The following is a 41,524-nucleotide window of genomic DNA, read 5'->3' on the forward strand; positions in this document are numbered from 1 at the left end:
CTGCCTTAAAAGACCTGTATTCCGACTGGAATGAGAAGATCAATGTGATCAGCCGGAAGGATATGGATAATTTTTATGTGCATCATGTATTGCATTCGCTGGCTATTGCCGCAAAATTTGATTTCAAAAAAGATCTGCAGGTGATGGATCTTGGTGCAGGTGGCGGCTTTCCGGGATTGCCCCTGGCGATATTTTTTCCGGAAGCGAATTTCCACCTGGTAGACAGTATCAACAAAAAGCTCACGGTAGTAAAAGAGATCGCTTCAGCGATCGGGTTGAAAAATCTTACCACGCAACATTCCCGCGCCGAGGAGATCAAAAACCGCCAGTTTGATGTGGTGGTATCCCGTGCCGTAGCACCGCTAAAAGATCTCTGGCGCTGGGGCAAGCCATTGATCCGCCGCAACAAGACCGCCGCCGGCATCGACAATCCAAACGGCCTCATCTGCCTGAAAGGCGGCGACCTTACCCAGGAAATTTTTGAAAGTGGTTGTAAACCATTTGTTTGGGAAGTTGACAATATCTTCGCTGAACCGCATTTTGAACAGAAATACCTTTTGTACCAACCGATTAAATAGTCAATAGGGAATAGTGAATAGTGAATTAGTCATTTAGTATGAAGCTTCTTGCTTATTGACTACTCCCTATTGACTATTCACTATTGACTATTCACTATTGACTACTCCCTATTGACTACCACCACTACCCCCTTTGAGGTACTTTTTTAGGTTATTTTTTTACCTATTTTGCAATATGAAAAATATACCTGTTGCAATTGTTGAAGATAACAGCGACATCCGTCAGGCCCTTGCAAACATCATCGAACATGCCGATGGTTATGAACTCGTTTGTACCTGCAACAATGGCGAAGATGCCCTCATAAAACTTCCCATCTTTCAGCCACATATCATTTTGATGGACATCAACCTTGGTGGCATCAACGGCATTGAAGTGGTACGCGAATTAAAAGCATCTTACCCGGACATGCTTTTTATGATGGATACCGTTTACGAGGAAGATGACAAGATCTTTGATGCGCTCAATGCCGGCGCCAGTGGTTATATCCTGAAAAAATCCACACCAGCCAAATTACTCGAAGCCATCAAGGAACTCAATGAAGGCGGGGCACCGATGAGCAGCCAGATAGCCCGTAAGATCGTTTCTACTTTCCAGAGCAAACCTGTAGTAGCCAATAACTCGCTGGATAATCTCTCGAAACGCGAACTGGAAATTTTGGAAATGCTGGCGACCGGATTGGTGTATAAAGAAATTTCAGCCAAGCTTTTTATCAGTTCGGAAACAGTGCGCAAGCATGTTTATAATGTATATCACAAACTTCACGTGAACAATCGGGTGGAAGCAGTCAATAAATTTTACGGCAGGTAACCAACCACCAAGACACAAAGAACTCAAAGTTTCACAAAGTAGAAAAGGGCACGCGAGCGTGCCCTTTTCTTTATATTTTTTCTTGTGCTTCTTTGAGCTCTTTGTGCCTTCGTGGTTACTTACCAGTTCAACTCCAGCACATTATTCTTTTGATCCACATCTGCCAGTCTTTTTGACGGATCGATCTCCACTTTTTTGATATCCTTCAAATTTGCCTTGAGGCTGATGGTGTAAGTCGGATGCGTCCATTTCCATTCGTTTTCCACGATGAATTTTTCACCGGTTGTTTCCTGTTTTTTATTACCGAACATGAGGTTTAGCGGGATCGTATGCATTTCGGTTGTACCATCCTTAAAAGTGATCTGCACATCTATGGGCATCGGCATAAGTCCAATCCTTTTGAAACGGATGTTGGAAAGCCCGTTTTCTTCCCAAAGGTTATCGATGCTGTAATCGATCGTCTTAATAGAATTTACCCAGTATTGTTTGTACCAATCGAGCTGAAGCCCGCTCACATCCTGCGCCACTTTCATGAAGTCGTTGGCATTCGGATGCTTGAATTTCCAGCGGTTGTAATATTCCAGGAGTATCTTATCCCGTACGGAAGCGCCAACAATGTACCCCAATTGCTCCAGGAACACTGCCCCTTTTGAATAAGAAGCAATGCTGTAACCCGTGTTGGTATTGAAATGATCGGCATGTGTCGATAAAGGCTCCTCAAAATTGCTGCGTGCCAGCGAATAATAACTGTTGTAAGCCGAAGGATGATTTTCCGGCAAAGTAGCCAGTTGTTCCTTCAATCCTTTTTTATCGGGCTTGATGGCAAAAGTATCCCTCAGTTTTTGTTTCTCCGTCTTGCCTTCGTAAAAAGCAGTTTCGATGGTTTCGCCATAATCGGTAAACCCTTCATCCATCCACGGGTAGAGGCTTTCGTTGGTACCGAGTATCATCTGGAACCAGCTATGCGTCCACTCATGAAAAGCCGTACCAAGTCCCGGTGTGTGTATCAGCGTAGCCATCGCGTATTCCATACCGCCATCGCCGCCATGCAGGAAACTATATTGCGGGTAAGGGTATTTACCAAAATTCTTTTCGATGAATGGAAGCACTTTTACCGCCGCATCGGCCAGTCTTTCCCAGGCAGAATCATTGCCCGGGCTATCAGGAATAAAATTATAAATAACATGGATCACCGGTCCGTTGCCCGGCATTTTCCTCACCAGGTGTTTGTATTCCGGATCAGCAGCCCATACAAAATCATGGATATTGTTGCCCACAAAATGCCAGCTGCGTTTATCCTTTGCCGTTGGTTTCAATTCGGTACCGGGTTTATCATAACCCCAGCCAATCTCATTGGCATTTACCAATACGCCGGTACCACCGATCTTGTATGTTTTATCAATGTTGATGGTCACGTCAAAATCTCCCCATACTCCATAGAATTCACGGGCCACGTAGGGGGTAGGATGCCAGCCTTCGTAATCGTACTCGCACATTTTGGGATACCACTGGCTTATGCTGTAGCGCACGTTCGTTTTAGGGTTATCCCTGCCGCTCCTGCGGATCTGCAAAGGCACCTGAGCTTCAAATTCCATTTCGAAGGTAACGGTGGTCTTAGGCAGAATGGGTTTGGTAAGGTTTACCTCCAGGATCGTTTCGTGGTATTTGAAGGGTTGCGGTACGCCATTCATCTTTAATGAAATGATCTTCTGGTAACCGATCTCTTCCGGTTTCAGATTGGCGATCCTGTCCTTCACCCTCGTATCCCAGTCGGGCTTACCACCAATGCTGATCTTGCCCAGTTCCTGGCTGCGTACGTCCATGCTGCTTCCGGGTTGAAAAGCATTCCAGTACAGGTGGTAGAATACCCTGTCGAGTTTGTCCGTGGAGTTATTGCTGTAGGCCAGCACCTGTTTGCCGGTAAACTTATTGCTGTTCACATCTACGTCCACATTCATTTTATACTTCACACGTTGCTGCCAGCGGTCGGGCTGCGCCTGCGAAGAAAGAAATAAGGAACATAGAATAAGAAATAAGGAAGTGGCTTTATGAGTCATGCTTGAAAAATTGTCGTGCAAAAATCGGCTAAAAAGTTCAAAGGTTCAAAAGTTCAGGGGGTTCAAAATGTTAAATGCGTTCCATTAGAACAAACCTTTCGAACATTTTGAACCTTTGAACTATTGAACTTTTGAACCTTTGAACTTTTTGAACCTCTTGAACTGTTAAACTGTTGAACTACTCAGACTTCATCAGCCTTTGATTGAACTGAACGATCAGTTTAAACAGATCTTCATGCTCATTCAGCGGTAGTGTGGCACTTTTATCAAACACATCGTGATACGCTTTTATTCCACCCATGGTATAAAAGAAAAATGCAGGCACTCCCTTTTCTGTAAAAAAATAATGGTCGCTGTTGGCGGCTTTGCCGCGTGGATATATTTTAGTGAGCAATTTGTAGCGATCGTTCACTTCGTTCATGATGGCGAATTCTTTTGGAAATTCAGTGGCGTTAACTATCGTAATGCCTTCTTCGCCGGTTCCGGCAAGATCGGTATTGATGAGAAAACGGATATTATTCAACGGCACCAGCGGGTGTTCGGTAAAATATTTAGACCCTCTCAATCCTGCTTCTTCCCCGGCAAAACAAATGAACCCGATGCTGTACGGCTGCGGATTTTTTGCATAATAATGCGCCAGGTTCAGCAGCAGCGATATGCCGCTGGCATTATCATTCGCTCCGGGAAAATAAGTATCCTTGCCCATGCCGCCCAGATGATCGTAATGCGCCGTGATGAAAATGATGGAATCCGGTTTGGCAGTTCCTTTTACGATAGCACACACGTTGGAGGCATTAAAATCTTCCACGAGTTTATTTTCTATATTGACAGAAAATTCCTTTGGCAAACCTGAAATGGATTTTTTATCGATATCGATCATCGTATAATCAGAGGCTATATCTGCTACCGACCAGGTAAGTTTATCCTGAAGGCGAACCAATAAAGCATTTTTACGGTTGATGAATTGTATGCTATCCGCCTGCTCCAGCTCACCTTTACCCTTCACGCCTTTCGCGTCCGGCGAAACGATGAAATCCTTACCAGGCAACAATGTTTTACCATTGATGCTGAGTTCCATTTTTCCGGGAAAAGTATTCACGTCATAACTGAATTTTTGAAAATAATCTTTCCCTGAAAGTGGCTGCAGTCCATAATCTTTGAATTGCATGGCAATAAAACCGGCGGCTTTTTTCATGCCGTCGTTGGTATAACCACGTCCCCAGAAATAGGGAGAAGTAAGGGTATCGACTATTTTTCTGCCAAAGGAAAGTTCCTGTGCATGGGCATTGAAAGAAATAATACTAAGGAAAACCAGGATTAATTTTTTCATGTGTAGATTTTAATTATCCTAAAGGATCAAGATTTTCTTAACCGCAGAGAACATGGATAAACGGAGCTTACGCAGAGAATGCTCTATCAGAGACACTTCTACGTGAACTCTGGGCTCTCTTGTTTTCTCCGGTAAAAGTATTAATAACAAAACCGAATAACGATCTAGTTTTTCCCATCGACTACTATCACAATTTCTCCTTTCACCGTTTTTGCATTGAAATGATCGTATACTTCCTGGAGGCTACCGCGTTTGTTTTCTTCAAACTTTTTGGTGAGCTCCCTGCTTACGCAACATTGCCGGTCGGTGCCAAAATATTGAATGAAATCATTCAATGTTTTTACCAGCCGCATGGGGCTTTCGTAAAAGACCATGGTACGTTCTTCCAGCGCCATTTTTTTGAGAAAAGTCTGGCGGCCTTTTTTCAACGGAAGAAACCCTTCGAAGCAAAAGCTGGTGATAGGCAGCCCACTGTTGACCAGGGCCGGTACAAATGCCGTTGCGCCCGGCAGGCATTCCACCTTGATATCGTGTTTCACACATTCGCGTACCAATAAAAAAGCTGGGTCACTGATGCCGGGGGTTCCCGCATCGGTAAGCAACGCAATCGTTTTGCCGGCCAGCATCTGCTCAGCCAGGTGAACCACGATCTTATGTTCGTTGTGCTGATGATAAGGTGATACAGGTTTTTGTACCTGGTAATGATTGAGCAATACGCCCGAAGTGCGGGTATCCTCCGCTAGAATAAGATCCACTGACTTTAATACATCAATGGCCCTGAAAGTCATATCGGCTAGGTTGCCTATAGGGGTGGGAACGATGTAAAGCATGAAGAAGAGTTGTCAGATGTTAGATGTCAGTTGTCAGCAAGGAACAACTCAGGTTGAAATTATCCGCTTGCTTTCCTGTTGAATTGTTCAACCCGCAAAACCAGCAGACTCCGATAAGCGGTCGTCCATCGTCGGTCGTCAGTGGTCGGTTGCCTCTCCTACCCGATGGTTATCTCAAACATTTCCATCACCTGGTTGGCTAATAATTTCTTAGCTGCGTCTTCCGCGATGGCTTTAGCTGCTGCTTCTGATTCTGCTTCTACCTGCAGGGTGATATTTTTGCCGATGCGTACATCTTTGATGCTCCCCAATCCAAGATTTCCTAATCCGCCCATGACCGCTTTCCCTTGCGGATCAAGCAATTCTTTCAATGGCATCACTTTTACCTGCGCTGTATAGATCATATTTAGTTGTTTTTGAAAAGCAAAGATAAAATAATGTAGCCTATAAAAATAACAGGTACCGCCAGCCAATGCAAAAACACGATACATAACAGCGAAAAGCCCAGCAATATCAGTTTAGGAAGGTTTCCTTTGATGCTTTTATCCTGGAATTTCAACGCCATGAGGGGGAGTTTGCTCACCATCAGTCCGCTTACCACGATGATGACACCATAAAGGAACCATTTGTTCAGCAGCAGCTCCTGCACAAAAGCTATATCAGTATACCAGTAAATAACAGGGAATGATGCGATGAGCAATCCCGCTGCCGGGATCGGTACGCCTTTGAAACCGTATTGCTGCGAAGTATCGATATTGAACCTTGCCAGCCTGTAAGCGCCGGCCGCCGCGATGAACAATGCCGGCACCAGCCAGATGACAGAGATATCAAGCCCGTCTTCCTGCTTCGCAAAACTCAGGCGGAGAAACTGGTAGATGATGAGTGATGGCGCTACACCAAAACTTACCACATCGGCCAGGGAATCGAGTTGCTTGCCCATCTCGGAAGTGGCATTGAATAACCTCGCTACAAACCCGTCGAGAAAATCAACTACCGCCGCAATGGCTATGAACAGGGACGCCAGCCAGATCTTTTCAGGAATATCCACAAACTGGGCACCTTCGGGGCTGTACTGAATAACAATTCCATTTTGCAAAATTGCTATGATGGCCAGGCAGCCGAAAATAAGGTTGAGCAGTGTAAATAAATTGGGTATCTGTTTCATGAGGAGAAGACGACCGACGACGGACGACCGAAAGTTTATAATTTTTAAAGGTTATCTTTTATTTTCTAATCTAAAAAGACGGCTATTTTAGGGAATTCTTAAATGCCTGAATTTTATAAACCAACCTGTCCAGATTATTGTAAAATCTATTGAACAGCAGTTGATCAATGTAATTTCTTCTGATAGCAAGATACAGACAATTGACTACTTCTAATGCTGATCGCTGAGCATAACCTAAAAACCTTCTTTGCTCCGGATCAGACTGCCCGGTTGAACCTTCCGCGATATTCAAAGAAATGGAATCCGCAGCACGTTTCATCTGTGATGTCAAAGAAAACATCTCCTCCTTCGGGAATGCCCTTGTCAGCCAATGAACTTCATCCGCCATATTCACTGCAAGCTTCCATACTTCCAGTTTTTCAAATTTAAATGCCATACCACTTCGCTTTTCGTTTTAAAAAAGTTTTTGTGTGTATGGTTAGTAGGTTATATTCTATCAGTTTGGTCAGTCGTCCGTCGTCGGTGGTCATTCGCCGGTCGTCAGTCCCCGGTCGTCATCGCTTCATCAACGCCTCAATCTCTTCCACCGTTATCGGGATATTCTTCATCAGATCCTTATTGCCGTTCCGGGTGATCCAGAAATTATTTTCGATGCGGATACCCATTTTTTCTTCTTCAATATAAATTCCGGGCTCGATCGTAAACACCATGCCCGCTTTGATCGGCTCTGTACGCGTTCCCAGGTCATGCACATCTATTCCGAGATGATGCGAAATACCATGGTATAGATATTTGCGGTAAGCCCTGTTTTCAGTATCTTCATTTTTTACATCCGATTTGCGGAGCAGCCCGATCTTCTGGAAAATAACTGTCGCTTCCTCACCAACCTTATCGGTGTAATCCAGTATGCTGATGCCCGGTTTTAAAATGCTTGCGGCGTAATGATGCAGGTGAAGGCAGGCGTTGTAAACCGTTTTTTGCCTGCGGGTGAATTTGCCGTTGACGGGTATGGTACGTGTAAGGTCGGCGCAATAGCCGCCATATTCCGCACCAAAATCCATCAGGATAAGATCGCCGTCTTTACATTCGCGGTTGTTCTCTACGTAGTGCAAAATGCGGGCACTATCGCCACTGGCGATGATGGAACCATATGCCGGGCCGGTTGCACGTTGCGATAAAAACGAATGATATATTTCTGCTTCAATCTCGTACTCCATAGTGCCGGGTTTGATGAATTGCAGCAGGCGGCGGAACGTAACATCGGTGATGTCCATCGCTTTCTGCAGCACTTCCACTTCCTGCAGAGTTTTGATGGCACGTAATTCCTTCGTGATCTTCGCGCTGCGTTTGTATTGATGCAACGGGTAACGTTCCTTCATCATTTCCGCGTAGCGGTAATCCCTTACCGACACAAGGTTCGACTTGCGGTCGTTCTCATTGCTGTTGAGATAAATGGTATCGGAAAGATGTATCCAGGGCTGCAGCAATCCATCCAGCACATCCAGCCAAACGATGCTGGTGATACCGGATATGGCGGTTCCTTCATTGCTACGCAAAAGGTGCCCGTCCCATTTTTCTTTCAATTCGTTGGGCCGTGTCAATACCAGTACCTCACGGTATTTCGGATCCGGGTTATCCGGGAATAATATCAGCATGCTGTTTTCCTGTTCGATACCGGTAAGCCAGTACAGATCGGAGTTCTGCTTGAATTTATAAAGAGCGTCACCATTGGTGGGCAACTCGTCATTACTGTTGAAAATGGCGATGGAATTCTTTTCCATCTTATCGGTAAACCTTTTGCGGTTCTGTACAAAAATGGCTGGATCTAAAGGAAGATATTTCATACTGTTGATTTAATTACACGAATTAAAGCGAATTTCACGAATTATGGATCACGAAATATACGAATTACACGGATTTTACGAATTAAATTCAATCTTTAAGATCGGGTTACTCAGTAAAAACCCCAAAGGTTTGACCATTCAGCATTCACCATTGAGCTGTTCACCTATTCACTCATTCGCCAAAATATAATTGCCATCCAACATTATCCAACAATAATAAAACGGGTTTCAAAAATCGCCCCTTCTTTTAGAAAATTTACAAAGGAACTTCCACAAAACATAGATAGGAATGCAGTATTGGCGGTGCTTACGGTTACGGGATGAATAATTGATATATTACCTTTGCGGCATCACTAAAAAGATGCTTGCTATGTCTTTATCAACAATGACCGAAGCCCCATTGAAGGCTTTGGCTGAAATGGGTATACATACAACCCAACCCGTACACTATCAACTGCCTTCGGCAGAATTATCCAGACAATCTGTAGACCGTGGCGAAGGCGTCCTGAATGATACAGGCGCACTGCTGATCAAAACGGGGAAATTTACAGGCCGTAGCCCGAAAGATAAGTTTACTGTAAAAGACGTCCTCACTGCCGATACGGTAAACTGGAATGATTTCAACATACCGTTTGAAGAAGCGCAGTTTTTTAAACTGAAAGAGAAAATGGTCAGTTATTTTTCTTCGAAAGAAATATGGGTACGCGATTGTTTCGCCTGCGCCGAAACCAAATACAGGCTCAGCCTGCGAGTGATCAATGAAGATCCGGCGAGCAACCTCTTTTGTTACAATATGTTCATCCGCCCTACCGAAAATCAGCTCGAAAATTTTGCCCCGCATTGGAACATCCTGCAGGCGCCGGGTTTTAAAGCGAACCCTGCTGAAGATGGTACCCGTTCAGAAAATTTTGCAGTGATCAGTTTTACGCATAAAACTATCCTCATCGGCGGAACAGGTTATACCGGGGAAATGAAAAAAGGAATTTTCACGATGCTGAATTTCGTATTGCCGCACCGGGCAAATGTATTGAGCATGCATTGCAGCGCCAACATGGGCAAAGACGGTGATACTGCTATTTTCTTCGGATTGAGCGGAACCGGCAAAACCACTTTGAGCGCCGATCCTAACCGCTCACTCATCGGTGATGACGAACATGGCTGGGACGATGAAAGCGTATTTAATTTTGAAGGCGGTTGCTATGCAAAAACGATCGACCTGAGTGAAGAAAAAGAACCGGAAATATTTCACGCCATCAGGCCGGGCGCCCTGGTAGAAAACGTGACTTTCCTGCCTGGAACGAACACCATTGATTTTACCAGCAAAACAATTACCGAAAATACGAGGGTGAGTTATCCGCTCGATTTTATCAGCAATGCGCTGGAGCCATCGATCGGCAAAACCCCGAGGAATATATTTTTTCTTACGGCCGATGCATATGGTATCTTACCTCCTATCAGCAAACTAAATGCAGGGCAGGCGATGTACCAGTTCATCAGCGGTTACACCGCAAAGGTTGCAGGTACGGAAGCCGGAGTAAAGGAACCGCAAAGTACGTTCAGTGCTTGCTTTGGCGCACCTTTCCTTCCATTGCACCCTGGCAAATATGCGGAGATGCTGGGTAAAAAAATGAAAGAGCATGATGTGAACATCTGGCTGGTCAATACCGGCTGGAGCGGTGGCCCTTATGGCATAGGACAGCGTATGAAGTTGAGTTATACCCGTGCGATGATCACTGCGGCACTGGAAGGCAAACTGAATGAGGTGAAATATACAGCGCACAAAACATTTGGCATGATGATGCCCGTGGAATGCCCGGGTGTACCATCAGAATTACTGAACCCTCGCCAGGCCTGGAAAGATGAAAATGAATATGACCAGAAAGCAAAGCAACTCGCCGCTGAATTTGTAAATAATTTCAAGAAATATGAAAGTGGTGTCAGCGAAGAAATTTTAAGGGCAGCGCCGGTAATTTAAAATGTTGCCAAAGTCGATAAAAAAACGATCACGGATTTTAGATTGATTAGGCGATTACACAGATTGATTTTTACTTCGTAAAAATAAAAATGCAGTTTATAAAAAGTTGTAGGACTTTATAAACTGCATTTTCATTTTGCGCCAGCAAAATAATCTGTGTAATCGCCTAATCAATCTAAAATCCGTGATCCTTCTTCCTCTCTTCAGGTAATCAAAAAATCATTTCAGGAATTTGTCCTTCTACTGTAAGTTTGCCTGCAGTCTTTTCTTTGATCTCTTCCACACTCACGCCCGGTGCACGTTCCAGCAGATGAAAAGCGCCGTCTTTTATTTCCAGCACCGCCAGTTCGGTCACGATCTTTTTTACGCAGCGTTTACCCGTTAGCGGTAGTGAACATTCCGGCAACAATTTACTTTCTCCTTTTGGATTGGTATGCATCATGGCCACAATAATATTCTTTGCGCTGGCCACCAGGTCCATGGCACCACCCATGCCTTTCACCATTTTACCCGGTATTTTCCAGTTGGCTATATCACCATCCTGGCTCACTTCCATGGCGCCCAATACAGTGAGGTTGATCTTTCCGGAGCGGATCATACCGAAGCTCATCGCGCTGTCGAAAAATGCAGATCCTGGTAGTGTGGTGATAGTTTGTTTGCCTGCATTGATCAGGTCGGCATCTTCCTTGCCTTCTTCGGGAAAAGGGCCCATGCCCAGCAATCCGTTCTCGCTCTGCAATACTACTTCCATTCCTTCGGGAATGTAATTGGCCACCAGCGTAGGAATACCGATTCCGAGATTTACATAAAATCCGTCCTGGAGTTCCCGGGCAATGCGTTGTGCTATCTGGAATTTGTCTAAAGCCATATGGTGAATGGTGAATGGTGAATTGTGAAACCTTCGAAGGTTTTTAAGTTTTTTAAAGTTTCTAAAACCTGCGGTGGTCAGTGGTCGGTGGTCAGTCGTCGGTCGTCACTTCTTCCTCACTGTCAGTTGTTCAATCCTTTTTTCATAATTTTTCCCCTCGAATATCCGCTGAACGTACACTCCGGCAGTATGTACCTGGTTGGGATCGAGTTCGCCGACAGGCACAAGTTCTTCTACTTCCGCAATGGTGATCTTTGCAGCCATCGCCATCAGCGGATTGAAATTGCGTGCTGTGTCTTTGAAAATAAGGTTTCCCTGCGTATCCCCTTTCCAGGCCTTGACGAGTGCAAAATCAGCATCAAATGCATATTCCAGCAGGTAATCTTTTCCGTTGAAATTACGGACCTCCTTGCCTTCGGCTACTTCGGTTCCTACGCCGGCAGGTGTAAAGATGGCAGGCATACCGTACCCCGCCGCCATGCAACGCGTAGCCAATGTTCCCTGCGGGATAAGTTCCACTTCCAGTTCGCCACTCAGCAACTGCCTTTCAAATTCCGCATTTTCCCCTACATAGGAAGAGATCATCTTTTTCACCTGGTGCTGTTTCAACAAAAGGCCGATACCAAAATCATCCACGCCGGCATTATTGGAAATACAGGTGAGCTCTTTCGTTCCTTTTTTTACAAGCGCCGCGATCCCGTTTTCAGGGATGCCGCAAAGCCCGAACCCACCCAGCATAATGGTGCTTCCATCAGGAATATCGGCCAATGCCTGCTCAGCATTATCGAATATTTTTTTCATAATCTTGAATCTCGTAATTATTTAATGTTGGAAGTATCGATCCTTCCCCGGCCAAGACGGTTACGCGGAATATAGTTGCTGTCCCGCTTTGCCAGGCTATCGGGTCCCGCAGTCACAACAACCGGAACCACGATCTGCGGGTCAGGAATGCGCCTTTTGCGTGCTGTCATGCTATCGAGTAACACCTGCATCTCGTCCGGATGCTGCTGATACCAGGTATAACTGTTATAAAACTCTTCTTTCGTGATCTTATATTTCGCGAAGATGGCTTTCTGCAATCGGACATTTTCTGCCGGAAGATTTTTGGAAGAGTCTACGCTGATGAAATCGGTGGTAAAAATATCAGCCCTGATATAATCCCACAACACCTCCTGCATCTTATCCGGCTCAATGATGCCGCGGCTTTTTTTATCCGAACAGGCAAACAGCACCGTACACAACAGCATAGCCAACAGGTATCTCATCATTTTAATTCATCTTTATATTTTCCGGCATTGGTGATATCGAGCTTGGGCAAAAGTTCCAATGCCCTGGCTTTATCCTGTGGCAATGCTTTGGAAAATATCTTCACCAACTCTGTACCCTTTCCCTGAAAAAAGAACTGGTTGATCATCGTGTTCGGATTATCCGTATTGAACTTATCAAGCAGGTTCAATACATTGATCATTTCTGCACGGGCGGCATTCTCATCATCATAGAACTTATCCATCCCCAGGCGGTAGTAATTGTAGTAAGCGTCGTGCATGGCACTATATCGTGTATTCAACATATTTTCTACCAGCCAGTAACGGTTACGTAATCCGTCAAATGCACGCCAGCCACTTATTCCACGGCCATCGGGTGCATTGTTTACAATATTCTGTGCCTTTAAAAAATAAGTATCACCGCCATGAAGTGAAAATGAAGCGTAATCGAAAGCGATAATGAGGTTGGCGTAATAAGCGAATACGGCCGTAAGATTAGATACCAGCGCATCATTACCCGCCACCCTGTTTTCATTGTATTCGAGCTGCTGAAATTCTACATACTTAAAGATGACATTATCATCCTTAAAATTTACGATCGGCGACAGGTACGATGTGTTGAACACAGGCCGGGCCGCCTGAATGGTCAGCGATGCGCTGTATACATTCAGTTCGCTGGTTTGCTCCAGGTTCAGTAAGAAATTACAGGCGATCTTTTCATTCGGGGCAAAAGCGTCGGATGTCCATTTCCTGTTGTTCAAAAAATTATTCAACGCTGTCTGCAGCGTAACGAATGCATTCTTATTTACAATGTTATTTAAACGTGTAGTCACTACCGTTACCTTGGCATTCAGTTCCTGGGCTTTCGCACCTGCACTGAAGAGGAATATTAAACCGGCGGCTACAATCAATTTACGCATGTGCAACATTAATGAGGGTGTTTATAATATCAGCGGCTATCTCGCTTTTGGGCCTGGTATCGAAATGATGCTCGTTACCCTGCTTGTCAAAAATAGTGATTTTGTTCGTGTCGTGGCCGAAACCCGCACCTGCATCCTTCAGCGAATTCAATACGATCATATCCGCATTTTTCTGCTGAAGCTTTTTAAGTGCATGTTCCTTTTCATTGGTTGTTTCCAATGCGAACCCTGCCACAAACTGACCCTCTTTTTTCAACTCGCCTAATCGTTTCAATATATCCGCTGTCTTCTTTAATTCCAATGTGAGTGTTTCGCCGCTCTTTTTGATCTTTTCGGGCGCTACAGTTACCGGGGTGTAATCTGCTACTGCAGCACACATGATGGCGATATCCACCGATGGAAAAATGCTTGTACAGGCATCGTACATTTCGCTGGCGGAAACCACCCGTTTCACAGTCATTCCCGCGGGGACTTTCTCTACTGTAGGGCCCAGCACCAAAGTCACATCGGCACCACGACTGCGGCATTCTTCGGCCAACGCTATCCCCATTTTTCCGGAGGAATGATTACCGATAAAACGCACCGGGTCCATCGCTTCGTAAGTTGGTCCCGCGCTTACCAGTATTTTTTTACCTGTCAGCTGTACTTTTTTTTTAAACCATTCTTCCAGCCATGCTACTATTTCTTCCGGCTCGGCCATACGCCCCTGCCCCGTTAATCCGCTGGCAAGTTCGCCGCTATTGACAGGGATCACTTCATTATGATACGACTTTATCGTTGCAATATTTTTTTGTGTGGAAGGATGGAGCCACATGTCTTCGTCCATCGCGGGAGCCGCCACTACAGGGCAGGTGGCGGAAAGATACACCGCCATCAGCAGGTTGTCGCAGGCGCCACTGGCCATACTGGACAGTGTGTTGCAGGTTAACGGCGCCATCAGCATGATATCCGCCCAGCGGCCCAGCATCACATGATTGGACCAGGTGTCGTTTTCTGACAGTTCGAATAATACATCGTTCTTTGATAAAGTACTCAAAGTAAGCGGGGCGATAAATGAAGTGGCGGGTGGTGTCATGATGACCTTCACTTCAGCACCGGCTTTTATCAGCAATCGTACGATCACGGCAGATTTATAGGCAGCTATACTTCCGGTGATCCCTAAAATGATCTTTTTCCCTTTGAGCATAAAGTAAAACGGCACGCTTTTTTGCGTGCCGTTAAAATTATAACTTCTTATTGAAACCGTGCGTTAAAATTAAATCCATTCCAGCTTAGCTGAAAAGATCTTCATCATTCTTACGGAAGTACACTTTGTCTTCCAGGAACTCCGTAGTAGCCAGCAATGCGGGGTTAGGCATGCGTTCGTAAGCGCGGGATATTTCAATCTGCTCTTTATTTTCATGGATCTCTTCCAGGCTATCGGTATGGCTGGCAAACTCTTCCAGTTTGTTGTGCAGTTCTTCCTTGATGGTTATATTGATCTGGTTAGCCCTTTTTGCAATGATGGCAATTGACTCGTATAAATTACCAGTCTTGTTTTTCAGGTCGATCAATTTTTTCGGTTCTACTACACTGCTGGTATTAGCGCTTAGCTGACGACGTAGTTTGCTCATTTTGTATATCTTTTATATGATTTTTACTTAAGTTGCTATATTCTTCTGCGCTTTTGAGCAGTTTGCTATCCGGGTACCTGTCCATAAAATCCTGGTATTCGGTAGTTACTTTACCATAACGCTCTTCCTGTTTGTCTATTATGCTCAGTTTGGCAAATCGGTAATAAGATTTTACCACCATGTATTTATATTCATCTCCTTTAGCCGATTCAGGATAGTTGTTCAAAAGATCTGCGAATGCGATTGCCGAAGCCCTGAATTGCCCGAGGTTATAATATAACTGTGCTGCCCTGAATTCTTTTTGTTCCAGTTTTTGCCTGCAAAGATCGATGATCGCTGTAGCCTCCTTGGTCCTCTCGGATCCCGGATGCGTATTGATGAAACTCTGCATCATATTCATCGCTTTCACCGTATTTACCTGTTCCAGTTCCAGTTTAGGACTCTGCTTGTAGAAAGAATAAGCCCTCATGTAATCCACTTCTTCGGCCTTGGCGCTGGTAGGAAAAACTTCGAGGTAACCTTTGAAGAGATTCTCTGCATCCCTGTATTGCCCCTGGTAATAATAACAGTAAGCATATTTATAATAAAGATCTTCAAATTTCTGTGTTCCCTTAAAAACCGGGAACAACGATTCGTAAAGTTCCTGGGCATGACGATAACTACCTTTACTATAGTATTCATCCGCCTTCGCGAGCTTGAAATCCACATCCTTGCTTTTTTCGATCTTGCTGTATTTACCACAGGAAACTACCACAAGGCTTACCAATATTACCGCGAAAACATTTTTGATCAATTTCATAAAGAATTGCAAAATTAACTGATTTTGTTCAAAAATGAACCTATTTTAATTATTCTCCAAAAATCATACGTTAAAAGGTTCAAAATGTTCAAGAGGTTCAAAATGTTATGACCATTTGAACCTTTGAACCTCTTGAACCTTTTGAACCTTTTGAACCTTTTGAACCTTTTGAACCTTTCAGAATAAAAAACCCTCCCAAAAGGGAGGGTTTCATCATTGAGCAAAAAGTGGAATTAAAACTTATTTTAGTTAGACTTATTTAATGTCTACTGTGTTTTTATCTCCACCACCAACTTCGCAGTTAGTAGTGATCCTGTCTGCACTGATACCTTCTTTTTCAACAAGGTATTGTTTTGCAGCTTCTACCCTTTTCTGGCAAACAGCCTGAGAAGCTTTAGATGCTTCAGGGTAGCCATTGATAGTGATAGTACAAGTAGGATTAGCTTTCAATTTAGCTGCCACAGTTGACAACAGAGCTTTGTTATCGTTGCTGATAGAAGCAGTATTTCCTTTGAAAGTGATGCTTGGGTAATCAGTAGGGCAAGCGTTTACCGGAACTGCAGCAATATTTTTGCAGCATTCTGGATCTGGACATTTACCAACACCATCAGCGTCAACTGGTTGACATTCTGTAGGAGTGATCAATTGTTTATCCTTGCAATCCGGAACACCATCACCATCTGTATCTTTAGTTACACCGTGAGTATCAACCGGGCAACCTGCAGGAGTGTTTGGTTCGCGATCAAGCTGATCAACAACACCATCACCATCAGCATCGTCGAATACTGGTTTTGGAAGTTTCATGTGCTTTGGATTGTTCAACTCGCTGTAAGCGTAATCCAAAGGATTCAACCACCATAGTGGTTCAACAGATTTTGCACCAAGGTTGAAATTCAAACCAAGAGACAGGTAGTTGTAAGAATCGTAATCACGTGTAAGTACCGGATCACCAACTCCTTGTTCCTGCCAGCGCTGGCCATCCAACAGATCATCCTTCACGAAAGTGTGACGGTCTTCCAAAGCGATGTTAATGCGCCTGCTAAGTTTGAAGGCAACACCAGCCAATACAGTTCCTGATGGTTTCAGGGTTTTGTCGCCCAAAACCGGACGGCGTGAACCTTGAGATTCAGCAGCTGTTTCATACGTATCATCCATACCGTCTTTCAACGCTTTACGGATGTCTTTGCGGTTTTTGTAAACATCAGCACCCTGCTGGTTGTACACGTTCCTGAAAAGTGCAGCATAATTATTGCCATTAGCATCCAATGCGTTCACTTTTACATCATACACAGTAGCACCTAAACCGACACCACCATAAAGTACGAAACCAGTTTTTTGTTTGTGGAAACGAACATTGTTCAGCGTAAAAATACCCTGGATGCTCAGATCCTGAACGTTTGTCTTGTAGTTGTAGTAAACAAGATCTTTTGAAGTTGCAGCGGCACCACCGTAACCATAACGGTATTCGATATTACCGGCATTGCTCCTCTGGACGGAAGCGTACCTGTTCCAGGCGCTGTTCCTTGAGAAGTTTTCAGAAATAGTCCAGTTAAGACCTTTTGCATTACCATTCAGGTATTGCGCCCTTAACGAGAAAATGTAACCGAACGCTTTCCTTACATGAGCAGAGAAACCGAAAGTCGGGATCTTGGAGCTTACATCGCCGGAGATTGTTGGTACACCGCCAGAAATACCGATTTCCCACATATTGCGTGGTTTTGCAGGAAAATTGTACGAATTATTCCAGAATTCGTTTTGCTGCGGCATTCTTTTAGAAGTGATTACGGAAGAGTCATAAATGTCATAACCACTCCCGGTTTGTGCGAATGCTCCTACTGAAAGCAGCATAAACGCCATTAAAAATAATTTGTACTTTTTGCTTGCCATAACTTAATGATTGAAATTTCTAATTTTTATACGAGTTGATTAATAAGCAAATTTATCGCATTGAATGCCAATATACAAATTTTTTTAGCAATTATTTATATAAACGCATTTTGATATCCCGATTTTAAGTAGTAAATGGTATAAAATCAATACGGTTTCATTTTCCCGATAGCTTCTACTAGACGCATCTGACCTGGAATTAGTTGCATGGAGTAAATTAAAAAATTACGAATTACGAATTACGAACTGGTTCATTTGCAGCAGAAACACCTTTTCCCCATTCGTAATTTGCAATTCGTAATTCTTAATTGAACTATCTTGCTTCTTTTTTATAAATGAAATTTGTAACTGATATCATCGGAACCGAGCTGAAAACCTTTGAAAAGAAGTTTTCGGAGGCGGTAGAAAGTAATACCCCCTTCCTGGATACGATAATGAAATACATTATCAAACGGAAAGGGAAACAATTACGCCCCATGTTCGTTTTTCTGAGCGCCCGCCTGCATGGCCCCGTCAACGAAAGCACCTACAGGGCTGCCGCTCTCGTTGAAATGTTGCACACAGCCACCCTCGTGCACGATGATGTGGTAGACGAATCTTTTGAGCGACGGGGGTTTTTCTCCATCAATGCCGTCTGGAAAAACAAGATCGCCGTACTGGTCGGCGATTACCTGCTGTCCAAAGGCCTCCTGCTTTCCACTTCCAATGAAGATTTTCAGCACCTGCACATCCTCTCGGATGCCGTACGCAAAATGAGTGAAGGCGAATTATTACAGATTGAAAAATCGAGGAAACTCAATCTCGATGAAGCCGTTTATTTTGAGATCATCCGCAATAAAACCGCTTCCCTGCTGTCTTCCGCCTGTGGTGTGGGCGCTTACAGCACCACCAAAAGCGAGGAAATAACAGCGCAGATGAAACTTTTCGGCGAAAAGGTCGGCATCGCTTTCCAGATCAAAGACGACCTTTTTGATTATGGCAATGAAGATGTGGGCAAACCTACCGGAAATGACATTCAGGAAAAAAAACTGACTTTACCGTTGATTTTCACCCTCAATAATATGGAACGTTCCGGAAAAAAAGAACTTATTTACATCATCAAGAACGAGAACAAGGATAAGAAAAGAGTGCAGCATGTGATCGACACGGTGGTGAAAACAGGGGGGATCGAATACGCCCGCAAAAAAATGTTCGAATACCGCGACGAAGCCCTTGCCATCCTCTATTCTTTTCCCGAAGGCCCCGAGCGTAATGCCCTGGAGGAACTCGTGCGTTATACTACAGACAGAAAATATTAAGCTTGGAAAAGAGATGGAACATACTGGCTTTTGACGAAGCCAAAGCTACGGCGTTGCAGCAACAGCTGAAGATCAGCAAACGCCTGTGTGGCATACTGGTTCAGCGGGGCATCGAAGACTTTGAAAGTTCCCGCAATTATTTCCGCCCCCGACTCTCCATGCTCCATAGCCCATGGCTGATGAAGGATATGGATAAAGCTGTCACACGCCTCATCTCCGCTTTTGACAATAAAGAAAAAATACTGGTATTTGGCGATTACGATGTGGATGGCACTACCGCTGTGGCCTCTATGTATAGTTTTCTTTCCGGCATATACGATCCGGCCTTGCTGGATTTTTATATTCCTCACCGCTACCGCGAGGGGTATGGCGTAAGCAAAGCGGGGATTGATCATGCTGCCGCCAATGGATACGGGCTCATCGTGTGCCTCGATTGCGGGATCAAATCGGTAGAACTGATCGCTTATGCAGCATCGCTGGGGATAGATTTTATCGTTTGCGATCATCACCTGCCCGGCGAAGAATTACCTCCTGCTGCCGCGATATTGAATCCCAAGCAACCAGGCTGCGAATATCCTTACAAGGAATTATGCGGCTGTGGCGTAGGCTTCAAGCTGATGACGGCATTGACCGAAGCGCTGAATACAGATGAAGGAAATCTCTACAGCTATCTTGACCTGGTAGCTACCGCTATAGCGGCAGATATTGTACCTATAACCGGAGAGAACCGCGTGCTTGCTTATTTCGGGTTAAAAAAGATCAATGAGAATCCCCTGCCGGGAATAAGATCCCTGGTTGAATTGTCGGGTGCGAAGCCGCCACTCAGCATTACAAATGTTGTGTTTGTTATTGCACCAAGAGTGAATGCTGCAGGGCGTATGGACGATGCCCGTAAAGCGGTGCAATTGTTTATCGAAAAAGATCCGGTCAAAGCTTTCGGGCTGGCCGAAATGCTGCACAACGATAATGCGGAACGAAAAGAAGCCGACCGCTCCATCACAGCAGAAGCGCTGGAACTGATGATTGAAGATATTGATCTCAACGACAAGACATCGACCGTGGTATACCGCGAACACTGGCACAAAGGTGTGGTGGGCATTGTAGCTTCCCGGCTGATCGAAACACATCACCGCCCTACCGTGGTGCTTACCTACAGCAACGGCCTGGCCACCGGAAGCGCCAGGAGCGTACCCGGATTCAATCTTTATGAAGCCATTTACGCCTGCCGCGAATACCTGGTAGCGTATGGCGGGCATTTTGCCGCGGCAGGTTTATCGATGTTGCCCGAACATGTAGAGCCGTTCCGGCAAAAATTTGAAATGGTCGTGGAAACCACGATCGATAAACAATTGCTGATCCCCGAAATTGTGATCGATGCAGAACTCGATCTTACAGAAATAAAAGAAGCCTTTTACAGTATACTCACACAGATGGAACCATACGGCCCGCAGAATATGCGCCCCGTGTTCATCACAAAAAATGTAACAGACACTGGTTTTTCGAGGATATTGAAAGAACAACATGTTCGTTTTTCCATCTGGCAAAAAGATGTGGTGCTAACGGGCATCGGTTTCAACATGGCGGATAAATTTCCGCTGATAGAATCCAGGCGGCCATTTGATATCGTGTACACGATCGATGAAAACGAATGGAACGGAACAAAAACGCTGCAGCTGAAAGTAATAGATGTGAAGTTCAGCGGGTGAATGAGTGAATGGGTCAATGGGTGAATAGATAACGGGCTTAAAACAATAGAATGATGCAACTATTTAATTATATAAAATATTTTTTCTACCTCGCTTCTAACTGGGGCCTGAAGATCGGCATACACATTATCCGGCAGGAAATACGCGGCGAAAAAAAATACGGCATCCGGACTACGGGCGCCGATGAGTTAAAAAAACTGGAAGAAAAAGGTGTGGACATTTCTCACGCCACCATCTACATGCCCGCGAGTTACGATGTGCTGGAAGAACTCTTTGCGCAGATAACGCCGTCATCCTATCATCACTTCATCGATATCGGCTGTGGCAAAGGGCGTGCGCTGTGTGTGGCTGCGCAACAGGGTTTCACAAAAGTGACCGGCATCGATTTTTCAAAAGAGCTGTGTGAAGTTGCTAAAACCAATCTTCAAAAAACAGCAGCAGGAATTCCGGCCCTGGAATATAAGGTCATCAACAACGACGCATTTTATTTTAACATACCGCCGGATGCAGATTGCATATTTCTATTCAACCCTTTTGACGAGATCATCATGAGTGGCGTGGTAAATAATATTGAAAAAAGCCTGGAAGAAAATCCCCGGGCCATCACCGTCATTTACCTGAATAGTTTACACAAAGAACTTTTTGCAAAACAAAAATATACGGAAGTGTATCATACGCAGCAGATGAAATATCTGCAGGGAGTAATATTCAGGAAGAATGTATGATGTATGATGTATGATGTTTTCCAAATCAAACTATAAAATAAAACTCCGAAGTTTTTAAACTTCGGAGTTTTATTTTATAGTTACAACTTAAAGAGATCATACATCATAGATCATACATTGTTTTAGTTTTCCATCAACTGTACGCTCCTGTTTATGAATTCCGTCAGGTTTTTACCGGTCAATAATCCTTGTGATAACAAAGCAAGATCAGCCAGGTTCTTCACCAGTTTTTCCTGCTTGGCTTCTTCTTTTTCGGCGAGTATATTTTTATAGATCGCATGATTCCCATTTACAGTAATGTTCACTTCATCGGGCATCTGCGCATAAAACTGTGCCATACCGCCGCCCATGCTGGCCATCTCTTTCATCCTTCTCATTTGCTCAGGCCTCGTAGCTGTAACCGGCGGAGCATCTGCACTAAGGCCTTTTACTTCTACGCTGATGTGCAGGCCTTCCTGCGGTTGTTCAAATAAAGTCTTTAGTTTTTCTGCTTCTTCTTTACTCAATACACTTTCGCTGCCTTCCGATTTATCGATCAGGTTGTCTGCTATATCGGCATCTACACGCGTAAACAATGAATCGCTCCATTTCATTTCAACATTGCTGATGAATGCAGCATCCACAAGGGTTTCCATCTTCACCACGATGTATCCTTTAGCGATGGCCTGCTGTACATAAGCATCCTGCGCCACGGGGTTGGTGGTATACAAAATCACCTGTTTACCTTCCTTATTTTTTTGAGTGGCTGATGTAGCCGTTTTATATTCTTCCAGCGTGTAGAACTTACCATTAGTATCCTGCAGCACAAAGAATTTGGTGGCTTTGTCGAGGAACTTGTCGTCAGTCATCATGCCATACTTCACAAACAAGCCAAGGCTTTCCCATTTTTCTTCAAAAGCCGGCCTGTCGTTGTTGAAAATTTCTTCCAGTTTGTCCGCTACTTTTTTAGTGATATGCGCATTGATCTTTTTCACGTTCGGATCGCCCTGCAGGTAGCTACGGCTCACATTCAGCGGGATATCCGGGCTGTCGATCACACCATGCAGCAACATCAAAAATTCCGGAACGATGTCTTTCACTTCATCTGTTACAAATACCTGGTTACTGTACAGCTGTATCTTGTCTTTCTGGATCTCGTAGCTCTGTTTGATCTTCGGGAAATACAGGATACCCGTAAGGTTGAATGGATAATCCACATTGAGGTGGATCCAGAACAGCGGTGTTTCGCTGAAAGGATATAACTCTTTATAAAAATTTTCGTAATCTTCTTTTGTAAGTTCCGATGGCTTTTTTGTCCAGGCCGGATGAGTGTTGTTGATCGGCCTTGCTTCTTCCGCTGTTTCTCCTTCTTTCAGTTCTTCAGCTTTTTCATTGGCATCGTGGAAATAAATAGAAACCGGCAGGAACTTACAGAATTTTTCAAGCACGGATTTTACTTTATACGCATCCAGAAATTCTTTGCTTTCTTCATTGATGTGAAGGATGATATCGGTTCCACGCAATTCTTTTTCTGCCGGCTCAAGGGTAAATTCCGGACTGCCATCGCAGATCCATCTTACCGCCTGGGCACCTTCGCGGAAACTTTTGGTCACCACTTCCACTTTTTCACTTACCATGAAAGAGGAATAAAAACCAAGCCCGAAATGGCCGATGATATTATTTTCGTTTTGTCCTTTGTATTTCTGTAAAAACTCTTCCGCCCCGCTGAATGCCACCTGGTTGAGGTATTTGTCCACTTCTTCTTCTGTCATCCCCACCCCACGGTCGCTGATGGTGATGGTCTTTTTTTCCGCATCTACGGTAACGTCTATCCTCAGTTCGCCAAGATCGCCTTTTGCTTCGCCGATGGAAGAAAGGGTCTTTAGTTTTTGTGTGGCATCCACTGCATTGCTGACAAGTTCTCGGATAAAAATGTCATGCTCACTGTATAAAAATTTCTTGATGATCGGAAAAATGTTCTCCGTTTGTACACGTATGTTGCCTTTTTGCATAAGTTTTTAATTGTTTATGGTAGCCGTGCAAACAGAATACCAATATAGGTTTGGTGACAGGATGACATTGGGAAGTTTAGGGTTTAGATATCAGGGTTTAGAGCTGACTTGCTTCTAAACCATGATCTCTAAACAAAAAAATCCCGGTTCTTTTTAAGAACCGGGATTTTTGATATTCGATGATATTTTACTTGATAATGATCTGTTTCCTGATCTTGTATTCATAATTCTCGATCTGGAAAATGTATACACCGGAAGGAATAAATCCTGGAATGATGAAGCTGTCGTTGATGAAGCCTATCTGTACCAGCATTTCTTTTTTGAATACTTTCTGCCCGGCCATGTTGTACAATGCTGCTGCGTAGTGCCCTGGTTTGATCGGGTTGAGGCTGAAGCTGAGTTTACCACCCCTCAAAGCAGGAGTTGAATAAACGATCAGTCCCTGTCCTACCGCAAATGTGGTAAAGGAAACCTGAGCACTGTATGTTTTACCATTCGCATTTTGAGCAAACGCTTTGTAGTAGTAAGTAGCGCCTGGCGCCAGTCCACTGAGGCTAATGGAGAAATTGCCACCAGCCTGGTTATTGGAAGCAACCACAGTACCTTGACCGTTAGCAAAACCATTGATCGAGCTGTATTCAAAACCATAAGTGGTAACGGCAGAACAACCGATCGAAGATATCGTGGCATTCAACTGCGCTGTAGTAGTTGAGATTGCGGAAGCCGCTACTGCAGCCACTGCAGGAGGTGTGTTCAATCCTGCGCCGGTAACCGGTATGTTAACCGCAGAAGCAATCCCACCACCCGAAAGCGGAATATTGCCATTGTAAGACTGTGCAGCCGTTGGAGTGAACTTCACATACACAGCCTGCGAGAAAGTGCCGCCCGGTTGTGTGATGGTCAATGATGGAGTGAATGTTCCTGTAGCGGTTGTAGAAAAACTATAACCAGCCAGCGGGCCTACCACTACGTTAGCAGTAGTAAGGTTTGCGCCACCCAGGTTGACAAGGTTCGGGCCTGCTGAACCAGGCAGACAAACATTTCCAAAAGCAGTTAACGGACCTGCCACTAATACTGCCGGAGGAGGGGCTACTGTTGTAAAGCTCAGTTGAGCGCCATAAGCTGTACCGCCGCCATTGGTAGCATACGCCCTGTAATAATATACAGTAGCGCCTGTAAGTGCCGTAAGTGTAGAAGTAAATACTCCTGAAGATATGTTGGTAGAAACTACTTTCGTACCTGTACCCGTTGGAAAATTATTGGTAGTGCTGTATTCGATCCCGTAGGCTGTAACTGCTGTACAACCATTGGCAGAAATAGTTCCTGCTGCCACAGCACTGTTAACGGTGATAGTAGTAGCGGCACCTGTTGCAACTGTTGCGGTAGTATTTACACCCGCACCTGTAGCGGCAACATTCACAGGAGTTGCAAGCCCGCCACCAGCAACTACGATGTTACCATTGTAAGACTGAACAGCTGCTGCAGTCAGTTGTACAAATATCTCCTGGCTGTATGTACCGCCTGGCTGTGTAAGTGATAAAGTGGCAGTAAACGGACCAGTAGCAGACGTTGAATAAGCATAGCCTGCGAGGGCAGCCACTGTTACATTTTCGTTGGTAAGGTTAACACCATTGATCGTAAATGAATTGGTGACCGATGTGGTACCGGTACAGATATTACCGAAAGCAGCCAATGCCGTGGTAGTCACTGCAGGCGCTGTTGCTGAAATACCATTACCGCTTACCGCGATAGTAAGTGCTGTAGCAACACCGCCACCGCTGATGGTCACATTACCGGTTTTTACACCCTGGGTCTGCGGTGTAAACCTTACATAAACCGGGGTAGCAGCAAGAGTTGCAGAAGTATATGGTATGGTAGCAGAAGCAGCGAATGTTGTGTTATCATTAGATACCTGGAAATCTGCAGATGGAGCAGTGATGGTGATCACGCCAGGGAAACCGGTAAGGTTGGTTCCTGAAACTGTGAAGCTCTGTGAAGCAGAGTTGGTCAATACCACTACGCTTCCGAAATCGTTGATAGTGCCTGCAGTAGTTAATGCAGGATTAACGGGCGCTACACTACAAACATTAGCAGCAGTTGCACTGTTTCTCGCCAATACAGTTCCCAGTTCAAAATCAGCAAGGTTGTTGTCAGTATCTGTACAGCCATTGCTTTTCCTGTACATCGATTTCGTATTATCGATACCGGTAGTAGTGAATGTATTTCCTTCTGCACAGGTAGCTATGTTGGCCGTAGTGCTGAAACCGAGTACATCTACCACTGATGCGTTTGAGCAGGCAGTTGTACCATTTAATATAGTGCTGTTATTTACCAGCGCTACTTTACCGGCAGTACCGGAAAGGTTGGTGGTAACAGGGCCTACAAAATCCGCTGTTGGCAGGTTGGCACCTACGGTTCCTACAGCGGCAAAAGAAACAAGGAAATATTTACCCGCGCCGATAGAAGAACCAGCCGGAAGAATAGCGCCATTCCAGTCACCTGCACCGCTAGGTCCGCTGAAAGATGCATATTGTACGCTCCAGCCGCTGATATCTACAGCAGTTGTGCCGGAGTTGAATAACTCAACAAAATCCTGGTTGTAAGTAGCCGACGTATTGCCTCCGCCACCATATACCTGGCTGATGCGTACCTGCGAACCTGATGGAGGTGCAGCATTCACACCTGTACCGCTGATAGCAACGGTAACGGCAGTGGCAGTACCACCGCCTGTGATGCTGATATTGCCTGTCTTGACACCTACCGTCTGTGGGGTGAAACGTACATACACGGTAGTTGCAGCCAATGTAGCTGAAGTGTAAGGTATAGTTGTTGATGCAGCAAATGTGGTATTGTTGCTGGATACCTGGAAATCAGCAGAAGGGGCTGTAATGGTAATATTGCCCGGGAAACCGGTAAGATTTGTACCGCTTACTGTAAAGCTCTGTGAAGCCGAATTGGTAAGGATGGTTACGTTTCCGAAATCATTAACCGTACCGGCTGTTGTAAGGGTAGGCACCGTAGCCGCCACACCCGTACCATTCAATGCTACCGTAAGCGCCGGTGATTGCCCACCGCCGGTGATGCTGATGTTTCCTGCTTTCAGGCCGGCCGTTTGTGGGCTGAACCTTACATAGACAGGAGTAGAAGCAAGTGTTGCACTGGTAAAAGGAACGGTTACCGATGCTGAGAACGTAGTGTTATTGGTAGACACTTCAAAATCTGCTGATGGTGCAGTGATAGTGATCACGCCGGGGAAACCGGTCAGGTTTGAACCTGAAAGGTTGAAGGTTTGTGAAGCTGAACTTGCACCAACTGTAACATTTCCAAAACCAGCGATGCTGCCGGTTACGGTCAGTGCCGGTGTGGTAGAGCTGCCGCAAACAACTGCAGCTGAAGCGCTGTTACGCGGAGCCGGGGCTTCCACTGTAAAATCCGCTCCGTTATTATTGGTATCTGTACAACCATTTGCCTTACGCAAAGCTGCGGTAGAATTGCTTAAAACCCCTGTAGCTGCTGCTCCTTCAAAACAAACTGAAGAACCAAAACCTACCAGGTCTATCACTGCCGTAGGACAAGCAGTAACTGCTGTAGTACCATTCACCAGGGCTACACGGCCGTTGGTAGATGACATCGCTACTTCGGCACCTGTAACGGGGTTTGCATCGGGTGTGGGAAGATCTGCTCCTGTAGTGCCTATTGCACTCATCCTTACCAGGTAATATCCACCTGCAGGGATGCTGGCAGCCGGCAATGTTACAATACCCGTCCATGCGCCGGTTGCGGCTGATGAAGCGTATTGTACAGAAAGGCCTGAAGTACTTTGAGCGGTAGCCGATATATTATGCAGCTCTACGAAATCCGCTTTAAAAGGAGCGCCGGAATTTCCGCCGCCACCGTATACCTGGCTTATCACAAGAGTCGTCGACTGTGAATAAGAAAGGAATGAACACAGTACGAGTACCAGTGTAAATATTTTTTTCATAACTGAAATTTTTATTTTTTATTAATGAGGCTGCCTTGAAGGGCAGCCTCATTGTATATCTTTTGTGATCGCTTATTGAATATCCGATGCGCTACGGATACCGACCTGTGTATCTGTATTGAAGATAGAAACATATCCGGTGATAGAGGTTCCGGAAGTGCTTACAGTAATGCCCGCAGCCGTACGTACAAACATTTTCAAAGTACCTGTTGCATCAGTAACAGTGTAGTTAGTACCGGTGCTGTTGGATGTACCCGCTACGATGCTGGTAAGGTTGTTGATCTTCACCAGTGAAGAAGCCCAGGTATTTTTATTAGTCAATATTTCAGCAATGGTTGCTACACGTGGAGTGAGATTCATAGCTAAGGTTGATGTGGTGATGTTTGCGATCGGAACACTTTTCAGTTCCTTATCCCCATTGAAAAGAGTGATAATACCACCGCCACCTGCGTTTACATTCAATACGGTACCAATCGGGTAAACCGGCGAACCTACTACTGTGTAAAGGATGATACCTGCACCGCTTTCGTCCTGAAGACGATAGTTGCCTGCTGCTTCATTGGCGTTGTTTGAAATCACTTTTGCAGTGAAATGGGTGTTGGTTGGAACAGTTACATCTGCTGTACCTGGCTGCAATGCCCTGAAAGCCGCAAGAGTGATCCTTGCAGGATTTGGATCAACAGCGCCACCGCCGCCTGGAGTTGAGCCGTTGCAACGTGTGCCTTTAAACTGCACGTCGTTTGTATCCCTGATGATCAATTGTTTTGTACTGCCGAAAGTAGTGTAGATCGCAGTGAGCGTACCATTTCCATTAGGAGCGTTTACTCCGGCGAAAGTAGAGAAGCCACTTGTACGAACGATGATGCTACTACCGGTACAAGCCTGTGCATTCAGGTTTACAGACTGTTGTAAAACTGCGTCTGCGTAGGTTTTTGCTGTATCGCTGGGAAGGAATTCAGCATTATTGATCTGGATCAGCATGCTCTGATAAGAAGCGTTCAGCTCTGCTACAGTTACCACTTTGGGCGTAACGGTATAACCAACGCTTCCTTTAACGATATACTTGTCAAACAAAGCAGATGGGATAGCCAACACGTTCAGGAAAGAACCGCTGTTGTCGATGCTTCCACCGATCTGGATAAGGCTGTTGTAATCGCCCATGTACAAACCTTTGAGCTTAATGTAAACTTTACGTCCTACAGGGTAGCTTGTATAAAGATTGTTTCCATCAAGACGGATGGTGATACCACCGGTGCTATCCTGGATACTGATCTGTTTGTAATAGTTACCGCTTTTGTCATCGGCATTTACCACACCTGCGATGATGATATCATCGGTAATGGTTTCAACCTGGCCGCTGATGTGCATCGCTTTCAATGCAGCAATGGTTTTATTAGGAACGATATTCGGCTCCTCGTATAATGGCGGATTATCAAAATCCTTTTCACACGAGGTAAATGTCAAAGCAGAAATCATGATCGCGATCGCTGCAAAACTGCTCTTTAAAAAATTGTTCATGGTTGTTTATTTATTGAATGTTTTATATAATTATTATCAGAATCTCAGGCCGATGCTTGCGAAGAAGTTCAGGCCATATGAATAGAATTGTTTTGCAGGGAACTTGTTCACGTTCTTTTCTTCAAAGTCAAAACGCAATTGTTCGTAACCGCCGGAAACCAGGTTCTTATTGTTCAGCAGGTTGTTTACCCCAACATTGAATACCAGGTAAGTATTGCTGCTCACAGATTTGAAACGGTTGCGCATTTTCCAGGAATATCCTGCAAATGCATCTACAGAGAACTGGTCGTCCAATTGTGTCTGGTCGATGATCTGATGGTAAAGTTCAGAATCCCTGTCCAATCCTTCCACTGCTGTGGAAGTCCTGCGGATCGGGTTGAAATCCAACCACATTTTCCTGAAATAATTCACATTCACATTCACGAACCAATATTTTGGCGAGCGGTAATCCAACCCGATCGTGTAAGCTTCCTGTGGTGTAGGCACCCGGAAGTTATTGGAATAAACGGTTGTTTTCGCCAATATTTCTGCGCTGTTATCTACTGTTACTGTTGCCTGCTGACGGGTGTTGTAATAAAAACGTCCGATAGCAGCTGCCGCATTTACACTCAGACCTTTGTATACTTTAGCTTCTGCACCAAATTCGATACCTGTATGGTATTTACCGATGTTGCTCAACGCATAGTTAACAAAGTTCTGGTACTGGTCATTGTAGAACGTAAGCACATTCAGCTGGTTTTTGAACTCAGTATAATAACCGGTCAGACGTAGTTTCACTTTTGGCGCATTCATGATATAACCGCCTTCCACAGAAGTGATCTGCTCGTTTTTCAGGTTATCCTGTTCAAAATCCCTCGTCCTTGGAGCTATATACGCATTTTCAAAGAACGGCGCTTTGGTCATATAAGATGCGTTGGCGAAAATATAATTTCGGCCGTTGAACTTATAAGTGATACCGCCTTTTGCGCTGTAATTATAAAATTCGTTCTTTTTAGATTTACCGAAAGAATTATCGGGGAACAAACCGTTCCTTACATTACCCACCCTCCAGAAAGTTGTATAGGAATGTTCTGCCGCCAGGAAGAAATCGATCTTACGGAACCTGAATACAGATTGTACCCATCCGCTCGCTTTTTTAATATCGATATCATAATCGTAACCGAATTTATCCCCCACACCCAGGATCCTGTTCGGACGGTTGAGGTCATTCTGGTTGGCAGTAGTATTTCCCTGGAAATCCCTTTCTGCAAACTGGTTAACATCTACATAGAAGTCGCCACCCAGCAGGTCGTTCACTTCTTTATAATAATTATTCTTCTGCGACTGGTAAGTAAGCCCTGCAGAAAATTCTACATTTTTACTCAACGTAGTGTTCAACGTGGTGTTGAAGTTATACTTGGTAGTATTGATGATCCTTTCTTCCAGGATATACCTTGACCTTTTACCGGATACATCATTACCAGCTATGCCATCTGCATTCTTGATAGTGCTGAAAGAAGCATAGTTGGTATTATATAGTTTATCCCAGTTGATCTGGCGCAGGTTTACGTCGTTCTGCAACGCAGTCAGTACTGAACTTTTCAGTTCGTCTGTCAGCTGGTAACTAGGCAGGTAACGGTAATAATCCGGCCTTGGATCCGGTGCATTGTACCAGTCGATAGCGGTAGTGCTCCTTTTACCAACGGTGATGGAAGCTGCTGTAAGCAACGACGTTTTATCGGAAATTTTCCAGTCGTGGGTCAATATCCCTATCGGCTGGAAAGATTTTGCTACGCTTGAATTCCTTTTTTTACCATTCTGGTAACCCCAGTAAGGGTTGTAAAAATTGGTACCGGCGATGTCCAGCATTTCCTGAACAGAAGCGCCCTGGCGGCCGTTTTCAGTTGGCGTACCAAAAGCTACGAAAGACAACAGGTGCCTGTCGGAGAAACGTTTGTCCACACCAACATAAAGTGATGACCCGTCATAATAGGTACCATCGGCAAACCCTTCATCCGCCCAGCGGCGTGAACCGGATACGCTGAATGCCCATCCTTTTTTATTGAGGCCGGTTGAATGGGTAACCATCAAACGGTTGCTGTAGTTCCTGTTAGACACTGCATAATTGATGCTTGTCTGGCTGCGCTGGTAAGAAGCCCTTGTATCGAGATAGTTGATACCGCCCAGTTCCCCATAAGCGTAAGTGGTTGGTTTCATACCTAACGTATTGTCCTTGTTGCGGGTAACATCGTTCAACCCACCCCATAAACCGTAAGGAGTGAAGCCGTTATCGAGGTTTTCCATTGGTGCACCATTCATGTAGGTACCAAACATATCCGCATCATACCCTCTCACCCTGAACCTTACGGCCCCGAATTTGAAAGAGGCGGCATTCAGGAAAGGGTCCCTGCCGGCGTTCAATACAGAAGAAATATTCTGAGCGCTCCCGTCATTGGCATCATCGTCCAGCGATACTACCGGGATATTGTCCACCGAAATCTCCCTTACACTTTCAAGGATGGTAGAATCTGTTCTGAGTGAGTCTGGCTTTGGCTTTTCCTGGGCTAACACCGGGTGGGAAACCACCAGCATTAACAGCCCCGCAGCCATTAATTTGTAGAATTTTTGCAGCATAGTTTTTTTATTGAAGGGGCAAATGTAAGGGTACTTTGCGTAACTGGTTGACATTTTTTTAGAGTTATTATAAACATAATTTTAACTTAACAATTTTGAATATGGCCATATATATATCTTTGCGCACATTAATTTTTTATGATAAAGACATTACTCACTGCAATTCTGCTGTTTAGCCTCACAGGTTTATTTGCACAGAATAACTACAGGGTTTCCCTGATAGGGTTTTACAACCTTGAAAACTTTTACGATACGGTAAATAACCCGATGGTAAATGACGAGGAATTCCTGCCAAACAGCGACAGGCACTACAATACACATATATATATGGATAAGGTAGACAGGCTGGCCACTGTAATTTCGCAGATGGGGACCGATATCAGCCCCGATGGACTGGCGCTTTTAGGGGTAGCCGAAGTGGAGAACGATACCGTGCTCACCGATCTTATCCACTCCCCGAAGCTGAAAGACAGGAAATGGAAGATCGAGCATTTCGACTCACCCGATTTCAGGGGCGTGGACGTGGGATTGTTATATAACCCCAAGTATTTCAAAGTCTTACATAGCCGGCCGCTTTTTGTAAAATTGCCTGGTGGAAGTAAGGATTCTTATTTTACCAGGGATATATTATATGTAAAAGGTATCCTCGATGGCGATACCATACATGTTTTCGTCAACCACTGGCCATCCAGGTCGGGGGGCGAAGAAAGGTCGATCCCGGCGAGGGCAGCAGCAGCAGGGGTGTGCAAACAACGGGTGGATTCGCTGATGGCGATCAATCCTAACACCAAAGTAGTGATCATGGGGGATCTGAATGACGATCCGGTAAGCCCGAGCGTAACTAAAACGATCGGCGCCAAAGGGAAAATAAAAGACGTGGCTGTTTCCGGCATATACAATCCCTGGACGGAAATGTACAAAAGAGGGATCGGAACGCTGGCTTACCAGGATGCCTGGGGGCTTTTCGACCAGATCATGGTATCACAGGCCTGGCTGGATAAGGCACAGCCGGGGTATTTTTTCCAGAAAGCGATCATATTTAATAAAGAATTCCTGGTGCAAAAAACCGGCAAATTCAGGGGTTACAGCAAAAGGACCTGGGATGGCAATACCTACAATTATGGGTATAGCGATCACTTACCGGTATTTGTGGAAATGCTGAAAAAGGTCAATTAAGAGGTTTAAAAGGTTTAAAAGTTCAAGAGGTTCAAGAGGTTGCGTTTTAACGGGCTTCCTGAGCCTCTTGAACATTTTGAACTTTTTGAACTGTTGAAGCAGCGTCAACGAATAATCGGTTATCTTATTGTTACGTGGATAATTTGTGGCCTTATTTTTCTGGCGCAAAGTATCCAAAACCCCTATCTTTACACACTTATCACATCTATCTATCTCAAAAAAATTGTATGAAGAAAATTTTTACTAAAAAAATCATGCTGGCTGTTTTGCTGATGATGAACGTAGGTTTATTATCCGCCCAGCAGCTCTTAACGGATAATTTTAACTATTCCGGCGCTCTTACTGCAAATGGCTGGGCTGCCCACAGTGGTACCGGCGCAAGTGCCGTTTCTACTACCACAGGGCTTACCTACACCGGCCTTTCTACAAGTGGTATCGGAAATGCAGCTTTGATTGGCAGCGTAGGTGGTGGTGAGGATGTGAACAGAACGTTTACAGCACAAACTACGGACGGCCAGAACATTTACTTTTCAGCAATGGTTAATATCACTGAGGCGGCTTCTGCCAAAACCGGTGATTATATCATTCACCTTGGGCCAAGCCCTATAGGGAGTACGTTTATCTCCAGGGTATTCGTTAGAGTTGTTGCAGATGCCGTTAATTTCGGTATCAGTAATAATGGCACCGCTAACTGGGGAACGACTTCTTTTGCAAAAAACACTACCTACCTGCTGGTAGTTAAATATACTATCAGTACTACAGCCAACGATCCGCTTTCTATGTGGGTAATTCCTGCTGGCGTACCTGCTTCTGAAGCGGCTGCCGGCACACCGGAAGTGACTACCACTTCTGCCAATGGCAACAACAGCATCGGATCGATCGCTTTGAGGCAGGGAAGCACCAGCCAGCCTCAAACTGTAGTGGATGGCCTGCTCGTAGGTTTAACCTGGGCTGATGTAACTCCAACTGTTGCAACCGGCCCTACCTTGGGAACTACTGGCAACGCAACCAACCTTTCAACTGTTCAAGGTACGGCATCCGCAAGCGGAAGCTTCAACGTTACTGGTACTGATCTCACGGGTTTCCCCGGAACCATCCTCGCAACAGCTTCTTCAACTGACTTCCAGGTTTCTAACGATAATGCAAGCTGGGGCCCGACAACTACTATTCCTTACACTTCAGCCACTTTAGCTGCAACTCCGGTATATGTTCGCCTTAGCGCCACTGCTCCTTTGGGAACGGCAACAGGCACAGTATCTCTTGCCGGTGGCGGTGCAACAACAATTAATGCTAATGTAGGTGGTAATGTATTGGTTGCTGAACCAACTGTACAGGCTTCAAATATTGTTATTTCTGCGGTTAATGATAACGGTTTTACCATTGACTGGACAAACGGAAACGGTGCTGCAAGGATCATAGCAGTAAGGCAAACAACAGCGGCGGCTATTGCCCCTGCCGATGGATCTGTATATACTACTACCCTTGGTGGCGGAAATACCATCTGGTACAACAATACCGGCAACGCTACTACAGTCGTTACCGGCCTCGTTTCAGGTACCAGCTACACAGTACATGCCTACGAATACAATGGTTCTACAGCAGGTACCACCAACTACCTTACTACATCTGCTGCCAATAACCCTGTAACAGTTTCTACCACTGGTATTTCTCCAAATATCCAGCAAGGGTTCTTTACTTCCGTAAGTACACCGCTATACGGCGCAAGGTCTGCTATCAGGATACCAACCGTTGCAGTAGGTACTATCAGCGGACTGGCACCAAATACAACTTATCGTTACTACAGCACCGGTGCATCATCCGCTGATTTCGGTACAAGCAATAGTGCGGGTACACTAGTATTGAATGATTATACCGTTACTACCCCGTCGTTCTACACTGCAAGTACAGGTAGCCTTACAACTGCAGGTTCTTATGGCAAATTCACTTCAGATGCAAACGGTAAATTTACCGGCACGTTCGGGTATTTTGCTTCTACCAACAACAGGTTCGATTCAGGTGCGAATGTATTCGTTACTGTAACGATCGGCGAAGATGTTACACCCTTCAGCGTTAAATACCGCTTTGCACTTGATCAATCCATTAAAATGCTCGATTGGGGTACTGCTCCTGCAGAAGGTTCTTTTATCAAAGGCGCTTCTCTTGCATCAGCAAATAATGTGGTGGCCCTTTGGAACAGCATCGATGGAAACATCGTAGCAGCACGGCCTTTAGCAATGACCCTCGTTGAAGATAACGCTACTACTACCGCACCTGTTGCTCCATATGATGAAACCGCAGGTAGCTGGAATACTGTTATCCCAAATGACAACCCGGAAGGTGTGCGTCTCATCCAGCAGTTCACCCCAACAGGTGTGGTGGTTGGTTGCAATAGCGATGCCGATGGCACATGGCCTTCAGGTGTTTCCACCAGCGATCCGGTAAACGGTTCCGTAACTGCCAACGCATTGCAGATCACTGTAGGCGATGCTCCGCTGAATGCCGGCTCCTGCTTCGGTATCCTGCCTGTGAGCCTCGTAAACTTCACTGCTACAAAAGTGAACAGGACTGTTACCCTGAAATGGACAACTGCCCAGGAACTGAACTCCAGGAATTTCGTGATCGAAAGGTCTACCGACAACAGGACATGGACCAGCATCGCAACCGTTGCGGCAGCAGGTTTCAGCAATGTTGTTAAAAACTATGCGTATGTAGATAACACCCCGGCAAAAGGCATCAACTACTACCGTTTGAAACAGGTAGACGTTGATTACAGGTCTGTAACTTCAGCGGTAAGGCCGGTATTGTTCAGCGAACAATACGCCATCACTGTAGCACCAAATCCTGCAACTGACTTCATCAATGTGTACATCGCTAAAAACGACCAGAAAACCACACAGGTGATCGTGGCGGATATCAATGGCAAAGTGATTGAAAAACGCAACACCGCTGACCAGTTGCTGCAGATCAGCACCAGCCGTTTCGCTAAAGGCGTATACTTTGTAAAAGTGCTCACCGACGAACAGACCACTACACAAAAAGTGATCGTTCAGTAAGATAAATCTCCCGGTACCCGTTTTTCGTAAGTAGCAGCAACGGCCGCTGATTTGTGAAAGACGGGTAATCTGCAACCGCATCAAATTAGTTACCCTACGGTAATGGTTTGATGCGGTTTTTTTGTAATTTCACCCCCGCATTCAAGCATCCGGGATAAAACACCTTTGATCAAATCAAATCATCAACGAATGCAGGTTTCAACTCGTATACAAATGAAAATACACAGCTCCTTCTGTGCGCTCTTCCTATTCTTGTTTTCCACTGCCGCAAATGCACAGAATGTGGGCATTGGTACCGATACCCCTAATGATGGCAAACTGGAGATCATTTCCGCTACCGGCAACCAGCTGATCAGCCGGAACACTGCCACCAGTACCGGGCTTTCTTTTTCTATCATCAACAACAATCCCACCCTCGGTTTCAACGGGATGGGTAAGAATACAAATGACGCCTACGGTTACCTCGGAACCGGTTATGCCGGTTTCCTCGAATATTCACCGGTAACAGGCACTTTCAATTTTTTTTCAGGAGATGTATCAGCGGCTACTCCCAACGTTGATCTCACCGGCGGCACCTCTTCGCTTTTTTCTATCAGCCGCCTGGGTTACCTGGGGCTGGGGCAGGCAGCACCCCTGGAAGGATTACACTTGAAAGGAAAGAATATCCGCCTTGATAACTTATTCGACGCAAGATCTGTAATGCTGCTGAGCGGCGATGATGGCAGGCTTGGTGGCGAGATCCGTTTATTTTCAAATGGCAGCGCCGACAGTACCGTAGTGATCAAAGCCAGCAATGGCGATGGCCTGGGCGGCGATATCGCTCTCATCAACCCGAGCACGCTTACAAGAACAGCACAGATGAACGGTGGCCCCGAAGGTGGTGAGATCAAATTATTTCCTCACGGAGAAACAGACAGCACCATCATCATCAAAGGCAGCAACGCGGTGGGCAACGGCGCCGAAATTTTATTTGTAAATCCTGCCACCGATACCCGTACGATGGAGATCAGCGGCAATTACAACTCATCGGGCCGCAGCAGGATCATCGTTGATGAACTGCAGATCAAAGGCGGGGCAGACTTCGCCGAATACTTCGACATCACCGCTCCTGAAAACGAAACACCCTTGCCGGGCATGCTTGTTTCAATCGATGAAAACAACACCGGTAAACTTACTGTGAGCAATATACCTTACGATAAAAAAGTAGCCGGCGTTATCAGCGGGGCCAATGGCATCCTTCCGGGTATGACGATGGGCCACAAGAATACGATCGCCGATGGGGCATTCCCGGTGGCCATCTCAGGGCGCATCTATGTAATGGCTGATGCCACTAAAAATCCGATCAACCCAGGCGATCAACTTACTACTTCTTCCCTTCCGGGATATGCGATGAAAGCTACCAATTACAAAAAAGCACAGGGCGCCATCATCGGTAAAGCAATGAGTAAACTTTCCGGTGGCAAAGGCATGGTGCTGGTGCTGATCGGTACAAGATAATCCGGGACTGTAAATCTTTTTCATGAAAAAAATATTGTTCATCATATCGATCCTATTGCCCGCCATGTGCCTCCAGGCTCAACAGAAAGGCTATAATGAAACCCGCTGGCAGAATATCATACTTGAAACCGTACCGGAATCTGTAAAGATGAGTGCACAGCTTTACCAGCTGGCTAAACTCGCCGAAACGGATCTTGCTGAAGCGAATGACAGGTTGTTACATTCCACCCTGCGTCACCGGGCAGCAGATAATACTGTCAACATTGAGATCGTATACCGCAACGACGAAAACCTTCAACAGATAAAAGATAAGATCAATACCGGATACCTGACAAGGGCCGGTTTCAGCATTGATCTTACCTGGAAGAACAGGGCAAGCATCTGGGTAAAACTGGACAAGCTGCTTTCCATGGTAAAAACGTTGGAGAAAGATTATTTCGTTTTCCAGGTACCAAAACCTCCGGCAGACGATCAGGGCCCTGCTGCTGTCAATAGCACGGGATATAAAACAGGCGGTGGCCCGGGTGGTACTGGCCGCAGGGTGGCAGTATTCGATTATGGCTTCGCGGGGTTGCAGGCTTCCATCAATTCGGGTAACGCAAAAACACCGGCTTATGTAAACCTGAATGGTACTCCAAGTACGGTTGCAGGAGTTAATATCGGCGGCCAGGAACATGGCACCGCCTGCGCTGAAACTATATACGATCATGCACCCAATGCCGATTACGAATTGTATGTAACGGATAATGCCACCGAGAGGGGCAATGCCGTAAACCTTTGCATCGCCCATGGCGTAAATGTGATCTCCATGGCCATCAGTGAATACAATACGGGCTGGGCCGACGATTCGGGGCCTGCATGCGCTTATGCCAATGCTGCCGCAAATGCGGGGATCATTTTTTGCACCAGCGCCGGCAACAGGGTCTTCAATCACTACGAAGGACTATTCAAAGATGCGAATGCCAATAACCGTCATGAATTTTCGGGCACCGAGGAACGTAACAGGCTCATGAGTTCTATAACTGCCGGCAGCAACACGCATTGTTACCTGAGCTGGAATACCGCCAGTGGCGCTGATTATGATATCGCCATCTGCCGCTTCGATAATAACGTGGTGCTGGCCAATGCCGCTACCGTAGGCACTACTGCCGCAGCATTTGAATATGTAAGCTGGACCAACAATACCGGCGCCGCCGTGAATGTATATTTCAGGGTGACCAAACGATCAGGTGTGGCTACCAATATAGAAATGTTTACCGCAGGTGGGATCGATTACCAGTTTTACCAGGCTGCCGGTTCTACCACTTCCCCCAGCAATTGTACCAGCCCGAATGTTGTATCGGTGGGCGCTGTAGACCAGGTGTATTTTGAAGAACCTTCCGGCGCTACAGATATCATTATCAATTATAGCGGACAAGGGCCTACCAACAGCGGAAACCTTGCTCCAAAAATCGCGGGTCCCACACTTACTACCGTATTCGTTTATGGCGGAGGGGTATTCAGCGGTACCAGCAGCGCCACCGCCAATGCCGCGGGAGCGCTTACCTCGTTCTGGAGTGCCAATCCATACCTGGATGCAACCGGCGTTACGCAGGTATGCTACCGCACTTCCACGCTCTACCGCGATTGGGGCACAGTGGGTGATGACAACATCTACGGACATGGTGGGTTGCAGCTTTATTCATGGGAACCTGACCTGCGTTATATGTACAGGATTCCGGCCAACTCCGGCGTAACAAATGATACCCGGCCTTATTACAATCTTTCGGTTGCCGAAGCCAATGCCCCAGACAATTCGAAAGTGATCCTGCTCAACAGCGGCAGCTTCCTGGAGAATGGCGTTTATGGTGGCCCTCCGGGAAATGGCAGCGGGAAGAAGATCTTGTATTTATCACCGTTCCCGTTTGATGGGAAGTTTGGCTACTGATTTTTTTATTACACGAATTAGCGAATAGGGCCATTTCTCTGAGAAGTTGTTCCCTAGAATGGTCATTGCGAGGCACGTAGCAATCGCTTCGCAATGACAGTTCTAATATAGTATCCAAAATATTCATTAAAATTTTGAACCATTCACCATTCACCATTCACTATTCACCATTCACTATTCACCATTCACTATTCACCATTCACTATTCACCATTCACTATTCACCATTCACTATTCACTATTCCACAATATCAATATCTCCCTCCCCCAGCAAAGGCAGGTTTTTAAACCGGAGAAAAATGTTCCCGGTGGTGATCACATCCTTCTGGCAATAAGTGGCGATGCGTTTTATATTTTTTTCTTTCCAATACACTTCCCCTACCATGCTGCCATCGATATCATCCTTGGGAGAAGGTATTCCCAGAGCGGCAGCCAGTAACTTCAGCGAAGTATAATGTTTGTAATCCCCGAAACGCCAGTACTGGAATGTATCGATGATATTCGTTTCCCATGGTTTCATATTCTGAAAATCGAGGTAGCGGGGAAGCGGAATATTATTGACGACCAGCCTCCGGCAGATGAACGGGATATCGAATTCCCTGATATTATGTCCTGCAAAAGCCCATTTATTATTGATGCTTTCGATCTTTTGAAGCGTAGCCAGGAAATCCTGCAGGATCTTTTTTTCATCATCCCCATAAAATGATTTGATGCGCATCCGCAGTTGCTGCTCCTTGTTGAAATACCCGATGCTGATGCAGATTATTTTCGAAAACTCCGCCATGACACCTGCTCTCATCGGGTAAAATTCTCCAACGCTGGTTCCCTCAGGCACTACCCGCGCCACTTTTTCTTCCCAGAGATGTTGCCAGTTCTCGTTCATCGATTCAAAATCCGGGTGCTCCGATACCGTTTCAATATCGATCACAATTACGTCCTCCGTTCTTACCTGTTGCATAGCCATTTTTTTATTCGTTTAAATTACAACTATATCCATAAAAAAACCCGCTGTTTTAGCGGGTAAATACTGTTGTTTTTCTCCTTATTACAGGGTGATACCAACAAATACCTGTATCGCCTGGTTCTTCCAGGTCTGCCTGTTATCGATATCGTTTATATCAGTAAGTCCGAGTTTATACCTTGCGCCAAGGTTTATCAGCGGGAGTTGTACCCACAAACCGCCGATTGCACTCCATTCTGCTTTTTTAAATATGTCGGCATTTGTTTTCAGGCTGTCAACTGTTTGTTTGAGCAACCCATTGAAAGCAGGCCCCACCTGTAGCTTCACCCTTTTGCTCGGGCCCAGGTTCACATTCAGGAAGACCGGCACTTCCAGGTAATTCAATTTTGCTTTACGCTGACCGCCGCCCAGGAAAAGATCATCATATACATTATCGGCACCACTGCTGAATTCGGATGTGGATTGCACAAAACTGACTTCCGGCTGGATGCCGATCTTATTGGTGAGGTTGAACTGCAGGAAACCGCCGATCTGGTAATTGAAATTGAACCCATCCTTATAAGATTGCCCATCGATCTTATTGATATTCACCCCTCCTTTTGCGCCAAAGCGGAAGAAGTTCTCACGGTCTGAGCTCAAAGGGTTTCGTTGTGCAAAGGAAGAAAAAGTAGTCATCGCCAGCAGGCTGAAGAGCAGTTTAAGCTTTATCATGGTTTGTTTTTTGATTTATCAGCCAAAATTATACCAATCGGATTAATTTTTCCGCAGATGTCCGCAGATCGATACACGCAGATGCTCGCAGGTTTATCTCTGCGAAGATCTGTGTATATTTAAACAGCGGGAACCTGCGGGAAACAAAAGAAAAGAACCGGCAGAAGCCGGCTCCCCATTTATCAAACTCCAACAACAATAATAATTTTACCATCGGCCCGGTACCCATACATACCCGCGCCTGGTGTTTCTCCAGTAGCCCTGGCGGTAAACCTTGTTGGGACGTGGAGCTATCCAGTAACCCTGACGGTAAGCATATCCGCTGCCAACGCGAACGTAGCCGGGTTCTACCCATATATAATTTGGTCGTGGTGGTGCCGGTCTTACATATACCGGTGCTACAGGCCTTTCTTTTACTACTACCGCCG

Annotated in this window: 32 protein-coding genes (1 of these 32 only partly in view); 10 read left to right on the top strand and 22 right to left on the bottom strand. The window is 45.4% G+C overall.

The annotated features are described in order from the left end of the window. Both rsmG and EGI32_RS07555 read left to right on the top strand, forming a co-directional pair. On the top strand, positions 1-578 hold the 3' portion of the coding sequence (rsmG, locus tag EGI32_RS07550; protein ID WP_255154776.1) for a 16S rRNA (guanine(527)-N(7))-methyltransferase RsmG. It extends 58 nt beyond the left edge of the window; 578 of the gene's 636 nt are visible here — the last part of the coding sequence; its start codon lies off the left edge, out of view; its stop codon occupies positions 576-578. Positions 579-753: 175 nt separating this feature from the next. After that, a complete protein-coding gene (locus EGI32_RS07555; protein ID WP_255154777.1) occupies positions 754-1,386 on the top strand; it encodes a response regulator transcription factor in 633 nt (210 codons plus the stop codon). Positions 1,387-1,505: 119 nt separating this feature from the next. Here EGI32_RS07555 and EGI32_RS07560 read toward each other — a convergent pair whose 3' ends face one another. The 7 genes from EGI32_RS07560 to EGI32_RS07590 form a co-directional block, all read right to left on the bottom strand. Further along, positions 1,506-3,443: a M1 family metallopeptidase gene (locus tag EGI32_RS07560; protein WP_255154778.1), complete on the bottom strand. Its 1,938-nt coding sequence runs from the start codon at positions 3,441-3,443 to the stop codon at positions 1,506-1,508. Between the two features lie 178 nt (positions 3,444-3,621). After that, positions 3,622-4,773: a M28 family metallopeptidase gene (locus tag EGI32_RS07565; protein ID WP_255154779.1), complete on the bottom strand. Its 1,152-nt coding sequence runs from the start codon at positions 4,771-4,773 to the stop codon at positions 3,622-3,624. Positions 4,774-4,937: 164 nt separating this feature from the next. Next, entirely contained in the window at positions 4,938-5,603 is a 666-nt protein-coding gene (gene rsmI, locus EGI32_RS07570) for a 16S rRNA (cytidine(1402)-2'-O)-methyltransferase (RefSeq protein WP_255154780.1), read from the bottom strand. A gap of 158 nt (positions 5,604-5,761) precedes the next feature. Next, positions 5,762-6,007, bottom strand: coding sequence for a phosphoribosylformylglycinamidine synthase subunit PurS (gene purS / locus EGI32_RS07575; RefSeq protein ID WP_255154781.1), 246 nt, complete (start codon positions 6,005-6,007; stop codon positions 5,762-5,764). Between the two features lie 2 nt (positions 6,008-6,009). Then, on the bottom strand, positions 6,010-6,768 hold the full coding sequence (gene pssA / locus EGI32_RS07580; RefSeq protein WP_255154782.1) for a CDP-diacylglycerol--serine O-phosphatidyltransferase: 759 nt from the start codon (positions 6,766-6,768) through the stop codon (positions 6,010-6,012). Positions 6,769-6,850: 82 nt separating this feature from the next. Beyond that, a complete protein-coding gene (locus tag EGI32_RS07585; RefSeq protein ID WP_255154783.1) occupies positions 6,851-7,204 on the bottom strand; it encodes a four helix bundle protein in 354 nt (117 codons plus the stop codon). 118 nt (positions 7,205-7,322) lie between these two features. Next, positions 7,323-8,612: an aminopeptidase P family protein gene (locus EGI32_RS07590; RefSeq protein ID WP_255154784.1), complete on the bottom strand. Its 1,290-nt coding sequence runs from the start codon at positions 8,610-8,612 to the stop codon at positions 7,323-7,325. A gap of 370 nt (positions 8,613-8,982) precedes the next feature. Between EGI32_RS07590 and pckA the strand changes: the two genes are divergently transcribed. Beyond that, positions 8,983-10,587 (top strand): phosphoenolpyruvate carboxykinase (ATP), encoded by a 1,605-nt coding sequence (gene pckA / locus EGI32_RS07595; RefSeq protein ID WP_255154785.1) that lies wholly within the window; start codon positions 8,983-8,985, stop codon positions 10,585-10,587. 211 nt (positions 10,588-10,798) lie between these two features. Here the strand turns inward: pckA and EGI32_RS07600 are convergent, their stop codons facing one another. The 8 genes from EGI32_RS07600 to EGI32_RS07635 form a co-directional block, all read right to left on the bottom strand. Next, a complete protein-coding gene (locus EGI32_RS07600) occupies positions 10,799-11,455 on the bottom strand; it encodes a CoA transferase subunit B (RefSeq protein ID WP_255154786.1) in 657 nt (218 codons plus the stop codon). A 105-nt stretch (positions 11,456-11,560) separates the two neighbouring features. Further along, positions 11,561-12,259, bottom strand: coding sequence for a CoA transferase subunit A (locus EGI32_RS07605; RefSeq protein WP_369681639.1), 699 nt, complete (start codon positions 12,257-12,259; stop codon positions 11,561-11,563). Positions 12,260-12,273: 14 nt separating this feature from the next. Continuing rightward, the gene (locus EGI32_RS07610) at positions 12,274-12,723 is read right to left on the bottom strand and encodes a DUF4296 domain-containing protein (RefSeq protein ID WP_255154788.1); all 450 of its coding nucleotides are present in this window, start codon (positions 12,721-12,723) and stop codon (positions 12,274-12,276) included. Next, the gene (locus EGI32_RS07615) at positions 12,720-13,640 is read right to left on the bottom strand and encodes a DUF4835 family protein (RefSeq protein WP_255154789.1); all 921 of its coding nucleotides are present in this window, start codon (positions 13,638-13,640) and stop codon (positions 12,720-12,722) included. Before EGI32_RS07615 ends, EGI32_RS07610 begins: the two co-directional genes overlap by 4 nt. Next, a complete protein-coding gene (gene coaBC, locus EGI32_RS07620) occupies positions 13,633-14,841 on the bottom strand; it encodes a bifunctional phosphopantothenoylcysteine decarboxylase/phosphopantothenate--cysteine ligase CoaBC (RefSeq protein ID WP_255154790.1) in 1,209 nt (402 codons plus the stop codon). Before coaBC ends, EGI32_RS07615 begins: the two co-directional genes overlap by 8 nt. Positions 14,842-14,911: 70 nt before the next feature. After that, positions 14,912-15,253, bottom strand: a complete 342-nt coding sequence (locus EGI32_RS07625) for a DNA-directed RNA polymerase subunit omega (RefSeq protein WP_255154791.1) — start codon at positions 15,251-15,253, stop codon at positions 14,912-14,914. Further along, entirely contained in the window at positions 15,222-16,052 is an 831-nt protein-coding gene (locus EGI32_RS07630; protein ID WP_255154792.1) for an outer membrane protein assembly factor BamD, read from the bottom strand. Before EGI32_RS07630 ends, EGI32_RS07625 begins: the two co-directional genes overlap by 32 nt. 255 nt (positions 16,053-16,307) lie before the next feature. Continuing rightward, the gene (locus EGI32_RS07635; RefSeq protein ID WP_255154793.1) at positions 16,308-17,939 is read right to left on the bottom strand and encodes an OmpA family protein; all 1,632 of its coding nucleotides are present in this window, start codon (positions 17,937-17,939) and stop codon (positions 16,308-16,310) included. A gap of 335 nt (positions 17,940-18,274) precedes the next feature. Here EGI32_RS07635 and EGI32_RS07640 point away from each other — a divergent pair, with 335 nt between their 5' ends. Genes EGI32_RS07640 through EGI32_RS07650 form a run of 3 tightly spaced genes read left to right on the top strand, consistent with a single transcriptional unit; the run spans position 18,275 to position 21,668 of the window. Beyond that, positions 18,275-19,237 carry a polyprenyl synthetase family protein gene (locus EGI32_RS07640; protein ID WP_255154794.1) on the top strand — a complete coding sequence of 321 codons (963 nt, stop codon included), beginning with the start codon at positions 18,275-18,277 and terminating at the stop codon, positions 19,235-19,237. Positions 19,238-19,239: 2 nt separating this feature from the next. Further along, on the top strand, positions 19,240-20,943 hold the full coding sequence (recJ, locus tag EGI32_RS07645; protein ID WP_255154795.1) for a single-stranded-DNA-specific exonuclease RecJ: 1,704 nt from the start codon (positions 19,240-19,242) through the stop codon (positions 20,941-20,943). Positions 20,944-20,993: 50 nt separating this feature from the next. After that, positions 20,994-21,668 (top strand): methyltransferase domain-containing protein, encoded by a 675-nt coding sequence (locus tag EGI32_RS07650; RefSeq protein ID WP_255154796.1) that lies wholly within the window; start codon positions 20,994-20,996, stop codon positions 21,666-21,668. Between the two features lie 122 nt (positions 21,669-21,790). Here the strand turns inward: EGI32_RS07650 and htpG are convergent, their stop codons facing one another. The 4 genes from htpG to EGI32_RS07670 all read right to left on the bottom strand — a co-directional run bounded on the left by htpG (position 21,791) and on the right by EGI32_RS07670 (position 31,772). Further along, positions 21,791-23,659, bottom strand: coding sequence for a molecular chaperone HtpG (gene htpG / locus EGI32_RS07655; RefSeq protein ID WP_255154797.1), 1,869 nt, complete (start codon positions 23,657-23,659; stop codon positions 21,791-21,793). Between the two features lie 187 nt (positions 23,660-23,846). Then, a complete protein-coding gene (locus EGI32_RS07660; protein WP_255154798.1) occupies positions 23,847-27,641 on the bottom strand; it encodes a lamin tail domain-containing protein in 3,795 nt (1,264 codons plus the stop codon). Positions 27,642-27,713: 72 nt separating this feature from the next. Then, positions 27,714-29,159 carry a DUF5689 domain-containing protein gene (locus EGI32_RS07665; protein ID WP_255154799.1) on the bottom strand — a complete coding sequence of 482 codons (1,446 nt, stop codon included), beginning with the start codon at positions 29,157-29,159 and terminating at the stop codon, positions 27,714-27,716. Positions 29,160-29,195: 36 nt separating this feature from the next. After that, complete coding sequence (locus EGI32_RS07670; RefSeq protein ID WP_255154800.1) at positions 29,196-31,772, bottom strand: TonB-dependent receptor; 2,577 nt, start codon at positions 31,770-31,772, stop codon at positions 29,196-29,198. 138 nt (positions 31,773-31,910) lie between these two features. Between EGI32_RS07670 and EGI32_RS07675 the strand changes: the two genes are divergently transcribed. The 4 genes from EGI32_RS07675 to EGI32_RS07690 all read left to right on the top strand — a co-directional run bounded on the left by EGI32_RS07675 (position 31,911) and on the right by EGI32_RS07690 (position 39,425). Continuing rightward, positions 31,911-32,948: an endonuclease/exonuclease/phosphatase gene (locus tag EGI32_RS07675; protein WP_255154801.1), complete on the top strand. Its 1,038-nt coding sequence runs from the start codon at positions 31,911-31,913 to the stop codon at positions 32,946-32,948. 227 nt (positions 32,949-33,175) lie between these two features. Next, the gene (locus EGI32_RS07680; RefSeq protein ID WP_255154802.1) at positions 33,176-36,001 is read left to right on the top strand and encodes a T9SS type A sorting domain-containing protein; all 2,826 of its coding nucleotides are present in this window, start codon (positions 33,176-33,178) and stop codon (positions 35,999-36,001) included. A gap of 189 nt (positions 36,002-36,190) precedes the next feature. After that, complete coding sequence (locus tag EGI32_RS07685; RefSeq protein WP_255154803.1) at positions 36,191-37,498, top strand: hypothetical protein; 1,308 nt, start codon at positions 36,191-36,193, stop codon at positions 37,496-37,498. A gap of 22 nt (positions 37,499-37,520) precedes the next feature. Then, entirely contained in the window at positions 37,521-39,425 is a 1,905-nt protein-coding gene (locus EGI32_RS07690) for a S8 family serine peptidase (RefSeq protein ID WP_255154804.1), read from the top strand. Positions 39,426-39,662: 237 nt separating this feature from the next. Here the strand turns inward: EGI32_RS07690 and EGI32_RS07695 are convergent, their stop codons facing one another. From EGI32_RS07695 to EGI32_RS07705, 3 genes are all read right to left on the bottom strand, one after another. Next, positions 39,663-40,382, bottom strand: coding sequence for a ribonuclease H-like domain-containing protein (locus tag EGI32_RS07695; protein ID WP_255154805.1), 720 nt, complete (start codon positions 40,380-40,382; stop codon positions 39,663-39,665). Between the two features lie 87 nt (positions 40,383-40,469). Then, the gene (locus EGI32_RS07700) at positions 40,470-41,096 is read right to left on the bottom strand and encodes a porin family protein (protein WP_255154806.1); all 627 of its coding nucleotides are present in this window, start codon (positions 41,094-41,096) and stop codon (positions 40,470-40,472) included. A gap of 207 nt (positions 41,097-41,303) precedes the next feature. Beyond that, positions 41,304-41,524, bottom strand: a 221-nt coding sequence (locus EGI32_RS07705) for a hypothetical protein (protein WP_255154807.1), incomplete at its 5' end; no start/stop codon positions are given.

Origin of the sequence: Ferruginibacter sp. HRS2-29, assembly GCF_024343615.1 — a bacterium.
Taxonomy (GTDB): Bacteria; Bacteroidota; Bacteroidia; order Chitinophagales; family Chitinophagaceae; genus Ferruginibacter.

Coding starts and splice junctions, on each gene's coding strand:
- rsmI (WP_255154780.1), bottom strand. CDS start 5,603: ATGCTTTACATCGTTCCCACCCCTATAGGCAACCTAGCCGATATGACT.
- EGI32_RS07700 (WP_255154806.1), bottom strand. CDS start 41,096: ATGATAAAGCTTAAACTGCTCTTCAGCCTGCTGGCGATGACTACTTTT.
- EGI32_RS07590 (WP_255154784.1), bottom strand. CDS start 8,612: ATGAAATATCTTCCTTTAGATCCAGCCATTTTTGTACAGAACCGCAAA.
- EGI32_RS07690 (WP_255154804.1), top strand. CDS start 37,521: ATGAAAAAAATATTGTTCATCATATCGATCCTATTGCCCGCCATGTGC.
- EGI32_RS07630 (WP_255154792.1), bottom strand. CDS start 16,052: ATGAAATTGATCAAAAATGTTTTCGCGGTAATATTGGTAAGCCTTGTG.
- EGI32_RS07600 (WP_255154786.1), bottom strand. CDS start 11,455: ATGGCTTTAGACAAATTCCAGATAGCACAACGCATTGCCCGGGAACTC.
- EGI32_RS07585 (WP_255154783.1), bottom strand. CDS start 7,204: ATGGCATTTAAATTTGAAAAACTGGAAGTATGGAAGCTTGCAGTGAAT.
- EGI32_RS07615 (WP_255154789.1), bottom strand. CDS start 13,640: ATGCGTAAATTGATTGTAGCCGCCGGTTTAATATTCCTCTTCAGTGCA.
- EGI32_RS07610 (WP_255154788.1), bottom strand. CDS start 12,723: ATGATGAGATACCTGTTGGCTATGCTGTTGTGTACGGTGCTGTTTGCC.
- EGI32_RS07680 (WP_255154802.1), top strand. CDS start 33,176: ATGAAGAAAATTTTTACTAAAAAAATCATGCTGGCTGTTTTGCTGATG.
- EGI32_RS07565 (WP_255154779.1), bottom strand. CDS start 4,773: ATGAAAAAATTAATCCTGGTTTTCCTTAGTATTATTTCTTTCAATGCC.
- EGI32_RS07695 (WP_255154805.1), bottom strand. CDS start 40,382: ATGCAACAGGTAAGAACGGAGGACGTAATTGTGATCGATATTGAAACG.
- EGI32_RS07670 (WP_255154800.1), bottom strand. CDS start 31,772: ATGCTGCAAAAATTCTACAAATTAATGGCTGCGGGGCTGTTAATGCTG.
- pckA (WP_255154785.1), top strand. CDS start 8,983: ATGTCTTTATCAACAATGACCGAAGCCCCATTGAAGGCTTTGGCTGAA.
- EGI32_RS07665 (WP_255154799.1), bottom strand. CDS start 29,159: ATGAACAATTTTTTAAAGAGCAGTTTTGCAGCGATCGCGATCATGATT.
- htpG (WP_255154797.1), bottom strand. CDS start 23,659: ATGCAAAAAGGCAACATACGTGTACAAACGGAGAACATTTTTCCGATC.
- EGI32_RS07560 (WP_255154778.1), bottom strand. CDS start 3,443: ATGACTCATAAAGCCACTTCCTTATTTCTTATTCTATGTTCCTTATTT.
- EGI32_RS07635 (WP_255154793.1), bottom strand. CDS start 17,939: ATGGCAAGCAAAAAGTACAAATTATTTTTAATGGCGTTTATGCTGCTT.
- EGI32_RS07650 (WP_255154796.1), top strand. CDS start 20,994: ATGATGCAACTATTTAATTATATAAAATATTTTTTCTACCTCGCTTCT.
- EGI32_RS07685 (WP_255154803.1), top strand. CDS start 36,191: ATGCAGGTTTCAACTCGTATACAAATGAAAATACACAGCTCCTTCTGT.
- purS (WP_255154781.1), bottom strand. CDS start 6,007: ATGATCTATACAGCGCAGGTAAAAGTGATGCCATTGAAAGAATTGCTT.
- EGI32_RS07660 (WP_255154798.1), bottom strand. CDS start 27,641: ATGAAAAAAATATTTACACTGGTACTCGTACTGTGTTCATTCCTTTCT.
- EGI32_RS07625 (WP_255154791.1), bottom strand. CDS start 15,253: ATGAGCAAACTACGTCGTCAGCTAAGCGCTAATACCAGCAGTGTAGTA.
- EGI32_RS07675 (WP_255154801.1), top strand. CDS start 31,911: ATGATAAAGACATTACTCACTGCAATTCTGCTGTTTAGCCTCACAGGT.
- EGI32_RS07555 (WP_255154777.1), top strand. CDS start 754: ATGAAAAATATACCTGTTGCAATTGTTGAAGATAACAGCGACATCCGT.
- EGI32_RS07640 (WP_255154794.1), top strand. CDS start 18,275: ATGAAATTTGTAACTGATATCATCGGAACCGAGCTGAAAACCTTTGAA.
- pssA (WP_255154782.1), bottom strand. CDS start 6,768: ATGAAACAGATACCCAATTTATTTACACTGCTCAACCTTATTTTCGGC.